Source organism: Streptomyces sp. NPDC004838 (assembly GCF_053600955.1).
The window spans coordinates 1-56829 of sequence record NZ_JBSGAW010000036.1 but is presented as its reverse complement, the minus strand read 5'-3'; the positions used below and the strand labels follow the sequence as shown (position 1 = coordinate 56829).

General features: G+C 70.2%; 51 protein-coding genes and 1 pseudogene. 16 read left to right on the top strand and 36 right to left on the bottom strand.

Annotation, left to right across the window (positions count from 1 at the left end):
* Positions 1-427 precede the first annotated feature (427 nt).
* A complete protein-coding gene (locus ACWEFL_RS31555) occupies positions 428-1303 on the bottom strand; it encodes a hypothetical protein (protein ID WP_451719229.1) in 876 nt (291 codons plus the stop codon).
* Positions 1304-1604: 301 nt separating this feature from the next.
* Here ACWEFL_RS31555 and ACWEFL_RS31550 point away from each other — a divergent pair, with 301 nt between their 5' ends.
* Complete coding sequence (locus ACWEFL_RS31550; protein WP_451719226.1) at positions 1605-2528, top strand: hypothetical protein; 924 nt, start codon at positions 1605-1607, stop codon at positions 2526-2528.
* 230 nt (positions 2529-2758) lie between these two features.
* Here the strand turns inward: ACWEFL_RS31550 and ACWEFL_RS31545 are convergent, their stop codons facing one another.
* The 8 genes from ACWEFL_RS31545 to ACWEFL_RS31510 form a co-directional block, all read right to left on the bottom strand.
* Positions 2759-3745 (bottom strand): LacI family DNA-binding transcriptional regulator, encoded by a 987-nt coding sequence (locus ACWEFL_RS31545; protein ID WP_451719224.1) that lies wholly within the window; start codon positions 3743-3745, stop codon positions 2759-2761.
* A gap of 25 nt (positions 3746-3770) precedes the next feature.
* Entirely contained in the window at positions 3771-5123 is a 1353-nt protein-coding gene (locus ACWEFL_RS31540) for an amidohydrolase family protein (protein ID WP_451719221.1), read from the bottom strand.
* A 9-nt stretch (positions 5124-5132) separates the two neighbouring features.
* Entirely contained in the window at positions 5133-6281 is a 1149-nt protein-coding gene (locus ACWEFL_RS31535) for an NAD(P)/FAD-dependent oxidoreductase (protein ID WP_451719218.1), read from the bottom strand.
* Positions 6278-7405, bottom strand: coding sequence for an ABC transporter ATP-binding protein (locus ACWEFL_RS31530; protein ID WP_451719215.1), 1128 nt, complete (start codon positions 7403-7405; stop codon positions 6278-6280). The genes ACWEFL_RS31535 and ACWEFL_RS31530 overlap by 4 nt, the downstream gene beginning before the upstream one ends.
* Complete coding sequence (locus ACWEFL_RS31525; protein ID WP_451719212.1) at positions 7402-8208, bottom strand: ABC transporter permease; 807 nt, start codon at positions 8206-8208, stop codon at positions 7402-7404. Before ACWEFL_RS31525 ends, ACWEFL_RS31530 begins: the two co-directional genes overlap by 4 nt.
* 2 nt (positions 8209-8210) lie before the next feature.
* Positions 8211-9095, bottom strand: a complete 885-nt coding sequence (locus ACWEFL_RS31520; protein WP_451719209.1) for an ABC transporter permease — start codon at positions 9093-9095, stop codon at positions 8211-8213.
* Positions 9092-10138: an extracellular solute-binding protein gene (locus ACWEFL_RS31515; RefSeq protein WP_451719206.1), complete on the bottom strand. Its 1047-nt coding sequence runs from the start codon at positions 10136-10138 to the stop codon at positions 9092-9094. The genes ACWEFL_RS31520 and ACWEFL_RS31515 overlap by 4 nt, the downstream gene beginning before the upstream one ends.
* Positions 10139-10972: 834 nt before the next feature.
* Entirely contained in the window at positions 10973-12082 is a 1110-nt protein-coding gene (locus ACWEFL_RS31510) for an alpha/beta hydrolase fold domain-containing protein (protein WP_451719203.1), read from the bottom strand.
* 427 nt (positions 12083-12509) lie between these two features.
* Between ACWEFL_RS31510 and ACWEFL_RS31505 the strand changes: the two genes are divergently transcribed.
* From ACWEFL_RS31505 to ACWEFL_RS31495, 3 genes are all read left to right on the top strand, one after another.
* Positions 12510-14030, top strand: coding sequence for an AMP-binding protein (locus ACWEFL_RS31505; RefSeq protein WP_451719200.1), 1521 nt, complete (start codon positions 12510-12512; stop codon positions 14028-14030).
* Positions 14031-14282: 252 nt separating this feature from the next.
* Positions 14283-16085, top strand: coding sequence for an acyl-CoA dehydrogenase (locus ACWEFL_RS31500; protein ID WP_451719194.1), 1803 nt, complete (start codon positions 14283-14285; stop codon positions 16083-16085).
* Between the two features lie 332 nt (positions 16086-16417).
* Positions 16418-17383: a LysR family transcriptional regulator gene (locus tag ACWEFL_RS31495; protein WP_451719307.1), complete on the top strand. Its 966-nt coding sequence runs from the start codon at positions 16418-16420 to the stop codon at positions 17381-17383.
* On the opposite strand, the gene ACWEFL_RS31490 is transcribed toward ACWEFL_RS31495, so the two are convergent.
* Complete coding sequence (locus ACWEFL_RS31490) at positions 17367-18452, bottom strand: YeiH family protein (RefSeq protein WP_451719191.1); 1086 nt, start codon at positions 18450-18452, stop codon at positions 17367-17369. The genes ACWEFL_RS31495 and ACWEFL_RS31490 overlap by 17 nt on opposite strands.
* A gap of 72 nt (positions 18453-18524) precedes the next feature.
* Here ACWEFL_RS31490 and ACWEFL_RS31485 point away from each other — a divergent pair, with 72 nt between their 5' ends.
* From ACWEFL_RS31485 to ACWEFL_RS31475, 3 genes are all read left to right on the top strand, one after another.
* Entirely contained in the window at positions 18525-20087 is a 1563-nt protein-coding gene (locus ACWEFL_RS31485) for a carboxylesterase/lipase family protein (RefSeq protein ID WP_451719188.1), read from the top strand.
* Between the two features lie 10 nt (positions 20088-20097).
* The gene (locus ACWEFL_RS31480; protein WP_451719185.1) at positions 20098-21708 is read left to right on the top strand and encodes a rhodanese-like domain-containing protein; all 1611 of its coding nucleotides are present in this window, start codon (positions 20098-20100) and stop codon (positions 21706-21708) included.
* Positions 21709-21772: 64 nt separating this feature from the next.
* Positions 21773-22825: a LysR family transcriptional regulator gene (locus ACWEFL_RS31475; protein WP_451719182.1), complete on the top strand. Its 1053-nt coding sequence runs from the start codon at positions 21773-21775 to the stop codon at positions 22823-22825.
* Here ACWEFL_RS31475 and ACWEFL_RS31470 read toward each other — a convergent pair.
* The 13 genes from ACWEFL_RS31470 to ACWEFL_RS31410 all read right to left on the bottom strand — a co-directional run bounded on the left by ACWEFL_RS31470 (position 22750) and on the right by ACWEFL_RS31410 (position 37556).
* Positions 22750-23340 (bottom strand): cysteine dioxygenase, encoded by a 591-nt coding sequence (locus ACWEFL_RS31470; RefSeq protein ID WP_451719180.1) that lies wholly within the window; start codon positions 23338-23340, stop codon positions 22750-22752. The genes ACWEFL_RS31475 and ACWEFL_RS31470 overlap by 76 nt on opposite strands.
* Positions 23341-23565: 225 nt before the next feature.
* Positions 23566-24405 carry an enoyl-CoA hydratase/isomerase family protein gene (locus ACWEFL_RS31465; RefSeq protein WP_451719177.1) on the bottom strand — a complete coding sequence of 280 codons (840 nt, stop codon included), beginning with the start codon at positions 24403-24405 and terminating at the stop codon, positions 23566-23568.
* Between the two features lie 41 nt (positions 24406-24446).
* Positions 24447-25307, bottom strand: coding sequence for a TIGR03619 family F420-dependent LLM class oxidoreductase (locus ACWEFL_RS31460; protein WP_451719175.1), 861 nt, complete (start codon positions 25305-25307; stop codon positions 24447-24449).
* The gene (locus ACWEFL_RS31455) at positions 25304-26116 is read right to left on the bottom strand and encodes an ATP-binding cassette domain-containing protein (protein WP_451719173.1); all 813 of its coding nucleotides are present in this window, start codon (positions 26114-26116) and stop codon (positions 25304-25306) included. The genes ACWEFL_RS31460 and ACWEFL_RS31455 overlap by 4 nt, the downstream gene beginning before the upstream one ends.
* Positions 26085-28094: a dipeptide/oligopeptide/nickel ABC transporter permease/ATP-binding protein gene (locus tag ACWEFL_RS31450; RefSeq protein ID WP_451719170.1), complete on the bottom strand. Its 2010-nt coding sequence runs from the start codon at positions 28092-28094 to the stop codon at positions 26085-26087. The genes ACWEFL_RS31455 and ACWEFL_RS31450 overlap by 32 nt, the downstream gene beginning before the upstream one ends.
* Positions 28091-29032: an ABC transporter permease gene (locus ACWEFL_RS31445; RefSeq protein ID WP_451719167.1), complete on the bottom strand. Its 942-nt coding sequence runs from the start codon at positions 29030-29032 to the stop codon at positions 28091-28093. Before ACWEFL_RS31445 ends, ACWEFL_RS31450 begins: the two co-directional genes overlap by 4 nt.
* 75 nt (positions 29033-29107) lie before the next feature.
* Entirely contained in the window at positions 29108-30649 is a 1542-nt protein-coding gene (locus ACWEFL_RS31440) for an ABC transporter substrate-binding protein (protein ID WP_451719164.1), read from the bottom strand.
* A gap of 78 nt (positions 30650-30727) precedes the next feature.
* Positions 30728-31657: an amidohydrolase family protein gene (locus tag ACWEFL_RS31435; protein WP_451719161.1), complete on the bottom strand. Its 930-nt coding sequence runs from the start codon at positions 31655-31657 to the stop codon at positions 30728-30730.
* A gap of 90 nt (positions 31658-31747) precedes the next feature.
* Positions 31748-32851, bottom strand: a complete 1104-nt coding sequence (locus ACWEFL_RS31430; protein WP_451719159.1) for a mandelate racemase/muconate lactonizing enzyme family protein — start codon at positions 32849-32851, stop codon at positions 31748-31750.
* Positions 32852-32854: 3 nt separating this feature from the next.
* Complete coding sequence (locus tag ACWEFL_RS31425; protein WP_451719156.1) at positions 32855-33838, bottom strand: zinc-binding dehydrogenase; 984 nt, start codon at positions 33836-33838, stop codon at positions 32855-32857.
* Between the two features lie 572 nt (positions 33839-34410).
* A complete protein-coding gene (locus tag ACWEFL_RS31420) occupies positions 34411-35013 on the bottom strand; it encodes a QsdR family transcriptional regulator (protein ID WP_451719153.1) in 603 nt (200 codons plus the stop codon).
* A 198-nt stretch (positions 35014-35211) separates the two neighbouring features.
* Positions 35212-36234: a hemolysin family protein gene (locus tag ACWEFL_RS31415; RefSeq protein WP_451719150.1), complete on the bottom strand. Its 1023-nt coding sequence runs from the start codon at positions 36232-36234 to the stop codon at positions 35212-35214.
* Positions 36231-37556: a hemolysin family protein gene (locus ACWEFL_RS31410; protein ID WP_451719148.1), complete on the bottom strand. Its 1326-nt coding sequence runs from the start codon at positions 37554-37556 to the stop codon at positions 36231-36233. Before ACWEFL_RS31410 ends, ACWEFL_RS31415 begins: the two co-directional genes overlap by 4 nt.
* A 726-nt stretch (positions 37557-38282) precedes the next feature.
* Here ACWEFL_RS31410 and ACWEFL_RS31405 point away from each other — a divergent pair.
* The 3 genes from ACWEFL_RS31405 to ACWEFL_RS31395 all read left to right on the top strand — a co-directional run bounded on the left by ACWEFL_RS31405 (position 38283) and on the right by ACWEFL_RS31395 (position 40229).
* Positions 38283-38504 carry a hypothetical protein gene (locus tag ACWEFL_RS31405; protein WP_451719145.1) on the top strand — a complete coding sequence of 74 codons (222 nt, stop codon included), beginning with the start codon at positions 38283-38285 and terminating at the stop codon, positions 38502-38504.
* 137 nt (positions 38505-38641) lie between these two features.
* Entirely contained in the window at positions 38642-39667 is a 1026-nt protein-coding gene (locus ACWEFL_RS31400) for a sporulation protein (RefSeq protein ID WP_451719142.1), read from the top strand.
* A 106-nt stretch (positions 39668-39773) separates the two neighbouring features.
* Positions 39774-40229 carry a tellurite resistance TerB family protein gene (locus ACWEFL_RS31395; RefSeq protein WP_451719139.1) on the top strand — a complete coding sequence of 152 codons (456 nt, stop codon included), beginning with the start codon at positions 39774-39776 and terminating at the stop codon, positions 40227-40229.
* A gap of 199 nt (positions 40230-40428) precedes the next feature.
* Here ACWEFL_RS31395 and ACWEFL_RS31390 read toward each other — a convergent pair whose 3' ends face one another.
* On the bottom strand, positions 40429-41367 hold the full coding sequence (locus ACWEFL_RS31390) for a M56 family metallopeptidase (protein WP_451719136.1): 939 nt from the start codon (positions 41365-41367) through the stop codon (positions 40429-40431).
* A gap of 4 nt (positions 41368-41371) precedes the next feature.
* Positions 41372-41767, bottom strand: a complete 396-nt coding sequence (locus tag ACWEFL_RS31385) for a BlaI/MecI/CopY family transcriptional regulator (RefSeq protein WP_451719134.1) — start codon at positions 41765-41767, stop codon at positions 41372-41374.
* 310 nt (positions 41768-42077) lie between these two features.
* On the opposite strand from ACWEFL_RS31385, the gene ACWEFL_RS31380 reads away from it, so the two are divergent.
* The 4 genes and pseudogenes from ACWEFL_RS31380 to ACWEFL_RS31365 form a co-directional block, all read left to right on the top strand.
* A complete protein-coding gene (locus ACWEFL_RS31380; protein ID WP_451719131.1) occupies positions 42078-42575 on the top strand; it encodes an amidohydrolase family protein in 498 nt (165 codons plus the stop codon).
* A gap of 166 nt (positions 42576-42741) precedes the next feature.
* Positions 42742-43584: a hypothetical protein gene (locus tag ACWEFL_RS31375; protein WP_451719128.1), complete on the top strand. Its 843-nt coding sequence runs from the start codon at positions 42742-42744 to the stop codon at positions 43582-43584.
* Between the two features lie 111 nt (positions 43585-43695).
* Complete coding sequence (locus tag ACWEFL_RS31370) at positions 43696-44226, top strand: carboxymuconolactone decarboxylase family protein (protein ID WP_451719125.1); 531 nt, start codon at positions 43696-43698, stop codon at positions 44224-44226.
* Positions 44227-44307: 81 nt separating this feature from the next.
* Positions 44308-45471, top strand: a pseudogene (locus tag ACWEFL_RS31365) (MFS transporter); the annotation flags it as partial.
* Here ACWEFL_RS31365 and ACWEFL_RS31360 read toward each other — a convergent pair.
* The 10 genes from ACWEFL_RS31360 to ACWEFL_RS31315 form a co-directional block, all read right to left on the bottom strand.
* The gene (locus ACWEFL_RS31360; protein ID WP_451719123.1) at positions 45381-46685 is read right to left on the bottom strand and encodes an acetyl-CoA C-acyltransferase; all 1305 of its coding nucleotides are present in this window, start codon (positions 46683-46685) and stop codon (positions 45381-45383) included. The pseudogene ACWEFL_RS31365 and the gene ACWEFL_RS31360 sit on opposite strands and share 91 nt — an antisense overlap.
* Positions 46678-47769 carry a maleylacetate reductase gene (locus tag ACWEFL_RS31355; protein WP_451719121.1) on the bottom strand — a complete coding sequence of 364 codons (1092 nt, stop codon included), beginning with the start codon at positions 47767-47769 and terminating at the stop codon, positions 46678-46680. The genes ACWEFL_RS31360 and ACWEFL_RS31355 overlap by 8 nt, the downstream gene beginning before the upstream one ends.
* Positions 47769-48641 carry a dioxygenase family protein gene (locus ACWEFL_RS31350; protein WP_451719118.1) on the bottom strand — a complete coding sequence of 291 codons (873 nt, stop codon included), beginning with the start codon at positions 48639-48641 and terminating at the stop codon, positions 47769-47771. The genes ACWEFL_RS31355 and ACWEFL_RS31350 overlap by 1 nt, the downstream gene beginning before the upstream one ends.
* Positions 48642-48651: 10 nt before the next feature.
* Positions 48652-48903, bottom strand: coding sequence for a CoA-transferase (locus ACWEFL_RS31345; protein WP_451719115.1), 252 nt, complete (start codon positions 48901-48903; stop codon positions 48652-48654).
* A 380-nt stretch (positions 48904-49283) separates the two neighbouring features.
* Positions 49284-50111, bottom strand: a complete 828-nt coding sequence (locus ACWEFL_RS31340; RefSeq protein ID WP_451719112.1) for a hypothetical protein — start codon at positions 50109-50111, stop codon at positions 49284-49286.
* A 62-nt stretch (positions 50112-50173) separates the two neighbouring features.
* On the bottom strand, positions 50174-50461 hold the full coding sequence (gene catC / locus ACWEFL_RS31335) for a muconolactone Delta-isomerase (RefSeq protein WP_451719109.1): 288 nt from the start codon (positions 50459-50461) through the stop codon (positions 50174-50176).
* 5 nt (positions 50462-50466) lie between these two features.
* Positions 50467-51588 carry a muconate/chloromuconate family cycloisomerase gene (locus tag ACWEFL_RS31330; protein WP_451719106.1) on the bottom strand — a complete coding sequence of 374 codons (1122 nt, stop codon included), beginning with the start codon at positions 51586-51588 and terminating at the stop codon, positions 50467-50469.
* A gap of 188 nt (positions 51589-51776) precedes the next feature.
* The gene (gene catA / locus ACWEFL_RS31325) at positions 51777-52640 is read right to left on the bottom strand and encodes a catechol 1,2-dioxygenase (protein ID WP_451719103.1); all 864 of its coding nucleotides are present in this window, start codon (positions 52638-52640) and stop codon (positions 51777-51779) included.
* 31 nt (positions 52641-52671) lie between these two features.
* Positions 52672-54249, bottom strand: coding sequence for a 4-hydroxyphenylacetate 3-hydroxylase family protein (locus ACWEFL_RS31320; protein WP_451719100.1), 1578 nt, complete (start codon positions 54247-54249; stop codon positions 52672-52674).
* A 58-nt stretch (positions 54250-54307) separates the two neighbouring features.
* A complete protein-coding gene (locus ACWEFL_RS31315) occupies positions 54308-54874 on the bottom strand; it encodes a flavin reductase family protein (protein WP_451719097.1) in 567 nt (188 codons plus the stop codon).
* Between the two features lie 238 nt (positions 54875-55112).
* Between ACWEFL_RS31315 and ACWEFL_RS31310 the strand changes: the two genes are divergently transcribed.
* On the top strand, positions 55113-55928 hold the full coding sequence (locus ACWEFL_RS31310; protein WP_451719095.1) for an IclR family transcriptional regulator domain-containing protein: 816 nt from the start codon (positions 55113-55115) through the stop codon (positions 55926-55928).
* 97 nt (positions 55929-56025) lie between these two features.
* Here the strand turns inward: ACWEFL_RS31310 and ACWEFL_RS31305 are convergent, their stop codons facing one another.
* Complete coding sequence (locus tag ACWEFL_RS31305) at positions 56026-56157, bottom strand: hypothetical protein (protein WP_451719092.1); 132 nt, start codon at positions 56155-56157, stop codon at positions 56026-56028.
* 157 nt (positions 56158-56314) lie between these two features.
* Between ACWEFL_RS31305 and ACWEFL_RS31300 the strand changes: the two genes are divergently transcribed.
* Positions 56315-56829: ABC transporter permease (locus tag ACWEFL_RS31300; protein WP_451719090.1), on the top strand; the 515-nt coding region annotated here is incomplete at its 3' end.

Genomic DNA, 56829 nt, shown 5'->3' with positions numbered 1-56829 from the left:
GATCTGATTCCGGCTCACTTTCCGTGGATCACCACGCCTTCCGTGGATCACCACGCCGAGTGACCTTCGTCGGGCGGCCCTCCGTTGGTGTGCCCAGTGACGGCAGACGGGTCGTCATCCGTTGACGCGTCGGCCGCCTACGCCGGCCTGGCCCCATGACCAGGAGATCCGGTCAAGGGTCCGGGGTGAGAGTCCGTTCCGCAGAGGCGACAATCGCCTCAGACGGGCCGCTCCCGGCCGCGTGCGCCGGTCCTGGGTGCCGCCGGCCCAGATCTCGCCCCAGGCGTAGCGGGTGCCGAGCGCTTGGAGAAGGCCGGTGTCGCCGCCTCGACCGATCGGCCTCTTCCAGACCGAGGTGATCAAGCGGCAGCGGCCCTGGTCACCATCGCCATCTGAGATCTCCGCCGAACCCGCCCGGAACGGTTCCTCACGCGCGCAGAGAATCACCGAGGGGCGGCAGATCGTCATAGAGGCGCAGTTCGGCGGAGTCGTCCAGATAGGGCAGGAAGTCCGTCTGGGAGAGAACCCACTCCTCCCGGCCGAAGATCGCGGTGCCCTCTTCGCGCAGCGACCGGTCCGCGCCGGCCCGGGTCACCCATGTCCGGGGGTCGGGCCCCAGCAACTCCCGCAGCCGGGAGGAGGCGGAGAGCAGGTCCGCCAGCAGTTCGGCCTGGTCGCCACCGCCGGGCCGGGGGCCTCCGTCCGGGCCCGCCAGTACTCCGTGGGCGCTGAAGTAGATGTACGCGCCTGAGAGCCGCTCCCCCGAGGGCATCGTCATGGGGAACTCGCCGCCCGGCAGGATGGCGCGCCGGTAGTCGGGGAACTCGGTGTCGTCCACTGCCTTGAGCTGGGTCGAATCCAGCCAGGTGACGACGAGTACCGTCTCCGCCTCTCGGTCGACATAGGGGGTGCCCGCGACATAGCCGGCCGGGCTGATGTGTCCCGAGCATCCGACACCGATGCCCCGTACCCGTACGGGCACCATCGGTACGGCCGCCGGGATGCCGAGCCGTGTCAGCTTGTGGCTCACCTGCCCCGGGGAGGCGTTGGAACCCACCGAGATCACCGGGTGCCGGCGGCCGGTCGGCGCCTGGCCCAGCTGGCTGAGGACGTCGTCCAGGCTCTGGCCCGGTGTCTGTTCCATGACGGGCCACTCGCCCAGCCTGCTCCGGCGGACCTGAAGCGGGAGTAGTTCATCCCCGGTGAGCAGCGACGGCTCGGTGGCGGGGCGGCCCGGGTAGGTCAACGGCTCCTTGGCCGGTACTCCGTCCAGACCCAGCACTGCGAGGCTTCGATTCGTCACAGGAGACGCCCTCCACGGTGGTGCTTCACGGTGTGTCGTTCGAGTACGGGCGGAACTCGCATTCAAGCTCTACCCGCGCCGAGCGTACGGGACGCGCCGCCCGGCTCGGATTGGCGGGATGCGGGGCCGGGCATGAAGTCCTCTCAACGAGTCGACACGGTCTGATCGACAGGGGAGTTGGGTCGCTTTGGGGGTGTGGTCGGGGTGGCGGAGGTCTCATCCCAGATATCGGACATCGGTTCGCTGGTGGATCGCCGGGCACTCGGTCCACGCCCTCATGCTGATGGCACTCGGAGGGCTGATGACGCTCGCTGTCGCCATCGCCGCCGTGTGGACCCTCACCGAGAAGTCGTCGAAGGGCGTGAAGGACCGGTTCAGTGACGGTGACGCGCTGCTGAATCTCTCGCTGGAAGCCCTGCGGGCCTGCGTGGGGACGGACAACCTCAATCCCGGCGAGGGCAGCGTGATGCAGCAGTCGCTGGCCACCGTCGCCTCCCTGACCGGCGCGCTGGTGCCCGCCGTACTGCTCGGCATCGTACTGATCAAGCTGTTCGCGCTACGGGCGTTCATCTGGCGGCGGCGCGTGAGCGTGTCGCACGCGTGGGCCGCGGACTTCCCCGGCTACGCACGTCTCCACGCCACCAGCGACCACGCCATCCTCGCCGTCCGGTTCTACAACCGCTTCGATAATCTCTCCGTCGTCGATCTCCGCGCCAGGGCCCATCTGCGCTTTCTGGAGCCGTCCCCGAACGACGGAAGTCTGGTGATCTACAAGAAGTGGCTGAAGGTCCTCGATGAGAAGGGCGAGCCCGCCGACGAGCGCTCGTGGCTCGCGGTGGAGCGCGGTGCGCCCTTCACCGTCTGGATTCCCGTGGAGGCGCCCGTCCCTCGGTTACCCGTCCAGAAGATCCAGGGGAAGGACCTCTCCGCGTCGCGTGGTGCGAAGCTCCTGGTCAGACTTACCGCACGGACCATCGGAATGGGGACCGAGGTCGTCGACGAGCGATGGTTCGACCTGGACGCGGACGATTTCGAGATCGGCCGGTTCATACCGGTGGAGGCGGACCTGATGAAAGACGTCTGGGGCTGGCGGGGCTGGCAGGGCTTCGACGAACTGCTGCCCGACGAGGGCGTACCCCCCGCGCCGGAGCCCTCGGGCCCCATCGTGCCGCCCGCCCGCGGGTCCGGTGTTCCGGGAGAGCCGCCTGTGGGCCCTGCCTCCTAGACTTTCTGATCACGAGCGTCATGGGCCTGGAGCAGGCGGGGTCCTCCGCCGCGCGCCGCCGCGCCGGTGGGGAGTCGGGCCCTCGCCGGTTGGCTGTCCTCGTCCGCCCGATGCGGGCGGATGAGGTCATGACCGCCGCGGGCACGGAATTCACCGGTCGGGGCCGGCCACCCATGCGAGCGGGTGGCCGGCTCGGACGGCTCCGCCGCTGAGCGGATTTCCGCTCCTGCTCACCCCTTCTCGCCACAGGACGTGCGGGCGACGAGCCGCGGCTCGAATCGCTGCTGCACCGGCCGGTCGGGGCTCTCGACGATCAGCTCGGCCGCGCGCTTCCCCATCCGGTACGACGGTTGCGCGACCACGGTGATACCGAGGGCCGGGCCCCAGGAGAAGTCGTCCATCGTCAGGAACCCGATGTCGTCCGGGATCGAGAGCCCGCGGGCGGACAACGCGGTGTGGACGGCGACCGTGCGCAGTCCGGTGAGGCAGACGATCGCGTCCAGCGGAACGCGGCGAGCCAGCAGGGCGTCCACGGCCTCACCGGTGTCCTCGTTGACGGCCACCGTCGCGACGGCGTCCTCGGGCAGCGGCAGACCCGCCTCGGCGAGCCCCTGCCGCAGTCCCTCGGTCCGTCCTAGCTGGGACGGCCGTGTCCCGGAGGTGACCACCCCGATCGACCGCCGCCCGCACGCGACCAGATGCCCGGCCATCATCCGGCCGGCCGCGACGTTGTCCAGGCTGACCGAGTGCAGTCCGGGCGGCGGATCCGGCACCGAGCGCGCGACGACGACACACGGGGTTCCCCCCGTGGCCATCCTGCGCGTCCGGTCGTCGGTGGACTCGCTGGCGGTGACGATCAGGCCGCGTACCCGCTGCTCGTCCATGGCCTGGACCTGTGCGAGTTCGCGGTCGGGACGCAGGAAGGTGTTGGCGAACAGGACGAGGCTGCCGTTGGCGGCGGCGACCTCGTCGATCCCGCGCATCAGGTCGAGATAGAACGGGCTGCTGAGATCACCCATGACCACCCCGACCGTGCTGGAACGCCCGGCGAAGACGCCCTTGGTGAGCGCGTTCGGCGAATAGTCGAGCCGGGTGACCGCGTCCCACACCCTGGTCGCGGTCGCCTCTTTCACCGCGCCACCGTTGAGCACCCGTGAGACGGTCGCCACCGATACCCCTGCCGCGGTCGCGACGTCGCCGATGGTTGTTCGCTTCACCGTCCGTCCCTTCCCTCCGCTGCGGTCAGGCGGTGACACGCCGGCCCTCACGGACAACGATCTCACCGCCGATGATGACAGTGCGCACCCGCGGCAGCTCCGCCGGGTCGGTCAGGACGAGGTCGGCGATCGCGCCCGGAGTGACGCGGCCCCGCCGGGGTGCCACCCCGGGGACGGCGTCCGCGACGTTGGCGGTGGCCATGGCGACCGCCGCCGGAAGACGCACCACGCCGGCCTTGGTGGCGCGGTCGATCGCGAGCAGGATCGGGTCGTGGTGACCGCCCGCGTAGTCCGTCGAGATGGTGTCGACGAGCCCGGCCTCGAACATGGCGTAGAGCAGTTCCGGGCCGGTGGTGAGCCGTCGTGCGCCGAAGGTGTCGAGGGTGGAGACGTCCACGATCGCCCCCAGTTCCTTGAGCCGTTCGGCATGTTCCAGGGCCTCGCGCAGCTCGAAGCTCGAATGGTTGGAGTGCCCGGCGATGAGCCGCACGCCGGTCCTGGCGATCGCGGCGACCTGTGTCATCGACGCCGCCGCGTTGTGCACCAGCACCGGCACACCGGCCCGCTGGGCGTACTCCGCCGCTTCGGAGAGCCCCCGCAGGGCGATGTCGAAGGCGGGCAGGACGATGTCCGAGACGATGTCGCGGATCTCCTCGACCGACAGCTTGCCGGCCAGCCCCGCCGCCACCAGCGCCTCTTCCGCCGTGTCCCGGTCGAACGACGGGGCCGAGATGTGCCGGCCCAGCACGGAGACCTTCAGCGCGTCCGCCTGCCGGGGCGTGATCGTCACCCCGGTGCGCCTGGTCACCTCGGCCGGGATGTACATATAGCTGGCCCCACCGCCGCCCAGGGTGTGCCCGGCGCCGATCTCACCGAGGGCGACGGCGCCCGCGTCGACCGCCCGGCGCGCGGTGAACGCGCGGTTCTCGTCGGTGAGCCCTCCCCCGTCGGCGATGGTCGCCGCCCGCAGGCAGGCCGGGGTGTTGCAGGAGGCCAGTCTGACGGTGACCGGGTGGTCCTCGTCGGTCCTCGCGGCCGCGTCGGCGGTGACGAAGCCGTCGACGCAGAGCACGGTGGTCGTCCCCTCCAGCAGATGCCGGTCGAGGTTGGCCCGCACCTGCTCGGGCGGGAGTCCTTCGTGACCGCTGGGGAAGAGCGGTCCGTACGCGGTGCCGTGGGTGTGGTTGTTGATCAGGCCCGGTAGGGCGAAGCCGCCCGCGGCGTCGACGATCTCGTCCACGGTGCCGTACGTTTCCGTGGGCCTGGTGGGCACGATCTCGCGGATCGCCGCGCCCTCGATCACGATGTCGACCCCGTTCCGGGGGTCGCTGCCGGTGCCGTCGACGAGATCGCAGCCGTGCAGGACAGTCGTACGCACGATGTCTCCTCAGAATCGCTCGAAGCGGAACGCGGCCAGCTCTTCGGCGCGGTCCTCGCCCAGTACCTCGGCCGCGACGAGAGCGCCGGCGTGGAGGCTCAGCGTGGCGCCGCTGTGGGAGACGGCGAAGTGGAAGTTGGGCAGTGCGGGCGCCCGGCCGAGGACCGGCAGGCCGTCACCGGGAATCGGCCGCTCGCCCACCCGTACGCTCTCCACGCTCGCCGCGCGCAGTCCGGGGTAGAGCGTGCGTCCGGCTTCCATCAGCCGATCGACCGCGGCCTGCTCCACGATGGTCTCTCCGGTGTCGGAGACCTGTGCCGCACTGTCGATGTCATGCGTGTGCAGAAGCAGCCGTCCGGCGCCGTCCGGCCGCAGATGGACCCGCGGGGCGTGGACGACGCGGGAGGTGGAGACCGCGACCGGTGAGGTGTAGACGAGGACACCGCGGGTGTTGCGCATGGGCAGGTCCAGCCCGGCGAGGCCGGCGATGTGGTCGGCTCGCGGGCCGGCGCAGTCGACCACCGCGTCGGCGGGCAACTGCCGCCCCGAGGCGAGCCGGACGGAACGCACCAGGCCGCCGGAGACGTCGATGGCCGTGACCGCGTCGTGCCAGATCCGCTCCGCCTCCGCGGTGGACAGCAGATGGGCGATCAGCCGGGTCGGCTCGATCCAGCCTTCGGCCGGGAAGTAGGCGATCTCGTCGGCGGGCAGTTCGGCGGGGTTCATATCGGGCTCCAGGCGCAGCGCCTCGGCGCGCGTGAGCCATCGTGCCTCGTATCCGTACTCCGACACTGTGGCGACCTTGCGGCGCAAGCGCTCACACGCGTCGTCGTCACCGCCCCATTCGAGGTTGCCTCCCTCGTGGTACCAGTCGCTGCCGGGGACGTCGTGGGCGAGTTTTCGGTGCATCTCCATCGAGGCGACGCTGAGGTCGTGGTACGGCCGGGGCTGCTTGCCGCAGGAGTTGGTCCACGAGAAGGTCGCTCCCGATGTGCCGCCCGCCGGGGCGCTCGCGTCGACGACCGTGACGTGGGCGCCGCGCCGTGCCAGTTCGGCGCTCACCGCGGCGCCGTAGACTCCGGCGCCGATGACGACGACTCGCTCAGCCATGTGATTCCTCTCCTCTGGTTCTGTGGTTCTGTGGGTGCGGTTGTTCACTGGTCCGCGGGCAGCGCGTGTGCGGCACCCGGGGGTACGGACACGGCGATCTCGTCGCCGGGTGCGGGGAGACCGGCCGCGCCGGGATCGGGTACGGCGACGCGGAGCCGGACGGAGCCGGTGATCTCCAGGACGACGGTGGCGAGACTGCCCTCGTTGACGATCTCGGCCACCCGGCCGGTGAGCGGCGTCGCGGCGTCGACGGCGCCCAGACGGAGTGCTTCGGGTCTGAGTAGGACCTGGACCGCCTCCCCCTCCGTCACGGTTCCGGCGTGCCGTGCGCGCAGTACGTCCGACGTGGCCAGCCGAACGGTGCACAGGCCGGGTCCGGATTCCGTGCACACACCGGGGACGAGGTTGGACTGACCGATGAATCCGGCCACGAACGCGTTCGCCGGTTCCCGGTAGATGGTGTCGGGCGTGTCGAGCTGTTCGATCCGGCCGTCCCGCATCACCGCGATCCGGTCGCTCATCACCAGCGCTTCGGTCTGATCATGGGTCACGAAGATCGAGGTGGTGCCCAGTTCGCGCTGAAGGTGCTTGATCTCCAGGCGGAGCTGTTCGCGCAGTTTGAGGTCCAGATTGGACAGCGGCTCGTCGAACAGGAGCACCTTCGGCTGCACCACGATGGCCCTGGCCAGGGCGACGCGCTGCTGCTGCCCGCCGGAGAGCCTGCCGGGCATGCGGTCCTCGTATCCGGCGAGGCCGACGCGTTCGAGCGCGCCCGCCACGCGGAGCCGGATCTCGTCCTTCGGGCGTTTGCGCATCCGCAGTCCGTAGCCGACGTTCTGGCCGACGGTCAGATGCGGGAACAGCGCGTACTGCTGGAAGACCATCGCGGTGTCGCGCCGGTCCGGCGGCAACCGGTGGACGTCCTGGCCGTCGAGCAGGATCCGTCCGGCGTCCGGTGTCAGAAAGCCGGCGACCATGTTCAGCGTCGTGGTCTTCCCGCAGCCCGAGGGGCCGAGCAGGGTCAGGAACTCTCCGGGGCGCACGTCGAGATCGAGGTCGTCCACGGCGACAGCGGACCCGAACTGCTTGCGGATCGCGCGGAGGGTCACGGCGTAGCCGCCGGTACCGGGTCGTGTGGCGGGCTCCTCGGTGGCGTCTGCTCGTACGGTCACTTGGTACCTCCGTGGATGAACTCGGTCAGGCGGACGAACCGGGACGCCGCGCCCGCGATGACGCAGATGCCGACGACGCTGGTCACGGCGACACAGGCCAGGGTCGGCGAGTACTGGAACTCCATGTACTGGAGTAGCCGGATGGGCAGGGTGGTCGCGTCCCGCGAGGTGAGGAAGAGCGAGAGTTCGACGTTGTTGAACGACACGATGAAGGCGAAGAGCGCGCCCGCGAACATCCCCGACCGCATCAGCGGCAGCGTGACGGTGGTGAACGTGCGCCAGGGCGAGGCGCCGAGATCACGGGCGGCACGCTCCCACAGCGGGTTGATGCCGACCAGGCTGACGCCCACCGTGCGCAGCACGAAGGGGATGCCGATCAGCGCGTGGGTCAGCACCAGCAGGGTGGGGCCGATGAACCCGCGTGCGCCGAGCATGGAGATCAGCTGGACGACGGAGAGGCTGATCACGATCTCCGGCAGCAGCAAGGGGGTGGCGAGGAAGCCCTCCAGCGCGGCGCGGCCCCGGACCGGGCCACGCGCCAGGGCGTACGCCGCTGCCGTGCCCACCACCAGCGCGCACACCGCGGATCCCAGGGCGATCTCGGCGGACAGGGCCATGGGCAGCAGCCATTCGCGGGTCAGCGCGGATTCCCACCACCGCAGCGAGAGGCCGCTCGGCGGGAAGGCGGGGTAGGTGTCCGGCTGGACGGAGGTCCAGACGACGACGACCATCGGCACGGCCACGAAGGCGATCACCAGTGCGAGGAGTACGGCGCGCAGCAGTATCCAGGGTCGGAAACGCATCGTCACATCTCCTTCCGCGACCGGCGGCCGGCCAGCAGCAGGGCGGAGACCGTGAGCGCGCCCACCACCAGGATGACCACCGAGACCGCGGCCGCCTGCCCCCATTCGAGGCTGACCACCATGCGCTCGCGGACCAGGGTCGCGAGTGTCTGCACCCGGCCGCCGCCGAGCACCGCGGCAGCTGCGTAGGCGCCGAGACTGATGGCGAACGTCAGCATGAAGCCGGCGATGAGGCCGGGGCGGATCAGGGGCAGGGTGATCCGGAGGAAGGTGCTGACGGGTCCGGCGCCGAGGTCGCGGGACGCGCGCTCCAGGACGGGATCGACGCTCTGCACGCTCGACATCGCGGTGAACACCGCGAACGGCAGGAGTACATGGACGAGTCCGGCGATCACCGCGAACGTCGATCCGATGAACGCGACCGGCGAGCCGGTCAGCCCGGTCCAGAGCAGCATCTTGTTCACCAGGCCGTCGTCCTGGAGAAGCACGAGCCAGCCGTAGGTGCGGACCACGACACTCGACACCAGGGGCGACACGACGACGAGCAGGACGAGGGTGCGCCACCGCGATCCGGACCGTACGACGAAGTGCGCGACCAGCAGCCCGGCGGCCGAGCAGACCGCGCCCACCACCACGGACATCCAGACGGTGTCCCACAGCACCGACCGGAAGTAGCCGTCCTCGAAGAGGCTGCCGTAGTTCGCGGTGGTGAGCGGGCCGGTCACCTCGGCACCGTCGTAGGTCAGCACGCTGCTGGCGAGCAGGATCGCGGTGGGGACGGCGAAGACCGCCAGTACCCACACCGTCGCGGGCAGACTGAGCCACGGCAGCCGGGACCGCTTGCGCGCGGGTGTGCCGGCGGGCGCGTTCGCCACAGCCGCCGTCATCGCACGGCCTCCGCCCATCGCTGGGCCCAGGCGGTGCGGTTTTGGGTGACCGTCTCCGGATCGGCGATCTTGATCTTCTCGAGCTTCTCCGCCGTGGTGATGTGCTTGGCGGCGAAGTCGGCGGGGAACCGGAGGCCGGTGACCGCGGGTCCGACGTTGTAGGCGAGCGCCCAGCGTCGCTGCACCTCGTCGGAGAGCCAGTAGTCGATGAACTTGTACGCCGCGTCCTTGTTCGTCGCCTTGGCCGGAACACCGAGCGAACCGAGCGACGCGTAGGTGCCCTCGCTCGGCACCGTGTAGTCGTAGTCGGTGGTCTTGGAGTAGATCGCGGCGCGGCCGTCCAGATAGGGGAAGAGGGTCGCCGTGCCCTTCTCCATGTAGGGCACGGCTCCCGCCGACGCCTGCGGGGTGGCGAGGGCGTGCCCGGCCAGCTCCTTGATCCGGTCGAAGCCGGGGTCGGTGTCGTCGATCCCCCCGCCGTCCAGCTCGGCGGCGCTGAGCATCGCGTACACCCCGAGGATGTTGGCGGGGTTGAAGATGAGCGTGCCGGAGCGGTACTTGGGATCCCACATCGCCCGCCAGCTCGTGGGCGGCTTCGGAAAGCGGGAACGGTGGTACATCAGGACGACTTGCTGGACCTCCTGGATCGCGCCGACGCCGTAGGTCTTCTCCAGCAGTTTCCGCGGCACGTGGGCCAGATTCGGCACCTGTTTCGACGTCACCGGGGCGAGCAGTCCGTCCCGGCTGCCCTGGTACAGCTCAAGGCTGGTCATGACGGCGAGGTCGAACCCGGGGTCGCCGTCGGCGGCCCGGATGGCCGCGTACTGTTCCGACGCCGAACCGGCGGCCGTGTACCTGATCTGTATGCCGGTCTTCTCGGTGAACGGCTTGGCGATCTCCTTCTCGAAGATGTCCTGGTACTCCGCGCCGTATCCCTCGATGATCAGCTCGTTGCCCGCGCTTTCGCCCGTACTCGTCGACGCGCAGGCGGCCAGGGTCGCGGTGAGTCCGAGCGCGAGCGCCAGGCAGGCGAATCTCTTCATGGCAGCGTCACCTCCAGATGAATGTAACTAGTTACATCAGCTGGTGACAAACTCAAGCACGCGACTGCGAGACGCGTCAATGGCTTGTTCTCAACTCTCTGCCGGAGGCGATCCGAAGCGCGGCCGTTGATTGCCCCCGGCAGGTGAGGCCGGTCGCACGGCCCCCTGGGGCGGCTCCGCACCCCGGGGGCCGTGGTCCCGAGTGCCCGACGCAGTGGCCCCGCCGGGATCGGAACAGCTGGTCAGCCATGGCGAACGGGTCGTGGGAACCGCCCGGAGAGTTCGGCCCACGCCGACTCGGACGGGTGCGCCCACACGGTGAGTCGAGCCCGTTCTCCGCTGCTGGCCCCGCTCAAGTCCCACCCCTGAAAGGGGCGTTGAAAGCCGGCATCCGCCAGGAATCAGCCATGCGGTCCCGGCGGTGGGCCGGTGGACCGGTGGGCCGTGCGATGGGTCGGATGGGCATCCTGCTGTATCTGTTCAGCGGGTGCGCCTCCGCCGCGGTCGGCGGGCGGCCGTTCGCACCCGGGAAACGGCAGCCGGCCCCGGCATGAGCGGAGAAGCACGGTCGCGCGGTATCGACGTTCCCGTCTTCGCCGCGGACGCGGGTGCACGGCGATGCCGCCGCCTTCTGGAACTGTTCCGGCGACACGGACACTCCGCCGCCCTTGCGAGCCGAACGGTCACCGGCGGGACCCGTTCACACGCGCGGAAACCGCGGGTCGGCGGGCGCCTCGGCGGGTGCGCTGGTCTGCGGACCGGACCGAGCGGCCGTCGGGCCACGTGGCCGGAGGCCGGGGCCCCCGGAGGCCCCGGCGCGTCGACCGGCGTCGGTCAAGCCAGGCTGTCGGCGAAGCGTTTGACGTCGCTTACGGTCGCGCGGTACACGTCCGCGACGGCCTGACGGAAAATCAGGTCGGCGCCGTGGACGAGACCCAGGTTGACCCGCCCCACCGCCGGAACGCCGGCGCGCAGCAGCTTGCGGTAGTAGGCGATCCCCTCGTCGCGCAGCGGGTCGAGTTCGTTCACCGCGATGACGTGCGGCGGCAGACCCGCGAGGTCGTCCTCGGTCGCGAAGTAGGGCCAGCACAGCGGGTCCTCGGCATGCGCGCCGAGTGGGTCGTAGCTGATCACCAGGAGGTCCAGGATGGCGCAGTTGGTGAAGTAGCCGTCGTTCTCCACCAGGGAGGGAAGTTCGGCGCGCTTGCGCGACTCGGGCCACCCGTAGGCGCCGCTGATGTACGGCACGGTGGCGTATACACCGTCGATGGCGCCGAGCCGTCCGTCGCGCTTGGCCTTCAGCGTGGTGGCCAGGGCGAGATTGGCGCCGCCGGACTCGCCCTGCAGGACGAGACTGCTGATGCCGAGCGCGTCACGGTTGGCGTGGATCCAGTCCAGGGCGCTGGTGCAGTCGTCCAGTCCCGCCGGGAAGGGATGGGGTCCCGAGGGAGTGTACGCACTGCGGAAGTCGACTCCGATCGCGACCATCCCGGCGGCCGCGAGGTCCTGGCACCACCGCCGGTGCACCTTGTTGTCCGCCTCCAGCAGGGTCATGGCACCGCCGTGGAAGTAGACGGCACACGGCAGGGGGCCGTCCGAACCCGCCGGGCGGTAGATACGCAGCGTGATGGTGTTGCCGTCCACGCCCGGGATGGCGCGTGTCTCGCAGTCGACCACGGCGGCGTCGTCGCCGGGTAGTTCATTGGGCAGCGCCTCGTACAGCCCCTCGAAAGCGGTGTGCAGCGCCGCCACGAACTCCGTCCGGCTCTCGGCGGTGGCGTGGCGGTCGACGGGCGGCGGGGCGGCGGCGGCGTCCAGGCCATGTGCGGTCAGCGCGGGGATCAGGCGGGGGTCGGTGCGCGGGTCCGTCCTCGGGGACATCGCGGGTTCCACAGGGCCCGGTGATTCGCCGCGCGGCGGGGCTTCGTTCAGGTGTGCGGTCATGATCGGGTCCTTCCCTGGCGCATCCTTACGTTAAGTAACAGAGCCCGACAGTACTCGTTTTGCAACATCTAGTAAATAGGTTGCACAAACGGGGGGCGCGAGGAGATATTGGAACCGTGGACCACTGACCAGCGACGGGCCCGCGGATTTCCGGACACGACGAATGCATCATTATCAGAGATGTTGCATAGAGCTGTGTCGGCGGCCACCCGCCGGGCCGGTCCTCAGCACCGGGAGACCCGAGCATCCGCGCCGGGCCGCCGGTCGGCGACGGTCAATGGCGAGCCGAGAGTGAACGGAGCGTGCCACCCGTGATCAAGGTTTGCAGTGAATCGGACGGAGCGGTCGTACGCGGTTCCGTACGCGTGTCCCGTGGGCGAGCGGCCGGGTGCCGTCGCGCCGCGGGAGTGCCCGGGGCGGGTCACCGATGACGAACGCGGTGGAACCCGTCTGGCGGCACGCGGAGCGCAGTCCCGCGGCCACGGCCCTGAGGGCGGGCGACTCGGTGTGGTCCTACGCCGAAGTGGCCGGACAGGCCGAGTCGTTCCGCGCCAGGCTGAGCGAGGCCGGAGTGCGGCCGGACAGCCGGGTGCTTCTCGTCGCTCCGACCGGGCCGGAGTTCGTGTTCGCCTACCTCGGCATCCTTGCCCACGGCGCGGTCGCCGTGACCGTCAACCCCCAGTGCACCAGCGCCGAACTCCAGTACTTCCTGCGCGACGCGGGCTGCGAACTCGCGGTCGCGGGGCGCGAGACGCCCGACGCGCTGCGCGAGGCCGCGGCGGCGACCGGTGTCGGGTTCTGGACGCTCGCGGAAGGAGGCGACGGGCCACGGCCCCAGGTCCTCGCCGGTCCCGTCCACCCGGTGCACGAGGCGGACGCCGCGGTCCTGCTGTACACGTCGGGAACCACCGGCCGGCCCAAGGGCGCGGTGCTCACCCACGCGAATCTCAGCGCCGCCGCCGCGATCTACGCCGAAGTCCTGGAGCTGGACGCGGAGGACCGCGTGGGTACGGCGCTGCCGCTCTTCCATGTCTTCGGGCAGGTCGCCGTGCTGCTCATGGCCGTGCAGGCGGGCGCGTCGGTCTCCCTGCTCCACCCTTTCTCGGGTGCCGCGATGCTGCGGATGGCCGCCGAACACCGGCTGACCGTGGTCTCCGGCGTCCCGACCATGTGGAACGAGATGCTGCACGCCGACTCACCGGTACGCCCGGAACAGCTCGCCGGGCTGCGCCTGGCCGCCTCGGGGGGCGCCGCGCTGCCCCTGGAGGTCGGGCGTGCCTTCCAGGAGCGGTTCGGTACGGCCATCCTGGAGGGCTACGCGCTCAGCGAGACCTCGGCCGCCGCCGCGTTCAACCGGCCCGGCCGGCAGGTGCGGGACGGCAGCGTCGGCCAGGCACTACCCGGACTCGAGGTCACGATCCTCGACGACCAGGGGCAGCCGCTCCCCCACGGCGGAGTGGGCGAGATCGCCGTCCGCGGGCCGGTGGTCGCCAGCGGCTACTGGCGCAATCCGGAGGCGACCGCGCAGTCCACCCGGGACGGCTGGTTCCTCACCGGCGACCTGGGCCGGATGGACGAGGAGGGCTACCTCTGGGTGGTCGACCGGAAGAAGGACATGATCATCCGGGGCGGCTACAACGTCTACCCGCGCGAGATCGAGGAAGTGCTCTACGAGCACCCGGCGATCCGGGAGGCGGCCGTCGTCGGCGTACCGGACGAACGGCTCGGGGAGGAGGTCGCGGCCGTGGTCGTCCTGGATCCGCTCCAGGCCGTCGGGGCCGAGGAGTTGCGGGGGTGGCTCGCCCAGCGCCTGGCCTCGTACAAACAGCCGCGGCTCTACCACACGGTGCCGGCGCTGCCGCGGGGATCGACCGGCAAGCTGCTCAAACAGGCCATCGACCGGGCCGAAGTGCGCCGCCGGGCACGGCGGGTGCGCCTCGCACCCTGAGCACCGGCCCCCGGACGGCGATCGGCGCGGCACGCCGGGAGCGCGGGCGCCGAGAGGACCGCGACCGGCATCCATCGGTGCGCTACGAAGGAGGCCGCACAGAGCGTGCCTCGGGCACCAAGCCGCACCCGCAAAGCCGTACGAAGCGTGCCGCGCGAACAAGGCCATACGACAAAGCGCGCGTCCTCGTCCGAGCCACCGGGCACCGTCCGGGGCGCCGCACACAGTCCAGCGAAGAAAGGACCCACTCCCATGGCACGGTCGAAGATCATGTCCCGGCGGGACATCGATTTCTGCCTGTTCGAGTGGCTGAACGTCGACACGCTCGTCAAGCGCGAGCGTTTCCGGGACCACGACCGGAACACGTTCGAGGCCGTACTGCTGCTGAGCGAGCAGGTGGCGGCGGAGAAGTTCGCTCCGGTCAACCGCGTCACGGATCTGAACGAGCCGTTCATGGACGCCGACGGCAAGGTCGTCCTGCCCGACGGCGTGGCGGACGCCGTACGGGCGTACCAGGAGACCGGGCTTTCCGCCGCGGTGTTCGATCACGCGCTCGGCGGAGTACAACTCCCCTTCGTCGTACGCGCCGCGTGTTCCACCTGGTTCCAGGCGGCCTGCCCGAGCGCCTACGCCTATCCGTTCCTGGCGGAGGGGAACGCCGGCCTGATGGTGGCCCACGGGTCCCGGGAGCAGGTGGACACCTATGCCCGGCCGGTCGTCGAAGGCCGCTGGTTCGGGACCATGTGCCTGTCCGAGCCCGAGGCCGGCTCGTCGCTCGGGGACATCACCACCCGCGCGGTCCGGCAGCCGGACGGGACCTACCGGCTCACGGGCACCAAGATGTGGATCTCCGCCGGCGATCACGAACTCGGCGAGAACATCGTGCACCTGGTGCTCGCCCGGACCCCCGGCGCCGCCCCCGGGGCCAAGGGCATCTCCCTGTTCATCGTCCCGCGCTTCCTGGCCGACGAGGCAGGCGGACCGGGTGAGCGCAACGACGTCGCGCTGGCCGGGCTCAACCACAAGATGGGTTTCCGGGGAACGGTCAACACGCTGCTGAACTTCGGTGAGGGCGCCTGGCTGCCGGGGGGCGCACCGGGGGCCGTCGGCTTCCTCGTCGGCGCGGAGGGCGAAGGGCTCGCCCGGATGTTCCATATGATGAACGAGGCGCGGATCAGCGTGGGTTCGGGGGCGATGGCCCTGGGATACACCGGCTATCTGCACTCCCTCGACTACGCCGGGAGCCGCACACAGGGCAGGAGACTGGGCGACAGGGAACCGGGCGGCGCGCCCGTGCCCCTCGTCGAACATCCGGACGTCCGCCGGATGCTCCTCGCGCAGAAGGCGTACGCCGAGGGCGCTCTCGGCCTCGTCCTGTACGCCGCGAGGCTCGTGGACGAGGTGCGCACCGCGGAGACGCGGCAGGCGCGGGCCGACGCGCACGATCTCCTGGAGATCCTCACTCCACTCGTCAAGTCCTGGCCGTCCCAGTGGTGTCTGACGGCCAATGACCTCGCCATCCAGGTCCTCGGGGGAGCGGGATACACCCGCGACCACCCCGTCGAGCAGTTCTACAGGGACAACAGGCTCAACCCGATCCACGAGGGGACGCACGGCATCCAGGCTCTCGACCTGCTCGGCCGCAAGGCCGTACGCGACGACGGCCGGGCCCTCCAGCTGCTGGCCGCCGCGATCCGGGACACGGTCGCGGGCGCTCGCGCCGCCGGAGGCGAGGCCGCCCGTCTCGCCGACGTACTGGACCGGCATCTCACCGAGGCGCTGGAGGTCACCGCCGAGCTGTGGCGCGACGGCGACCCGAGGACCGCACTGGCCAACGCGACACCGTATCTGGAGGCCATGGGCCATCTCGTCATCGCCTGGATCTGGCTGGAACAACTGCTCGCGACCGACGGCAAGGAGGGTCCCTTCTACGAGGGGAAGCGCTTCGCCGCACGCTACTTCTACCGGTACGAACTGCCCATGGCGGCACCTCGGTGGGCGCTGCTGAGGTCGCTCGACCGCACCACGCTCGATCTCGACCCAGCCGTGCTGTGACCGGGCGGGCGCGGGAGGCGCGCACCGCCGCGGATTCCCGCCTCGGGCATCGCGCCGACGACGCGCCCGCACCGACCTCCGCCGGAGCCCCGCAGAGAAGCGAAAGGAGCCGACCGATGACGGTACACACGGCACCGGCCCGGACGAACCACGACGGCCCTGACCATGAAGGCTCGGACCACGATGGCCCGGACCATGAAGGCCCGGACTACGAAGGCTCGGACCACGACGGCGCGGGCCACGGTGGCCGGAACCACCACGGGCCGGGCCGCCACGGGCCTGACCGGACGGACGCGGCCAGGACGCCGCTGCCGGATCCCGAGTCGCTGCGCATGCTCGTCCTGATCGGTGACCTGGGCAGCCTGAGCCGGGCGGCGGCGCGGCTCGGTGTCGCCCAGCCGTCGGTGAGCCAGCGGCTGTCGACACTGGAACGGCGGCTGGGGCTGGTCCTGGTGGAGCGTACGCGGCGCGGATCGCGGCTCACCGACGCGGGCCGCACCGTGGCCGGCTGGGCCCAGCGGATCCTCCGCGAACAGGAGCGGCTGCTGACCGGCGTCGAGTCCCTGCGGGTCGCACGCGACGCCGAGCTGAGGATCGCGGCGAGCATGACGATCGCCGAGTGCCTGGTACCGGGCTGGATCCGCGCTCTGCGCCGCGTACGGCCCGCGCTGTACGTGGGACTCCGGGTCACCAACAGCGAACAGGTCCCGGAACTGGTCCGCACGGGAGCGGTGGACCTGGGGTTCATCGAGTCACCACGGGCCCCGGAGGGACTGTCGGCCCGGGAGGTCGCGTCGGATCGTCTGCTCGTGGTGGTGGCCCCGGCCCATCCCTGGTCCCGTCGCAGCCGTCCGCTCACCGCGGCGGAACTCGCCGCCGCGCCACTGGTGCTGCGCGAACCCGGTTCGGGCACTCGGGAGACCCTGGACCTCGCACTGCGCGGGGCGGGCGCGGGCGCACCCCGCCCACTGCTGGAACTCGGATCCGCGACGGCCGTGCGCAACGCGGTCATCGCCGGAAGCGGACCCGCGGTGATCAGCGAACTCGCCGTACGGACCGATCTCGCCGACCGCCGACTGGTCTCGGTGGAGATCGAGGGCGTGGAACTGCGCCGGGCCCTCCGCGCGATCTGGTCCCCCGGGCACTCCCCCACCGGGCCCGCCGCGGACCTGCTCGCGGCCACGCCGGGGGCCTCGGGCCCACGAGCGCCGTCCCCGCCTGTGCGTCCAGACGGCCGGGAGCAGGCCGTCCGGCGGGTCCGACGGCCGGGGAACCCGGTGGCTACAGGGAGCCGGTGACGTACTGAAGGGCAAGGGTGGACGAGGTGACGGTCGCCCACAGGCAGGCGCCGAGGAGCAGCGGCCGGAAACCGGCTCGGCGCAGGCCCGCGAAGTCGGTCGACAGTCCGATGGCGCACAGGGCGACGGTGATGAGGAACGCCGACAGTTCACCGAGAGCTCGGCCCGCGGCAGCGGGGACGAGGCCCGCGCTATGGACGGCCGCCGCCAGCAGAAATGCCACGAGAAACCAGGGCACCAGTTTCATCGGGCGAATTCTTTTTGAGGATGCGTCCGGCCCGGCGGCAAATCGTCGCCGGGCTACGAGAAACGCAAGTCCAAGACAAATAGGAATGATCATCAGGGTGCGGGTGAGTTTTACCACCACGGCCTGGTCGACCGCTGATGGATCGTATGCGGAGGCGACGGCGACGACCGATGACATATCGTTGACCGCGGTCCCCGCGAACACACCGAACGCCTGCGGATCCATTCCGATCAGATGGCCCAGTGCGGGAAAGACGAAAACGGCAGCGACATTGAAAACGAAGACCGTGGAAATCGCATAGGCGACCTGAGTGCCCGCGGCCCCGATGACCGGGGTGACCGCGGCGATCGCGGAGGCGCCGCAGATCCCGGTGCCCGTCCCGATGAGGGTGCGCAGCTCGCCGCCCAGCCGGAGCCGGCGGCCCACCGCATATGCGGCGAGCAGGCAGGCGGCCAGCGAGCCGACCAAGACCGGCAGCGCCCCGGCGCCGACGTGGAGTATCCGGGTGAGCGAGAGCTGGGCGCCCAGCAGAGCGACGGCGAGTTGCAGAACGGGTTTCGCGGCGGTGCCGATTCCCGGCCGCAGCCGGGGGCCCGGCCGGTGCAGCGCGGCGAGGAGCGCGCCCATCACCAAGCCGGACACGGGCCCGCCGACCACGGGGAACAACCGGCCGATCACCGTGGCCACAAGCGCGATCGCCAGGGTGAGGCCCAGTCCGGGCACGTGGGCCGTGAGGCGGGACAGCCCGCCGGCGGCCCCTCCGGTGTCACGTTCGCCCCTCGCGGGCCGGTGGGACGACTCGTCGCCCGCGTCTTTCTCCATGCTCCCGACTCTGGCCCGTTATTCGCCCCGTTCTGTAGCCCCTGAATGAGCACAACGTCATAGGCATTCCTTATGACTGCCCTGATTCTGTTATTGCCGCGTTCATTGACATCACCGGAGCACTGTGGCGCAATCGTCCTCGTGAGCGAATTTACGCAGGGTCCGCAAGTAGAGGTCGAAGGTGGTCTACTCCAGGGGATCTCCTCCGGCGACGTCTCCGCATTTCTGGGAATCCCGTATGCGGCTGCACCGTTCGGGGAGCGTCGTATGCGACCCCCGCAGCCGGTGGAGCCGTGGTCCGGTGTCCGGTCTGCCACGCAATACGGTGCGACCGCACCCAAGGGAGAATACGCACCGCAGTACCGGCCGCTTTTCCCGGAAGTCACCATCGAAGGCGATGAATGCCTGAACCTGAATGTATGGACGCCGGACCCGTCGGCGACCGGGCTGCCGGTGCTGGTGTGGATACACGGCGGGGCGTTCATGAACGGCTCCGGATCGGTCGGCGAGTACGACGGCACCGCGTTCGCCCGCGATGGCGTCGTGTGCGTCACCGTGAACTACCGGCTGGCCGCCGACGGGTTCCTCTGGTTCGGGGACGGCACCGCGAACCTCGGAATGCTCGACCAGGTGGCCGCGCTGCGCTGGGTACGGGACAACATCGCGGCGTTCGGTGGTGACCCGTCGCGGGTCACCATCGCCGGGGAGTCCGCGGGCTCCATCGCTGTGTGCACCTTGCTGACCATGCCGGCGGCCCGGGGCCTGTTCGCCCAGGCGATCGCCCAGAGCGGCGGCGTCTCCCGCATGCTGACCCCGCAAGAGGCACGGCTGGTCGGCGGCTATCTCGCTGACGACCTCGGTGTGGCACCGAACCGCGAGGCGATCGCCGAGGTCCCGCTCGATGCGCTGGTGCGGGCGGCGTCGAACCTGATCATCGAGGCGCAGACCGGTGCCGCGCCGGAGCGGTGGGGGTCGGGGCTGATGGTGTTCGGGCCGGTCGTCGACGGCGCCGTCATCCCGCGCCCCCCGCTGGAGGCCATCGCGGACGGCCGCGGCGGCGAGATACCCCTGCTGATCGGTACAACCCGTGACGAGGCGCGGCTGTTCTACGTCTCCGACGGCTCGCTGGACACCATCGACGAGGCCACCCTGCCCGTCTACGCGAGCGGCTACGGCCTGGACGACCAGGGGTTGGCGGTCTACCGGGCCAACCGGTCCGGTGCGCGCCCTGGGGACATCCTCGCCGCCCTGGTGACGGACTGGTACTTCCGCATCCCGACCGTCCGGGTCGCCGAGGCCCGCCAGGCCGCCGGCACGGCCGGCACTTGGGTCTACCGGTTCGACCACCCGGGACCGGAGGCCAACGGCGGCCTGGGGGCGTGCCACGGAGCGGAGATGCCCTATGTGTTCGGCACCACCGGCCTGGAGGACGTCCGTCCGCGCATCGGCGACCGGCCGTCCCAGGAGGTCGCCGACTTCGTCCACTCCGTCTGGACCTCGTTCGTCACCCACGGGGAGCCCGGCTGGAGCACCTATACCGCAGACCGCCGGACGACCGGGTTGCTCGACCGGGGAGTCACCGAGGCCGACGACCCGTCGGGCGACGAACGAGCCGTCTGGGACGGCATCTGCTGAAGGGGGAAAGATGCAACCGCCCAGCAAGGTGATCGACAGCGCAGAACTGGCCGCTCTCCTGGCCGCCGGGGCACCGCCCGCGGTCCTCGATGTCCGCGAGCGAGGCGAGTACGTCCGAGGACACATCCCCGGCGCGACCACCCTCGCGCGGGGACTGCTGGAGATCTGCGTCGGTCACGTCCTGCCCGGCCTCGCGACGCCGGTCATCCTGTACTGCGACGACGGTGAACGCAGCCGGATGGCCGCCGAGACGATGGCCCGCCTGGGGTACCGGGATGTGGCCGTGCTCCAGGGCGGCTTCGCCGAGTGGCGGACTGCCGGCGGCGAGAAGGAGTCCGGCGCCAATGTGCTCGGCAAGACCTACGGCGAGCGGCTTTCCGTGGAGCGTGACCTGCCGCAGGTCGATCCGGCGGAGGCCGAGTCGCTGATCAGCGCCGGGGCGGCGCTGGTGGTCGACGTACGCGACGAGGGGGAGTACGCCTCCGGTCACCTCCCGGGCGCGGTCCATGTTCCCGGCGGCGAACTGCCGTTGGCCGTCGCCGGATTGCGGGCCGCCGGGGCGCTGCCGGACACCGTGATCGTGCACTGCGCCGGACGAACCCGCGGTCTACTGGCCGTGGACGCCCTCCAGCGGGTCGGCGTGCACAACGTCTGGGCACTGCGCAATGGAACGATGGCGTGGCTGATGTCCGGCCGTGAGCTGGAAGTCGGCCGGAGCGAGCGTCGCGGGCCGGAACCGACGACGGCGGGGCAGACGTTCATGGCCCAGCACGCCGACGGTCTCGCCCGGGAGGCCGGCATCCACCCGATGTCGCCGGAGGAGCTGGCGCGGGTGCGCGCCGGCGGCGGCTCCGGGTATCTGGTGGATGTCCGGCTGCCCGCGGAGTTCGCCACCGGACACATCGACGGCGCGGTCTCCATCCCCGGCGGTCAACTGGCCAACACCGCCGACGAGTTCATCGGCCACCGTTCGGCCACCGTGGTGTGCTACTCGAATCACCAGGTGAGGGCTCGGATGGCCGCCGAACTCCTGCGGCGGGTCGGCTATCCGCAGGCGACCTGGCTCACGATCGGGTTCGACGAGTACCGGGCCCAGGGCCTCCCCACGGCATCGGGTGTACCGCACCACGCGGGGAAGGACGTCGCCGGACTCGGGGCGGCACGGGCTCTCGTCCCGGAGGCCACCTGGCAGTCCCTCACCGGCCCGGACGCCCCTGTGGTGCTCGATGTGCGCCGCAGCAGCGAGTTCGCCGTCGGGCATCTGCCGGGGTCGGTGTGGGTGCCCAGGGGCGATCTGGAGCGAAGGCTGCCCGGTGTCTGTCCCGACCGGCACAGGCCCCTCGTCGTGGTGTCCAACCGCGACCTCCGCTCCGCGCTGGCCGCGCGGACGGCGCGGGACCTCGGATACACCCGGGTGCGGCGGCTGGCCGGCGGACTGCGCGGCCCGGCGGCCGGACAACGGCTCGTGGAAGGGCTCGACGGGGCTGAGGTGAGCCTGATCGAGGCCAAGGAGGATGTGAACCTCACCGGCGAACGCGGGTCGATCCTGCGACCGGACCACACCGATATGCGGCGCTATCTCGAATGGGAGCTGCGCCTCGGCCAGCACCCCCGGAGGTGAGTGGTTTGTCCGTGGAGCACAGGGGACGTATCAGGATGGCCGGACCGTGGTAGGGGCGGCCGGCATGGACGTCGATCAGCCCTTCGGTGACCTGCTGGACGCGGAACTCCATGTCTGCGTCGGCCGGCACGGCAGCGTACGGCTCGCCGCGACCGCCTGCGGCATCAGCCAGCCGGCGGCATCCCGCCGCCTCCATATGATGGAACGCCGGGCGGGGACCCGGCTGTACGAGTTCAGCACGAAGGGGGCGAAGCTCTCCGCCGCCGGGATGTTCTGGCAGAGCGAGGGGCAGCGGCTGCTCGCGGATCTGCGGGACGCGGCGGTCCGTTTCGACCGGGACTTCCTGACCACCGGCAGCCGGCTGCGGATCATCGCCGGTCAGGTGGTCGCCGAGCATCTGCTGCCCTCCTGGCTGCTGGAGTGGGCCGAGGGCGGCGACCGCCACTGCCACGTAGAGATCGGCAACTACACCTCGGTCCAGGACGCCGTGCTCAAGGGAGAGGCCGAGTTGGGCCTGCTGGAGCTGAGCGGGGAGGTTCCCGAGCAGTTCCGCGCGGTGCCGCTCGTCGGCGACCGGCTGGTGCTCGTGGTCAGCCCGGCGCATCCGCTCGCCGCGCGCAGGAGTCCGCTCACGCTGGACGAGCTGGCCAGAATGCCGTTGATCCAGCGGGAGTCGGAGTCCGGCACCCTGCTGGCGCTGACGCGGATGCTGCGGGCCGGGGGACACCGGCTCGCGCAACCGGCGATCGAGGTGGGCTCCGCGTCCGCCGTGAAGTCGGCGGCCACCCGCGGTCTGGCCCCGGCTGTCGTCCCGCGGATCTCGGTGACCGAGGAGATCGAGTCGGGAAGGCTGTGCGAGATGCCGGTGGCCGGGATGGAACTCCGGCTCACGGTGTACGCGATCCACCGGCGTTCGGTACGGCTCACCTCGGCGGCGGACTCGTTCCTGGCCTCGGCCGTCCGGTCCGCCGCCGCGTCACCGGCCCGTCGTCCCGGCCGCCGCGCCGCGGCGCCCCCTCCCCGTGGCGCGGCGGTTCCGGGTCATCGCGGCAAAGTGCCGCCGGTCTCGGTCCACCGGGACACGAACCAGTCCACGTCGCCGGTCGCCGGGTCGTAGCCGCGGCGCGGCAGTTGCCCGATGTCGGCGCCGTACACATGGATGCCGACGCACGGGGTGTCGCCGCCGCACCGCACCTCGTGGACGTCGTTGTCGGTCGTGCAGCACACCGTCACCTCGCCCACGGTCCACTCATGGGCGCCGGCCCGTACCAGCGGTTCGCCGGGCGCCGTCGGCTTCTCGTATCGGACCTCGGCCTCGACACCGGCGTAGATGCCCACCACGCCCCAGGTCTCATGGCCGTGGACCGGGGTGCGCTGGCCGACGTCCCAGACCGCCGCGGCGATCGAGAAGGAACCGTCGGCGGCGATGTGCAGCGGGTACATCACATAGCGTGTGGGACTGGCCCTGGTCACGGCCTCGGGCAGGGTCGGCCCGGAGGCGAGCAGTGCCCGGAGCCGGTGCGCGACGTGCGCCGTCAGCTCGTGCTCGTCCGTGGTCGTGTCTATCAACTGTTGCACCTCACGGGCCAGTCGTTCGACGGCCGGCACGGTACCGAAGCCGCTGCTGGTCATGCTCCCTCTCCTTCCGCCCGGGTGATCCGGGTCGGTCACTGGTCATCGGCGCCTCGGTCGCGGTACACGCTCGCCGCGTCCGCGTCCGCGCCCAGCCTGGGCGAGGCGGGGACGGGCTCGTACACCGTCGGCCGGGAGCCGCCCCGGAGTGTCCGGGGCGGCCGGTGCCGCGGTGGTGCCGGGTCCCGGCGGAGTCGGTCTCCGCATGGCGGGACTCCCGGGTGGCTACTTCTGGCCGATGTAGGTGCCGCGCAGACCAAGGTCGATGTCGAGGCGTTTCAACGCCTCCTCCACGCCCACCTCCGCGATCGTCTCCCGCAACCGCCGCTGGAAGGGACCCATGTTGGTCTTGTCCTGGATGAATCCGTCGACGCCGTGCTCAAGCTCGGCCTGGATTCCCGCCAGTTCCCACCGCCGGTTCACCGACCGCTTCATCGTCGCGACGACATCGTCGGGCATGGCCGCCAGCCGATCCGCCAGCGCCATGGCCTCATCCATCAGCTTCTCGGCCGGCACACACCTGGTGGCCAAGCCGAGTTCGGCGGCCCGGACACCGTCGATCACATCCCCGGTGAGCAGGAACTCCTTCGCCCCGCGATAGCTCAGCATCCACGGGAACACGTTGAACATCGGCGGGGCGAGGCCCAGCCTGATCTCAGACATGCCGATCTCGGCGTCCGGGGTGATCAGCACATGGTCGAACATGGCGGTGAGATAGACCGCCGCGCCGAGGCATATGCGCTCCACCGCGGCCACGAACGGGAGAGGGCTGCGCCAGATCCGCCAGAAGGTGTCGGTGGCGACGTCCGTGTGCTCGGTCACGCGCTGCCGCAGGAGCTCCGGGTCCTTCAGCACGCTCGCGCGCATCGCCGAGAGATCGGACCCGGTGGAGAACATCCCCCCGCTTCCGGTCAGCACGACGGCCCGTATCGACGAGTCGCCCTCCAGTTCGGTCACCGTGGCGCTGATGTCCCTCAGGAGCGCGTCCGTCAGGGAGTTGCTGTGCTCACGCCGGTTGATGGTCAGAACCGCCACTGGGCCCTTCTTCTCCACCAGGAGCTGCATAAAATTCCTCCGATCAGATTGGTGCGGGTTGGTGCGGGGGGTCATGGGATCAGCCCCAGGTCCTGTGCCACGGAGCGCAGGGCCGCCCGGCGGTCGTCGAGCGTGCCGCGGGGCCAGATCCGGTCGCGGTCGACCTGGACGACGATGTCGTGCAGGCCCTCCGCGGCGTACCGGGCGACGAGCCCGGGGTCGGCCTTCCCGATCCGTAGGTAGAAGGTGAACGGGTCGGTCCGGCCGCGCTGGGCACGCAGCGAGGCGAGGGTGTCGCGCAGCCGCAGTGCCTCGTCCACGGTCGGAAAACCGGAGCTGAACCATCCGTCGCCGATACGCGCCGCCCGCCGTAGCGCGGCCGGAGAGTTGCCGCCGACGATGAGTGGGATGGTGACCGGCCGGGGGTGGACATTGACACGGGGTACCTGGAAGTGCGCGCCCTGGTAGGCGAACCACTCCCCCGTCCACGCCAGGCGCAGGATGTCCAGCGCCTCGTCGACCCGCGCTCCGCGGCGGTCGAACGGCACCTGAAGGGCGGCGAACTCCTCGGCGATCCACCCCGCGCCCGTCCCCAGCATGAAGCGCCCGTCCGAGACATCGTGGAGCGTCACGGAGTGGCGGGCCGTGGTGAGCGGGTGCCGCAGGGCGACCAGGTGAATGCCGGTGGCGACCTTGATCCGCTCGGTGGCGGCGGCCATCGCCCCGAGCGTCACCCAGGGATCGAGCAGCTCGGTCCCGGAGTGCAGGGCGCTCGCCCGAGGGCCGTCCGCCAGGGGGTGCGGGCTGTCGTGCTCGACGGTCACGACGTGTTCGGCGAGCCACAGGGCGTCGAATCCGAAGGCGTCGGCGGCCTCGGCCAGTTCCAGGGCTTCCCGGGCCGGAAGATCGTACAGAGCCAGGCCGACGCTCATGACGCGCTCCGCGACGGCGGCCGTCCCGGGCCGGTCCGGGTGGGGACCGCGCCGAGCAGGGACTTCGTGTAGGGGTGGCTGGGGCGGGAGTAGACGGCGGCGGTGTCGCCGGCCTCCACGATCTCCCCGAGCCGCAGCACGATCATCTTGTGGGCGATGTGCCGGACGACGGCCAGGTCATGGGAGACGAACAGATAGCTCACGTTCAACGAGCTCTGCAGGTCCGCGAGGAGGTTCAGGATCTGCGCCTGGATCGACAGGTCCAGGGCACTGGTCGGCTCGTCGCAGATGACCAGTCGCGGCGACATCATCAGGGCGCGGGCGATGGCGATGCGCTGCCGCTGACCGCCGGAGAACCTGCCCGGATAGCGCTCGGCGGCTTCGGCTCCCAGCCCGACCCGTTCGAGCATGTCGGTCACCCGCCGGTTCAGCGTGGCCCGGTCCGGGCGTTCGTGTACCCGCACCGGCTCGGCCAGCAGGTCGGCGATGGTCTTGGTCGGGTTGAGGGAACCATAGGGGTCCTGGAAGACCACCTGGAGTTCCGCGCTGAGCGCCCGTCGATCGCGGAAGGGGGCACGGGTGATGTCCTTCCCGGCGAACTCGATCGTCCCGGCGCTCACGGGTGCCAGTCCGAGGATGGCCCGGCCGATCGTGGACTTTCCCGATCCGGACTCCCCGACCAGGCCCACGGTCTCCCCGGCGCCGATGGAGAAGCTGACCCCGCGCACGGCGGCGGGCCGGGACGACTTGCCGGCGGTTCGGTAGGTGACCACCAGGTCACGCACGTTCAGCAGGGGTGTCTCGCTCACTTGTGCCTCCTTCCGCGAGGACGTGACTGCGCAGACAGCGGGCATGATGGCGGGGGGCCGGTTCCTCCAGCGGGACGGGGTGCGCGGAGCACTCCGCCACGGCATGGCGGCAGCGGGGCTGGAAGCGGCAGCCGTTGGGCCAGTCGCCGGGGGTGGGGACCGAGCCGGGGATGGTGGCCAGGCGCCGGCCCGGTTCGGACACATGCGGGTCGGCGGCGAGCAGACCCTCGCTGTAGGGGTGCAGCGGTCGATCGAGGAGGTCCGTGACGGTGCCCATCTCGACGATCTCCCCGGCGTACATGACCAGGCACCGGCCGCAGGTACCGGCCACAACCCCCCAGTCATGGCTGATCAGCAGCATCGCCATGCCGGTTTCCTGCTGGATGCCGGTGAGCAACCGCAGGATCTCGGCCTGGACGGTGACATCCAACGCGGTGGTGGGCTCATCGGCGATCAGCACCGACGGTTCCCCGGCCAGCGCGATGGCGATGGACACCCGCTGCGCCATGCCCCCGGAGAGCTGGTGCGGATACAGGCGTGCCACCTTCTCGGGATCGGGGATGCGTACCTGTTCCAGCAGTCGCAGCGTCCGTTCCCGGGCGGCCTGCCGGTCCCGGCCCGAGTGGACGCGTACGGCCTCGCCGATCTGACTGCCCACGGTGTAGTTCGGGTCCAGCGCGGCCATGGGGTCCTGGGAGATGAAGGCGATCGTCGAGCCACGCAGCCGGGCCCGCTCCCGCGCGCTCATCGTCGCGGTGTCCACGCCGTCGATCGTCACCCGCCCGCCGATCACCCGGCCGCCGGTGGGCAGCAGATCGAGCAGGGCGAGGCAGGTGAGGGTCTTTCCGCAGCCGGACTCCCCGACGAGGCCGATGGTCTCGCCCCGCCCCAGGGTGAAGCTCACGTTCTGCACGACCACGTTCCAGCCGCCGCCCTCCTGCCGCGCCGGCAGCGCCACGGTCAGGTTGTCGACGCGGATGATGGGATCGTCCCCGTCGGTTGCCGTCTCGCTCACGGAACGCGCCTGGTCCGGGACGGTGGGGTCCGGTTGCTTGGCGGGAGGCTTGGCGCGGCCGTGGCTCCGCTGCCCCGCCCAGCGCTCCGTGGTCGCGTCGCGTACCGCGTCCCCGAGGAGCACCAGGGCGATGACGGACAGCGCCACGATGCCCCCGGTGGGGACGAGGAGCCAGCGGTTCAGCTCCATCGCCGCCGAGGCGTCGGCGACCATGCCGCCCCAACTGGGATTCGGAGGATTGACGCCGAGGCCGAGGAAGTTCAGACCGGTCTGGGTCAGCAACGCGCTGCCGGCGATCACCGACAGGTTGACCAGGACCGGACCCACGACCCGGGGCAGCACATGGCGGAAGGCGATCTGCACCTGGTTCAGCCCGGACACCCGGGCCGCCGCGATGTAGGGCTCCTGGCTCACCGCGATCGCGGCGGCACGGGCCACCCTCAGCAGTCCGGGAGCGAAGATCATCCCGAGGGCGACCATCGCCGCGGCCATGTTCTGGTCGAACAGCGCCAGCACCATCAGCATGATCACGATGCCGGGCACCGCCAGGAGTACATCGGCGACACGGGTGGTGACCGCGTCCGCCCAGCCGCGCGCCAGCCCCGCGAACACCCCCACCGGAACGGCCAGGACGACCGCGACCGCGACCGCGAGCAGGGCGAGCCCGAGGGCTGATTCGCCCGCGTACAGCAGCCGGGAGAGCACATCCCTTCCGAGGGTGTCGGTGCCCAGCAGGTGGGAGGCCGACGGTCCGGACAGGATCGCCGCGGGGTCCGGCTCCAGCGGATCGTAGGGCGCGATCCAGGAGGCGGCGAGGGACGAGACGGCGACCACACCCAGGAAGACCAGGGAGGCGAGCGCGATCGGCTTGCGCAGGACCCGGCGGGCCAACGAGGGTGCGTTCGACGCCCGGGGCGTCCCTGTCGTCTCGGTGATCTCGGTGATCTCGGCAGGGCTGGTCATGTGACCCTCACCTTCGGGTTGAGCCACGCGTAGACGAGGTCGAGCACCAGGTTCACGCCCATCACCAGGAGCGCGAAGTACACGGCGACCCCCTGGATCATGGGAATGTCGTGGTCCGCCGTCGCCCGGATCGCCAGACTTCCCAGCCCCGGCAGGTCGAAGACGTGCTCGATCACGACCGCGCCGCCCAGGGAGCCGATGAAGAGCACTCCGGAGACGGTGACGACGGGGATGGAGGCGGCGCGCAGCGCGTGCTTGAACAGGATCGACCGCTCGGGGATGCCGTTGGCCCGCAGGTTGCGGATGAACTCCCGGCCGTCGACGTCGAGCAGGGCCTCCCTGGTCTGCTTCGCCACCGCGGTCATGCCGTGCAGGGCGAGCGCGGCCACCGGGAGGACGAGAGACCACAGCCAGCGGCCGGGTGACTCCGCCAGCGGTACGTAGCCACCGGACGGGAACCAGCCCAGGGACACGCTCAGCGTGGCGATCAGCAGCAGCGACACCCAGAAGTTGGGCAGCGCCATGCCCAGTACGGAGACGACGTCGGACAGGCGGCGGGTGGGCCGGCCACCTCGGCTGCTGAGCACGCCCAGGGCCAGCCCGGCCAGGGTCGCCGCCAGGGTCGCGCCCACGACCAGGGACAGCGTGACCGGGAGTCTGGTGTTCAGCGCGGCCACGACGGACTCACCGTTGAGCGGTGACTGCCCGAGCGATCCGCCCAGCACGTCCCCCAGCCAGGCGAAGTACTGGGTGTACAGCGGCTGGTCGAGATGAAGTTGCCGCCGCAGCGCCTCGATCTGCTCCGCGGTCGCCGTCGATCCGGCCATGGTGACCGCGGTGTCTCCGGGGATGAACCACTGGAGGACGAAGACGATGACGGACACCACGAACAGCACCGGCACCGATATCGCGATTCGCCGGAGTATCACGGATAGCATCGCGCGCTCCTTGTCGACTCGGCCTGGGGCCGGCCCCCGGGTGGTGGCCGGTGTGCACCGGCCACCACCCGGTCGTCATGCCGGGCGGAAGAACTGGAGATTCGCATACACGATCCATTTCGAGGGGGCCATCTGCTCCTCGATGCCCTTCAGCCCGGGCCTGGAGTAGTAGACGGTGTCCTCCAACGAGAAGGGCGCGAACCATGCCTGTTCCAGCCAGCGCCGCTGAATCCGCTCCCAGAGTTCCTGCTGCTTCTCCTCCGAGGCCAGGGCTATCTGCCCCAGCAGGTCGTTGACCTGAGCGTCCTGGGTGCGCTGCGGGTTCAGGAAGCCGAGGAGGCCCTCCACGGTGTACCCGTACATGTCGTAGTTCTTGCCGAGCCAGATGGCGGCGGGCACCTTGTCCGCGGCCACGGCGCCGACCCACTCGGTGACCGAGGCCGGTACCTTGACGTCGACCTTCACCCCGATCTTCGCCCACTGGGACGCGATGATCTGTGCGGACTCGGTCCATCCGGGACCGGCCTTGTAGGCGTAGAGCCGCAGGTCGAACCCCTTCGGATAGCCGGCCTCCGCGAGCAGCTTCTTGGCCTTCGCGACATCGTAGGGATAGAAGTCGTCCAGATCGGCGGAGTACCCCATCGCGCCGGGCAGGGCCAGTTGCTGGGTCGGCTTGCCGGATTTCCCGGACAGCAGCGTCGCTACCGCCTTGCGGTCCAGTGCGTGGTTCAGCGCCCGCCGCACCCGGACATCGGCCAGTGCGGGATTCAACGCGCCCTTGCGGTCCATGAAGGTCACCTGGGCCGGAATCGTCACCGCCCGGTGGACGTTCAGTCCGTAACCCTTCGCCGAGTCGGCTGTCTTCAGGGAGCCGATCATCACGTCGACCGAGCCCGAGCGCATCTTGAGCAGGGTGGCGTTCTCGTCCGGCATCACCTCGACCACGAGTTTCTTGAAGTGGATCGCCTTCTTGTCCCAGTAGTGCTCATTGGGCACGTAGGTGTACCGCTGGTTGGTGATCGTCTGCTGGGGATCGAGCTTGTACGGCCCGGTGCCGAAGGTGCGGGTACCGAGCTTCTTCGGGTCCTTGACGGCTTCGGGGCTGGCCACATGGCTCGCGGTCTTCTGGTGGGACAACACCGCGATCAGGCTGGGGTCGGCCTTGTTCAAGGTGATCTTCAGGTCCAGTGGGCCCGTTGCCTCGACCGACTTGAACTTGTAGCTGGCCGCGAACGGCCCGCCCGCACCGGGGATGTACTCCAGCCAGCGCTTCACCGCGTCCGCGTTCATCGGTGTCCCGTCGCTGAACTTCACACCGTCACGCAGTTTCAGCTCGAAGACCTTCTTCGCCGCATCGGTGTAGCCCCAGGAGACGGCCAGTCCGGGCTTGTAACCCTCCGGTCCCAAGAACATCAGCGGTGTGTACGCCGGCTCGATGAACCACAGCAGTGGGTTGTCGCCACCGCTACGCGCGGGGTCGAGGGAGAGAGGAGGGAACGGGGAGGCGATCGTCAGCACATCCTTGCTCTGCTTCTTCGCCTGGGGTTTCGTCCCGTTCGAGCTCTGGCAGGAGATGAGCAGACCCGTGGCGAGAACGGTGGCCAGGGCCACCGTCACCCGGAATCTTCTTCTGAGTGGTTTTGACAAGTACAAGAGAGGCATCGTGCCTCCTTCAGTGGGAAGGAATACGGTTGTCTACCGCGGAGGCACGGTGTTCAGGGCGAGCAGTCTCGCCGCGTTGTCGTACAGGGCCTTCCGCATCGAATCCTCTGTCAACCCGAGGTTCCGGAACTTCTGCACCATCTCGCCGAGTGGGGCGTAGGGGTATGCCGTTCCGAAGAGCAACTGGTCCTGGAGGAAGGTGTTCGCCGCCTGGACGTACTGGTCCGCGCCAGGCACGAACATGTAGACGTCCGGGCAGATGTGAACATTGGGGTGCTTGAGTGCGACGCCGATGATCTGGGTCACCCACGGATAGCATCCGTGCCCGGCGACAAGGGGGAGGTCGGGGAAGTCACGGGCGACATCCTGGATATCGGCCGGGTGGTCGAACCGGATGTTCTTTCCGTAGATCGGCCCGGTCATCAGGACGACGGGAACGCCCAACTCCTGGCACAGCTCGTACAGGGGGTAGATGCGCCGGTCGTTGTAGAGCGCTTCGTACCGGGTCCTGGCCGGCTCGATGTGGATGCCCTTGAATCCGAGGTCCGTGATGCAGCGCCGTGTTTCCGCCAGGGAGTCGTGCAGTTCATTGCTCACATCGATGCCGGCGATGCCCACGAGCCTGCCGGGGTGCGCTGCCACGAGGTCCGCGATGTGGTCGTTCGGCAGTATCCCGTTCTGGCGCTCTTCCGGTGGCGTATCCGGACGGGTCCAGGGGGAGACGGGCGAGTTCCTGCCCAGCGCCACCGTCAGCCCGATGCCCGCCTCGTCCATTTCGTCGAAGAACAGGTCGACGTCCCGCTTCAGGAACGACGGAGCCGGGGCCTTGACGCCGAGCCGGAGGTTGGCGACGATCGTCCGCTGGCGCGTGAAGTAGCTCAGGAATTCCTCCGTCGGCGGTCGCCCGCGGAAATCGATGATGGCGGGCGCCTGGGCCGGCTCCGCTGCTGTGTTCTCACCCATGGTCGTCCGACTCCGTTTCTTTTCTGTGGTTGGTCTTTCTGTGGTTGGTCTTTCTGTGGACTTACGGTTCGCTGCCGGGCCATCGCGTGTTCAGCCGGTGGTCCAGCGGGAGACGGAGAACGCGTCGATCAGATCGAGGTCGACGGCGGGCTGCGGTTCCACCACCGTCAGCCTGCCGCCCGAGACCCGGAACGGTGAGCCGAGGAAAGAACAGCCGAGTTTGAGAAATCCATTGCTCTCGATCGGCAGTGTCACCCCGGAATTGACGCAGGTCACCACTTCCGGAAAGCACCCGATATCCGATGCGACGCCATTGCCGACCACCACGTCGAACCCCAGGCCGCGCGCATGCGCGATGTCCTCGCTGAGGTCCCGACTACTGCCCGACTTCATCAGTTTGAGCTTGATCAGACTGGCGCCGGCCTCCTTGGCGCGCGCCAGGTCCGCCCTCGTCCCGATCGACTCGTCCAACATGACGGGCACCTCGCTGACGCCGCACAACCGCGAGGTCAGATCCCAGGAATCGGGCGGGAAGGGCTGCTCGAAGAGTTCCAGCCGGTCCGGGTCCAGCGCGTCGATCAGGCGCACCGCGGACTCGTAGCCGTACTGCTGGTTCGCGTCCAGGCGCAGGGTCGCCGCCCGGCCCGCGATGTCCGCGATGGCGGTCACCCGCCGGATGTCGTCCTCGACGTCGAGGCCGACTTTGACCTTGAGGGTCGTGTAGCCGTCGGCGAGATGGGTCTGGACCTCGTCGGCCAGCTTCACCGGACTGCGTTCGTTCACCGTCGCCACGAGGGGCAGGGATTCGGCCATAACGGGTGCCGGCGTGGGCCAGAGCTGCTGCTCCAGGGCTGTCGCCAGCGCGGCGCGTGCGAACGGCCTGCCGGAGCACATCCGTTCCAGTACGCGGAGACCGTCGAGGGGTGATCCCCGGCTGATCAGCGGCGCCACCGTACGGACGGTGTCCCAGACCTGGTCGGTGGTCTCGTGGCTGTAGCCCGTGGGCGCGCACGCTTCTCCCGCCGTCCAACGGTCCCCGACCCGCAGCAGGCATACGACGGAGTCGAGATGATGGAGATCTCCCAGCGCCGTTCGGTAGGGATGGGTGAGAGGAATGCCGACGCGATGGACGCGAATCTCCTCGACGTCCGACAGCTTCGTGAAATCGCTTGTCCCGTCGTCGACGATGGCCATGGCTCATCCCGCCTCGAGGACGATCTTTCCGAACACCTTGTCCTCCTCGAGCAGCGAGTACGCGGTCTCCGCCTGCGCCAGCTCCAGAGTGCGATCGACCACCGGATTCAGCAGTCCCTCGTCCAGCAGCGGAAGCACATCGCGGGTGAATCCGGCGGCGAGTTCCGCCTTTTCGTGCGGGGGACGTCCACGGAGCGCCATACCGCGGACCGTGAGCTGACGGGTGATCATCAGGGGGATCGGCACGGTGGCGGCGATGCCCGCGATGGCCCCCAGCAGAACGACCGTCCCGGTGCGCCGGACGGCATGGAGCGCGGTGGTCAGATGGTCGCCGCCGAGGAGATCGATCGCCACGTCGAATTCGCCGCCGGCCTCCGCCTTCAGCCGCCCGGCACGGGACTCGGCGGATTCCCGGCCGGACAGGGTGATTCCCACGTCGAGTCCGAGGGACTTCAGTTTCTCCAGCTTGGCCGCGGACCGGGTCGAACCGGCCACTCGCGCGCCCAGCGCCGTCGCCAACTGCACGACCGCGGTGCCGACTCCGCTGCCGGCCGCATTGACGTACACGCGGTGCCCGGCACGGACCGCGCCCTGGCGCACCAGTGCCTCGAATGCGGTGAAGAAGGCTTCCGGGACCGCCGCGGCCGTCAGCAGGTCCATTCCGTCCGGCACGGGAACGCAGTGGTCTTCGCGGATCAGCACGAATTCCGCCTGCGCGCCCCCACCGGTGATGCCCATGACCTGGTCGCCGGGCCGGACGGCGGTCGCGTCGGGACCCGTCTTCTCCACGATTCCGGAGAACTCGAGTCCGGGGATATCAGCGGGGGCGCCCGGGGGCGCGGGATAAAGACCGTCCCGCTGCAGAATGTCGGCGCGATTGCAGCCGGCTCCCGCGACCCTGACGAGTACCTGGTCCGCGTGCGGCTCCGCTATTTCGCGCTCGCCCAGCGAAACCGCCCCGTTTCCCGGCAGAATGACGGCCCTCATATACTCTCCCTGGTCCTGGAACGGCCTGGTGCCACGACGTTACGCGCGCCGTAGCAACACCACTACGGCCAGTTTCTTCTCAGCTGATAGCCCTCGGTTATCGCGATCGCGATTCCTCGGCGGCTGATCGTCATTCCGCCCCAAGCCGCGCCCAAGGGCGCTCCGACGATGTCGGACGAGAGACCGCTGCCCCGGACCGCCTGGGGCGGCCACACACACGCGCGCCGCGCTGATCGCGGTGGCCCGGGTCGTCTTCGAAGGGGTCGCGGCGGTCGAGGAGCACTTCCGGCAGGTGCGCGGTGAACGCATGGCGATGTTCGTCGACCGCGACGCACGCGGCATCGCCCGGCTCCAGAGCGAGGGCCTGGCGGATCCCGGGCTGGACCCGCTGGTGGTGTCGCGCGCCCTCTCGGGCAGGCTCAGCCGCACCCGCGTTCACCGGCTTCGTCTTCGAAGGGGGCGACGACGGGACCGGCCTGACGGTCTACGACACCGTGCTGTCGACCGCGGACCGGCTGTGGTGCGACGCCCTGGGGCTGCCGGTGTGGGACCGGAACCCGCGGCCCCCGCGGCTACTCCGCGTGCAGCAGCGCCGCGATGGCCGTCCGCACCTTGCCCGCGTCGGGCGACTCACCGATGATCATGTCGGAGTAGATGAACGACTCGATGATGCGCACGACCAGATAGGCCAGGTCGTGCACGCTCATGACATGGGTCAGGCTCCCCCGGTCACGCTCCTCGGCCAGCAACCGCTCGAAACAGTCAACGACATGGCGTTGGACCGGGCTCGCCTTCGAGGTGAGCAACCACAGGGCCCGCTCCGCCTCGCGCTGGAGGAAATCCTGGAAGAACGGTGTGTCGATCAGGGTCTGGGAGTAGTTCTCGGCGATCGAGGCGATCCGCGCACCACCGTGGCCCTCGGCGGCCGCCACGGCCGCCTCGACCGTCGGATCCGTCAGCGAGATCAGGATGTTCGCGACGAGCCGGTCCCGGTTGCCCACCCACCGGAACAGCGTGGTCCGGTCGATGCCCAGCTCCGCCGACAACTGCCGCATGTCCAGCCGTTTGCCGGCCACGAACTCTCTGCGCGCCAGCCTGAACGCCTCGTCCGCGTTCGGGCGCCGGGCCCGCTTGGCCCGGCCCGGCGGGTACGAAGGAGCGGGCGCGTCAGTCACGGCTCCTATCCTAGTGCGGCGACGACGGCGGCCGCGCAGGTGGGAAGACCGGCCACGGCCCGGCCCGCCACGGCCGCCGCCGTACGAAGAACTCCGCCCCCGCGCCCGCGGGTGGCCGTGCCCCTGCCTGCGCGCGGCCGGCGCCGGGGCCGATGCCGGCCGCCGCCGTATCCGGGCCGTCGGCGAGGGGGCGGCCCCTCAGCGCACGGCTCCCGGGTGGAGCAGCCGGGCGAGGAGGTCGTCCAGGCTGATCAGTCCGGTGAGCCGGCCGTCGGCGTCCCGGATCAGGGCCAGCGACGCGCGATTCCTGCGCAGGTGCTCGACCGCCTGGGACACGCTGTCGCCGCCGTTCAGCTCGGGTACCGGGCGGGCCAGTTGGCGGGCGGTGACGGTGCGTCCTCGGGTGCGGGCGACCAGGGCGTCGCGGGCGTGCACGGAGCCGAGGACCAGATCGCCGTCGCGGACGAGGAGGCGGGTGCGGTCGGCCGATGCCGCGGTGGCGAGGATCGCGTCCAGGTCCGCCTCGGCGGGGACGGTGACGATGTCGTCGGCCGCCGTCTGGAGCCGGGTGACCGGGGTCTGCGGTTCGGTCAGGGAGCGGGTGATCAGTTCGGAGTCGGTCTTGTTGATCAGCCCGAGGCGTTCGGACTCCGTGACCAGGTGGGTGAGCTGTTCGCGGTTGTGCACGGCCGTGATCTCGTCGCGCGGCTGCACGCGGCACATCCGCACGAGCGCGTTGCTGATGTTGTTGAGCACCCGGATCAGCGGCCGGACTGCCTTGACCAGGGCGCGGAACGGCGGTGTGAGCAGCATGGCCGAGCGCTCGGGATGGGCGATCGCCCAGGACTTGGGCGCCATCTCGCCGACCACCATGTGGAGGAAGACGACGATGATCATGGCGAAGGCGAAGGCGATGCCGTAGCTCAGTCCGGCGGGCAGGCCCAGGTCCACCAGCAGCGGATCGACCTGGTGGGAGATGGCGGGCTTGGACAGGGAGCCCAGGCCCAGGGTGCAGATGGTGATGCCGAGTTGGGCGCCGGCGAGCATCAGGGACAGCTCGCGCATCCCGGCGAGAGCGGCCTTGGCGCCACGCTGCCCCTCGGCGGCGGCCTTCTCCATGCGGTGGCGCTTCGCGGCGACCAGGGCGAACTCCGCGGCGACGAAGAAGCCGCTGCCGATGAGCAGCAGGACGGTGACGAAGAGGGCCATGGGAAAACTCATGCCTGTGCCTCCTCGGCCGCCGGCGCCGCGGGCTCGGCCTGTTCGATGCGTACGCGTTCGGGCACATGCCGGTCCAGGCTGAGCACCTCGATCCGCACTCCGTCCACGGTGAGGCGGTCCCCGATCGCCGGGAAGCGGCCCAGCCGGTCGATGATCAGTCCGGCCACGGTGTCGTAGTCCTCCTCCTCGGGCAGCGCGACGCCGGTGGCCTGTTCGACCTCGTCCAGCCGGCGGCCCGCGTCCACCAGCCATCCGTGTGTGTCGGCGACGGCGAGTTCGACGACGGTGTCGGTCTCGTCGGCGATGTCGCCGACGAGTTCCTCGGCGATGTCCTCGTAGGTGACGAGACCGGCGACGCCGCCGTGTTCGTCGAGGACGACGGCGAACTCGTCGTCGCGCTCACGCATCTGCCCGACCGCCTCGGGCAGCGGGAGGGTCACGGGGAGCAGCAGCGGGCGGCGGGCGGCCTGTCGCGCGGTGGTGGTCGCGAAGCGGTCGGCGGGCAGTCGCATCAGGTCCCGTACGCCGAGGACGCCCGCGACGTCGTCGGGGTGGTCGCCGAGGACGGGGTAGTTGGAGTGGCCGTGCTCGGCGATCAGCGCGACGGCCTCCGGGGCGGTGGCGTCCGCGCGGACGAAGACCGCGTCCGCGCGCGGCACCATGACTTCGTGCAGGGTGCGCTCGGAGAACTCCATGGCGTGGTCGAGCAGTTCGGCGGTGTCGGCGGGCAGATGGCCCTGCTCGTGGGACTCGCCGATCAGATGGCTCAGTTCTTCGAGGGTGGCGCCGTGGTGGAGTTCCTCGACCGGCTCGATGCCGACCTTGCGCAGCAGTTTGTTGGCGGCGCTGTCGAAGATGTGCACCACCGGGCCCACGATCTTCAGATAGGCGAGGGTCGAGGCGGCGAGGGACTTGGCCAGCCGCTCGGGGACGGCCAGGGCCAGGTTCTTCGGTGCCAGCTCGCCCAGCACCATCTGTACGGTGGTGGCGAGGACGAACGCCAGGACGACCGAGATCGCGGAGACCGCGCCGCCGGGTAGGCCGATGCCCTCCAGGGCGGGCCTCAGCAGCGCGGAGACGGACGGCTCGGCGAGGAATCCGACGACCAGGCCGGTGACGGTGATGCCGAGCTGGGCGCCCGAGAGCATGAACGAGAGGCGTTCGAGCACGCTCAGGGCGCGGGCGGCCCGTTTGTCGCCCGCCTCGGCCTCACGGGCGAGGGCGAGGCGGTCGGCGGCGACATAGGCGAACTCCTGGGCGACGAAGTAGCCGGTGCCCGCGGTCAGGACGAAGACGGCCAGCAGGCCGAGCACCGCGTTCATCGGTCAGGATCCGTCGGTCGGGGTGGCACGTGCGACTCCTTGTGGCGGGTCGATCGGGACGGCTTGCCGGGTCGGCGGTCGCCGCGGGCCGGGCGGCCCGGCCGCCGCCGGGCCGACGGGAATGTTGAGGGGCACGTCTTCAACGGGTCCATGGGCAGGTACCCGATCACGATGCCGCTCGCGCGCGGTGACGGCATCCGGACGGCCGCTGGCGGCATCGGGGGCGCAGTGCGGATGCCGTGCCACGGTGTCCCCGGGGCGGACGACGGTGCACGGACCTGTGGCGGAGCCGAGGACGGCGGGAGCGGGTCCACGGCCGGCCGCCGTATCGCTCCAGGCCCCGGGGGCGCGCAGGCTGACGGGCGGGGAACGGCGCGGCTGGTATGGGGAGGTTCACCCATGCGGGTCCCGGGACTCCTTGTCGCGTGGCTGGATCTCATCGGCCGGGCTATGGACCGGGAGCATCGTTTTTCTACACCCACTGTAAAGGCCGGGCACGCTCTGACGGGCAGGCGGACTGTTGTCCGTGTCACATCGCGCGGCCGTCGGGGGACTTTCCGTGTGGATTCGCGGAACGGCCGAGGTCCATTTCCGGACGGACTGATGAATCCGTCGCGGTTCTGTGCTCCCACCCGGTTGATCGGGCCTATTCTTCTACACGCATGTAGATGATGCGGTGGGTGCGCGGACGCGTGCTCGCCGCCGACCGTACATCGGAGGGCTGACATGACGTCGATCGACCTCGGCAACGTGCTGGACAAGGCATGGGCGGACAAGCCCCTGCCGGAGATACTCGCCGCGCCCGTGTCGGCCCTCAAGGGGGTCTCCGACCGTGACGGCGAACTGCTCCAGGAGGCATTCGGGGTCAGGACCGTGGCCGATCTCGCCGATCTGAAGTACGTCCGCCGGGCGCAGGCGCTGGCCGCTCTGGCGCCCTCGGCGAAGTAGCCCGCGGGGCCGCCGACCGGCTCGGCGGCCCTCTCCGTGTCACGCGCGCGCCACGCATCGCGCCGTACGACCGCGTGCGACCCGGTGCGCCGCGTACGGCATGCACCTGTGTACCTACGGAAGGAGTGAACACCACGATGGTGTTCAAACGACTGCTCGGCTCACTCGGCATCGGCGGCCCCACCGTCGACACGGTCCTCGCCCCCGGCGCCGTTCTGCCCGGCGGGAGCCTCGCCGGAGAGGTCCGCCTCCGGGGCGGCACCACGGATGTCGGCATCGAGCACATCACGCTCGAACTCGTGGCGCGCGTCGAGGCGGAGACCGGTGACGGCGAGCTCGAAGGCGCTGTCACCTTCGAGCGGTTCACCGTCGCCGGCGGCTTCCGCCTCGCCGAGGGCGAGCAGCGCGGCATCCCGTTCTCGGTCGCGCTCCCCTGGGAGACCCCCGTCACCGAGTTGTACGGGCAGCAGCTCGGCATCGTTCTGGGGGTGCGTACGGAACTGGGCGTGGCCGGGGCCAAGGACAAGGGCGACCTCGACCCGCTCTCGGTGCGGCCCCTGCCCGTGCAAGAGGCCGTCCTGGAGGCGTTCGGGCGGACCGGCTTCGGCTTCAAGTCGGCGGACCTGGAGTACGGCCGCATCGGCGGCACCGGGCAATTGCTGCCCTTCTACCAGGAGATCGAGCTGACGCCCGCGCCCCAGTACGCGCACGCGGTCGGCGAGATCGAGGTCACCTTCCTCGCCGGGCCCGGCGGCATGGACGTGGTTCTGGAGGCCGACAAGCGCGGCGGAGCCTTCTCCGGCGGCCATGACGCGCTCACGCGGATCACGCTGAGCCATGACGACGCGTACAGCCGGGACTGGAACGCCGAGGTGGACGGCTGGGTGCGCCGGCTCGTCGAGCACCGGTCCCCCTCCTTCCACACGCCCCACGGGTACGACGGCACACACGCCGCCTTCGGATCCGGCGGTGTCCACGCGCACGGCGAGCACGGTGGCGCCCATCACGGCGACGGCCACGGCCGCTCGGGTCCCGGCATGGGCACGATGGTGGCGGCCGGGGCGGCGGGACTCGCCGTCGGCGTCGTCGGCGGAATGGTCGCAGCCGAAGCCGTGGACGAGATCGGCGACTTCTTCGAAGGCGACGAGGACGACGAGGGCTGAACCGCCCCCGGACCGATAACTTCTACAATAATGTAGAGAGTCGGGGCGTCCGGGCCGTGCCCCCCGCGGCCCGGACACCCCTCACCTAACGAGCAACGGAGATCGTATGGCCCTGTGGGACCGCCTGAAGGAATCCGCGTCCACGATGCAGACCCAGCTCATGGCGAAGAAGAACGACCTCAAGAGCGGTGCCTTCCGCGACGCGAGCATGGCGATGTGCGCCCTGGTCTCCGCGGCCGACGGCACCGTCGACCCGTCCGAACGGCAGCGTGTCGCCCAGCTCATCGCCACCAACGAGGTGCTGCGGAACTTCCCCGCCGACGAACTCCAGCGCCGCTTCGAGGAGAACCTCGACAAGCTCACCGCCGACTTCGCCTTCGGCAGGATCAGCGTGATGCAGGAGATCGCCAAGGCGAAGAAGAAGCCCGCCGAGGCGCGCGCCGTCATCCAGATCGGCATCGTCATCGGCGGCGCCGACGGTGACTTCGACAAGGACGAGCAGGCCGTCGTACGGGAGGCGTGCCTCATGCTCGACCTGCAGCCCCACGAGTTCGATCTCTGACGGATCTCTGACGGCCGCGGTCGAAGGCCGACGGCCGGAAAGCGCCGGGTGCGAGAGGCCGTTCCCGTCCGTACAGGGCGGGAACGGCCTCTGTGCTTCGCCGGCCCGAAGCGGGAGCGGTGGCGGTCGCCGGTGCGGGGCCGACGGCACGGAGCAGTGGTGGCCGCGGCGGAGCCGGCCGTGCGGAACAGCCTGCCGGTCAGAGTGGAGTGGCCGCTTTCAGAATGAGGAAGAGGCTCACCGCCGAGTTCGCCGACGACAGCGCCGAGGCCGTCGCGCCCGCCGCGGCGCCCCAGGCGGCCAGCCCCACGGTGGTGGAGACGGGCGGCCACACACGTGCGGAGGGCGCGGGCCCCAGCAGTGCCACCACCCGCCGCGGCACCGGCCCCTCGGCGGCCAGGCCCGCCAGCGTCGCGATGGGCGTCCTGTGTGAGACCAGCGCCGCCTTGCCGATCGCCCTGGCCACCACACGCCGGCTCCCGACCGTCGTGGCGGCCCCCTCGTCGGCCCAGCGCTCCGCCGTGTAGGTCACCGCCGTGCGCAGAGGCCGCAGGAACGGATTGGCGCGCGCGGCCAGTTGCACCGCCAGCAGGAAACGGTGGTGGCCGCCCGCCAGGTGGACGCGCTCGTGCGCGAAGAGGGCCCGGCGCTCGGCGGAGTCCAGAGCGCCCAGCATTCCGGTGGTGACCACGATCCGTCCGCCGCTCCGGCCGGTGCCGGGCAGAGCGTACGCGTACGGCTCACGGTCGGGCAGCACCGCCACGGAACGGCCGGGCAGCGCCGTCAGAGCCTGCCCGGCCCGGCGGCGTACCCGGTGGTGGCGCCAGGCCGTCCGGCCGCACGCGACGAGCACCGCGATCAGCGCGGGAATGGCGACGCGGCCCGCGACCTCGTCGTAGGGCACCGCCGCACGCACCTGCGGGTCGGACCAGCTGTCCGGCAGGGGGTTTCCGGGCACCTGGGCGGTACCGACGACCATGAGCAGCGCGAGGCTCAGCGTGCTGCACACGGCCAGTACGCCCGCCACCGCGGTCAACAGCCAGGTGGCCGCGCGCGGATGCAGATGCTGCTCGGCGAGGCGGGCGATCGGCCACGCGCTCAGGGGCAGCACGAGCGGAAGGAAGACGAAGACCCCCATGCGGTCAGTCGTCGCCTTCCTCGGCCGCCTGGGCCAGCAGATCTCTCAGCAACCGCTCGTCACCCGGAGGCAGCGCGGTCACGAAGCTCGCCAGGACGGCCTCCCGGTCGGCCTCGGCGTCCAGCACCTTACGCATCCGCAGGGCGGCCAGCCCTGCCTCGTCCGCGGTCGGCGTCCACACGAAGGACCGGCCCGCCCGTTCCCGGGCGACGGCGCCCTTGGCGTGCAGACGGGTCAGGATGGTGATCACCGTGGTGTAGGCGAGCCCGCCGCCGAGCCGCTCCTGCACCCAGGCGGTGTTCACCGGCGCGGGCGCCTGCCGCAGCACGGCGAGCACCTGACTCTCCAGTTCGCCCTGGCCGCGGCGACGGGGGGCACCTCCCCGGTTCCGGTCCGTCATACCCGTCTCCTCCCGCCTCACCGAGGCGACCGTGTCGTGTCCGCCGCCGGAGCGGTTCATCGTACTGAGTGCGGGCGCCGTCGTCAGGCCCGGTCCGTTTCCGGACCGGCCCGCCGGGCGCATACCGCGAGCCGGCGGCGGCTGACACGGTACCGATCCGCGTCGTCGGGCCCGCTCGCCTCGGTGTCGCGGACCACCCGACCGACTCGGGCCGGGGGCGGCGGCACGGGCCAGGTCGCAGGCCGACGGCGCGCACCCGGAGGGCGGACCGGGGCCCGGCGTCCCGGCCGCGGATCTCGGTGCCCGTGCGGTGACTCATCTGTTCAACGCGATGCCCGGGCTGCACCATCGGGAGCCGGGCCCGGTCGCCGCCGCTCTGCTGGACGCGCGTCTGGTCTGCGAACTGATCCTGGACGGGCACCATCTGGCCGACGACACCGTACGGCTGGCCCACCGGGTCGCGGGCCCCGACCGGCTGATGCTGGTCAGCGACGCTATGCCCGCGGCGGACGGGGACTACGTCTTCGCGGACCGCGAGGTGACCGTCGCGGGCCAGGTGGCCAGGCTGCGCGGCACCGATACGCTCGCCGGTTCCACCCTGTTCGTGGCGGAGGCGTTCCGCAGGGCCGTGTCCACGGTGGGGATCCCGTTGCCGGACGCCGTACGGATGACGTCCGGTACGGCCGCCCGGCTGCTCGGACTGCGCGACCGGGGTGCGCTGCGGCCGGGACTCCGCGCCGACCTGGTCGAGCTGGAGCAGGACCTGCGACCCGCCCGCGTGTGGCTCGGCGGCGTGGCGGTGGGGTGACCGGACCCGGCCCCTGGCGGGAAGCGAGGGGTCGGGGGCTACGTGACGCTGGTGTGCGGGCTTGGGTGACACGGGTGGCGGGAATACCCCCCCGGGGTATATGGTTCTGACAGATGTCCCGCACACGGACATTGCCAGAAGAACGCGTCACACAGGTGGAGACACGATGAAGAGCAATTCCGGCCACGCCATGACCGACCACAGCGGCCACGGCGGAGCCCGCCCCGGTGGGCTGTCGGTCTCCGAGAGCGGGTACACCCTCGAATTCGACTCGACGATCCTCCCCACCGGGGCGCAGACGGTCACCTTCCAGGTGACCGGTCCCGACGGACAGCCGGTGACCGAGTTCACGCCCGAGCACGAGAAGGAACTGCACCTCATCGCCGTCCGGCGCGACACGACCGGGTTCCAGCATGTGCACCCGGTGAGGGACGAGACGGGCACCTGGAGCACCGAGGTGACCCTGAAACCGGGAGACTGGAGGTTCTTCGCCGACATCCACCCGGCCGGCCACGACGGGACCATGACGCTGGGGATCGACGCCTCGGTCGCCGGGCCGTACGACCCGCGGCCGCTTCCCGAGGACACCCGCACCGCTCACGTCGGCGAGTACACCGTCACCCTCGACGGCGACCTCGTGCCCGGCGAGGCGAGCGACCTGACGCTCACCGTCAGCCGGAACGGGCGGCCCGTCACCGACCTGCAGCCCTACCTGGGCGCGTACGGGCACCTGGTGGCGCTGCGTGTCGGCGACCTGGGCTACCTCCACGTCCACCCGGAGGGCGCGCCGGGTGACGGCACCACCGAGCCGGGACCCGAGATCACCTTCATGGCCGCCGCGCCGTCGGGCGGCGTGTACCGCCTCTTCCTGGACTTCCGGCACAACGACACCGTCCGGACGGCGGAGTTCACGGTGCGGACCACCGCGACCGCCCCCCGCTCGGTCGCGGCGTCCGCGACCGCACACGGGCACATGAACCACCACCACGGCGGCCACGCACACCACTGACCGCATGAACGTCACCGACCGACCGCCTCGGCCTACGGCGCGGTCAGGGGGCGCTCGGCTTCTCGAGCGCCCCGTCGCCCCCGGTACATCCTCCACGTCGGAAGGACCGTCATGCCCCGCCTGACCCGACTCACGCCCGATACCGCGGTCGGCGCCTCGCGCGACCTCCTCGCCGACCTCGTCTCCCGCCACGGCCAAATCGGTGACATGGTCTCCACGATGGCGCACTCCCCCGCCGTTCTGGGCGGCTACCTCCAGCTCAGCCGGGCCATGGGACGAGCCAAACTCGACCGGAGGATCAGCGAACGGATCTCGATCGCCGTCCAGGTCCTGCAGGGCTGCGGGCTCTGTCTCGACGCGCACGTCAGTGCCGCACGCGCGATGGGAGTGGACGAGGAAGAGATCGGGCGTGCCCGCGCGGGCACCTCGGCCGATCCCGCGATCGCGGCGATCATCGCCCTCGCCCTCCAGGTCTACCGCGAGCCGACGTCGATCACCGACGAGCAGGTCATCGCGTTGCGTGCGCACGGCTACAGCGACCGCGCGATCGCCGACGTCGTCGGCGTCGTCGCACTCAACATCCTGACCGGCGCCTTCAACCTGCTGGCCGGCCTCACTCCGGGGAGCGGCGCCGATGCGTAGAGACGACTCAGCCTCCCTCTGTGGGGCACGGCCTCCGCCCCGGGGCCGTGCCCCGCCGCATGGACATGGAAGGAACACGCCATGCGTTTGTTCGCGATCCGCGACTACCGCCTGCTGTTCAGTGCCCAGATCATCGCCCTGTTCGGTACCGGGCTGACCACCGTGGCCCTCGGACTGCTCGCCTACGACCTCGCCGGCCCACGCGCCGGCACGGTCCTCGGCACCGCCCTGACCGTCAAGATGGTCATGTACGTGGTCATAGCTCCCCTCGCCGCCGCGTACGTCGACCGCTTCCCCAGAAGAACCCTCCTGGTCCTCCTCGACGTGGTCCGCGGTGCCGTGGTCCTGGCACTGCCGCTCGTCACCGAGGTCTGGCACATCTACATCCTGATCGGCCTGCTCCAAGCCGCGTCCGCGGCCTTCACCCCGACGTTCCAGGCCGTCATCCCCGACATCGTCACCGACGCGTCCGACTACACGCGCGCCCTGTCCGCCTCCCAGGTCGCCTCCACCATGGAGAGCCTGCTCAGCCCCGTCCTGGCGGCCGTCGCCCTGGCGTTCATGAGCTTCGACCTGCTGTTCCTGGGCACCTCCGCCGGATTCCTCCTCTCCGCCCTGCTCGTTCTGGCGACGCGCATCCCCGACGCCCGCCCCAGTGCCCACACCAAGGCATGGGACAAGGCTGCGGCGGGGATCAGGACATTCCTCAGAACACCGCGGCTGCGCGGCGTCATGGCGCTCAACCTCGTGGTCGCGGCGGCGGGATCGATCGTCGTCGTCAACACCGTCAACTACGTCCGTGACGAACTCGGCGGCTCGCAATCGGACGTCGCCTGGATGCTCGCCGCGTCCGGCACCGGAACCCTCCTGGCCGCCCTCGTACTGCCCCGCGTACTCGACCGGATCACCGCCCGCACCGTGATGATGACCGGCGCCGGAGTCCTCGTCGGCGGCACGACCGCCGCGGTGACGCTCTTCGCGGCCGACCTGACCACCTGGACCGGTACGGCGATCGTCTGGGCCGTGATCGGCATCGGCATGGCGCTGATCATCACACCGACCGGCAACGTCCTGCGCGCCTCCGTCGCACCGAACGCGGTACCCGAGACCTTCGCGGCCCAGTTCTCCCTGTCGCACCTGGCCTGGCTGGTCACCTATCCGATCGCGGGATGGCTCGGCACGAACGCCGGCTTCTCCCTCGCCTGGTCCGTCCTCGCGGTCCTCGCCGGGGCGGGAGCGATCGGCGCCCTCCTCCTCTGGCCACGCCGCGACGGACGACGAGTCGTGACCAGGCCCGCGGCACCGGCCCGGCACGCGCCCCGGACGGACCGGTCCACCCTGTCCCAGGCCGCGTAGAACACTCTGAACGTCCCCGTCGCGCACACGCTCCGGTCGGGGAAGCCGTGTCCGGCGAACCGGTCCCAGAAGGCCGGCCGGCACGCACCGTCGCGAGCCGGGCCGGGAGCGGTCCGCCCCCGGCCCGTGCGGAGGCCCGGTCGGTGACGGGAATCGCGCTCCGGTCCGTCAACCGTTCCGCGGACGGGGGTGCTGAGGGGTCCGACCGCCGGGCGATGCATGCGCGGCTCGGTCCCGGACAGTCCCCAGGAGACGAGCCGGACCAGCGGGCGCAGACCGAGTTCGGCGGCGCGGGCGGGATGCGTGACGACGCAGACGGCGGTGCCGTCGTTCTGCCCGGAGGCGTTTCCCGCGGTCACGGTGGCGTCGGGGTCTTCGCCGAGCATGACGGGCCGCAGCCGGGCCAGCTGTTCCACCGAGGTGCCGGGGCGGATGTGCTCGTCGTGTTCGACCAGGGTCTCGGACTTCCGGCCGGGCACGGTGACGGGCACGATCTCGTCGTCGAACCTGCCCTCGGCGGCTGCCACGGCGGCGCGGTGGTGGGAGCGGACCGCGTACTCGTCCTGCTCCTCGCGGGAGATGCGGTACTTCTCCCGCATCGCCTCGGCGGTCTCGATCATCCCGCCGGGCAGCGGGTACCGGCGGCCACCGGCGGTCAGCCGGCCGCGGGTGATCGAGTCGTGCAGCATCACGCCGGGACCGCTGCGGGCGCCCCACCGCATGGCCGTGGAGAAGAACGGCGCGTTGCTCATCGACTCGGCGCCACCGGCCAGTACGACATCGCTCACCCCGGTCTGCACCTGCATGGCCGCGACGAGTACGGCCTGCAGACCCGACCCGCAGCGCCGGTCGAGCTGCATGCCGCCGACCGACAGCGGCAGGCCCGCGTCGAGTGCGGCCACCCGGCCGATCGCGGGAGCGTCCATCGACGGGTAGCCGTGCCCGAGCACGACGTCGTCGACCGCTTCGGGCGGCAGCCCGGTCCGCTCCATCACCTCCCGGACCACCACAGCGCCCAGCTCCTGCGCGGCGACATCGCGCAGCGCGCCTCCGAAGGCGCCGACCGGGGTCCTGACCGGTTCGCAGACAACGGCCTCACGCATGGGTTTCCTCCGAATCGGTCGGATCGGTGACGGGCGTGCGGCCCTCGTACGCGGCGTCGAGCAGTGCGGCGAGATCTTCGCGGCGAGGCGTCCGGGGGTTCGCGTAGGGCGCGTCGGCGGCCTGCTCGACCACGTGCGGGAGATCCGTCCGGCGGGCGCCGAGTTCGCGTAGCGACGCCGGGGCGCCGAGTTCACGCAGCAAGGTCCACAGCGCGGTCCACGGTGCTTCCTCCGTCCCGAGTGCTCGGCCCACGGCGGCGGCCGCCGCGGGCGCCGCCGTGGCGTTGAACGCCAGTACGTGCGGCAGGACGACGGTGTGGGTCTCCGCGTGCGGCAGGTTCAGGCTTCCGCCGAGCACGTGGCACAGCTTGTGATGCAGGCCCGCGGTCGTGGCACCGAGGCATACGCCGGCCAGCCACGCGCCCTGCAGTGCGTCGGCCCGGGCTTCGATGTCGCCCGGCTCCTCGACGATCGTCGGCAGTGCGCGGGCGAACAGCCTGATGCTCTCCTCGGCCAGCAGCGAAACGACCGGCGAGGCGTCGGGGGCGTAGAGCGCCTCGACGGCGTGCGCGATCGCGTTGACCGCGCTCGTCACGCTCATCCCGATCGGCAGCCCCAGCGTCAGCTCAGGGTCGTACACGACGCTGCGCGGCAGCACGACCGGGTCGCGGCCGGTCCGCTTCGCCCCGCCTTCGGTGAGTCCCCAGAGTGTGGTCACCTCCGAGCCCGCGTAGGTCGTCGGAACGGCCACCAGCGGGAGGCCCGACCGCAGCGCGAGGATCTTCCCCAGCCCGACCGACGAGCCGCCGCCGACCGCGACACAGCCGTCGGCACCCCGGTCACGGGCGACCGCGACCGCGTCGTCGGCGACCGCGGCCGGCACATGCATCCGGGCCTCGGCGTACACGCCGGCACTGCGCTCGCCCAGGTTCTCGGCCACCTGGCGCGCCAAGGGCTCCTGCTCGGGTGTGGACACGACGAGGACGCGGTGCAGGCCGAGCCCGTCCACTTCCCCGGCGAGATCCCGCAGCCGACCGGCGCCGAAGACGACGCGCATCGGCAGGGCGGTGTAGGTGAACTCCATCAGACGCCTGCCTCGGATGCGAGGGCGATGTCGAACCGAGCGCGGTGGAAGGGTGTGCTCACGCCGAACCGGGCGGCCTCCTCCTCGTCGTCCACGAGGACGAAGTCGGTCAGGAGGTTGCTCTTGACCGCGAACACGGCGTCGGAGTCGACCCATTCGCTGTCCGACACGAAGGCGTGTGTGGTCACCGGCTGATGGTCCTTCGCCTCGGCGATGAAGTGGATGTGGGCCGGCCGGTTCGGGTGCCGGGAGGTCGCCGCGAGCAGTTCTCCCACGGGTCCGTCGGTGGGGATCGGGTACGGCGCCGGTTTCACGGTCCGGAACCAGAAGCGCCCGTCGGCGTCCGCCGTGAACAGTCCCCGGCCGTTGAGGTCCGGGAGTTCGCCGGGCTTCTGGACGTCGTAGAACCCCTTGTCGTCGGACTGCCACACGTCCACGGTCGCGCCGGGCAGCCCGGCCCCGTCCAGATCGGTGACCCGCCCTTCGACCACGCACGGTACGCCGTCGCCGACCCTGTCGATGGTGTCCCCCAGTTCCCGGGCCGGGCTCTGCACCATGTGGAACGGGCCCAGCACCGTGGTCGACGTGGCCCCGGCCGCCCGGCGCTCGCCCTCCACCGTCTCGACCAGCATGGACAGCCCGAACACGTCCGAGAGCAGGATGAACTCCTGTCTCACGTCGTCGCAGGTCTTGCCGGTCCGGGTGAGGAAGTCGATGGCCGTCTCCCACTCGGCGGTGCTCAGTTCGACCTCGCGGGCGAAGGCGTGCAGATGCCGGGTGAGCGCGGTCAGGATCTCGCGCAGGCGCGGATTCCCGGTGCCGGCGAACGACTCCACGACGACCTCGGCGGACTGTTCAGCGGTGAAATCCATGGGTTACTCCTCACACGGTGGTGGTGATCAGGTCGATGGAGAGCGGGGCGCCGGTCCGGTCGCGCACCTCGTCCACGGACACGCCGGGCGCCGGCTCACGCAATACGAAACCGGCCGGGGTGATGTCGAGGACTCCGAGATCCGTGATCACCCGGTCGACGACCTTCTGCCCGGTCAGCGGCAGGCTGCACCGCTCGACCTGCTTGGGCGAGCCGTCCTTGCGGCTGTGGCCTGGCGGGCAGTCGGAGCGGGCACCGAGCACCCCAACCCCGTGAAGGGTTGGGTACCTGCCGGCGGACACAAGGAGAACCCATGCGTATACGCATGGCGTTGATGATTGCGGGCGGCGCGGTCAGTCTTACCGCTGCCACCATGCTGATGGCCCCACCGGCCGGCGCATCCAGCGCGAACGACTGCACCTCGACCAGTTCGGGCGGCGGGTGGGGATGCGGCTCCTGGACCAATTACGACTCACTCAGCAGGTATCTCGATGCGTGTGACAACGGCTCCTCCGACGGCCTCAGGACCGTGGCCATGATATCGATCAACAACGTCACGACCGAGAATCAGCCGGCGATGCCGGGACCTGCGCGCCAACGGTGTGGGTCAGCGCCGAGGGCGAGGCCGGATGTGTCATGCGGGTCACCCGGCACCTTGGACGAGATGGGGCGGCGACGCGTCGGCGGGCTGCCGTTGAGATGCGAGTGCAGACGGATGATGCCCGGGTTCGGGCGAGTCGACGGGGCTCAGGAAACTCGCTGTGACCAGAACACCGCTGCTCCTGGCTCGTGCCGGGGCGCAGGATGCCTTCAGCTTCCCGCAGGAGGTGACCTCCAGTTCGGCCGTGAAGTCGTCGAGTCGCCCGTGGTATCGCCCGGGGGCCGGCAGAGCGGTGCCCGCGGCGGTGAGCACCTCCGTGCCGTGGGTGAGGACTCCGTCGACACGGTGTGGTCTGCCGAGCGCCTGTGCGGCCGCCTCTACGTCGCCGCGGTTGAGACAGCCGCGGATGTAGGTGGAGGAGAAGGGCGCCTGCGTGTTGCGCACGAGTTCGACGCCTTCGGCATGGAATCCGTGTCTCCCCCCGAGGCGGCGCAGCGTGGAGAGGTCTCCCCTACCGCCCCGCCCGAAGGTGAAGTCGGCCCCGACGACGACCGCGCCGGCGTGGAGGGTCCGCACGAGTACGTGTTCGGTGAAGTCCTCAGCGCTCACGCGGGCCAACCGGGGTGTGAAGGGCAGTGCGCAGACCGCGTCCACACCCAGTTGGTGGGCCAGCTCGGCCCGTCTGTCCAGAGTGCTCAGGGCGGCCGTGTCCCGGGGCAGTCCCAGGACGCGGGCGGGGTGGGGATCGAAGGTGACCAGCACGGTGGGCATGCCGTGGAGCCGCGCGAGCTGGTGTGTTCGGTGGATCAGCCGGGCGTGCCCTCGGTGGACGCCGTCGAAGACTCCGATGGTGAGGGCACAGCGCGGCAAGTGGGCCGGTACCTCTTCGAGCCCGCGCCACAGCGTTGGCGCGCGTTCGCGTGACGGGCTCGTCATGGCTGGGCCGCCAGGTCGGAAGGGTGCTGCGCCAGCGGGGTGACGCGGATGGTCATGAACGGGTAGAGGGGGAGGGAGGAGAGCAGCGCGTGCAGTTCGTCGTTCGAGCCGACGTCGAAGATGCTGATGTTGCTGTACTCGCCGACCACGCGCCACAGGTGCGGCCATGCTCCTGAGCGTTGGAGTTCCAGGGCCCGCGCTTTCTCCGTTGCCACCAGCCTGTCGCGTTCGTCGGGATCGAGGTCGTGCGGGATGGCGACGTCCATGCGTACGTGGAAGAGCATGAGGCTCAGCTCCTTGTGAAGGCCCGGACGGCTTCGGGGTCGAGTTCGATGCCGAGCCCGGGGCCGTCGGGCAGGTGCAGTTCGCCGTCCGCGTAGCGCAGGGGCTCGGTGAGCAGTTCCTCGCTCATCAGGAGAGGGCCGAACAGTTCGCTCCCCCAGGTCACGGCCGGTGTGGCGCAGGCGAGGTGGAGGGAGGCGGCGGTGCCCACCGGGCTTTCGATGGAGGTTCCGCCGTGGCAGGGGATTCCGGCGGCGGCGGCGATCTCGGCGATGGCCTTGGTGGCCCGCAGACCACCGGACTTGGTGGTCTTGAGGGAGAAGATGTCCGCTGCCCGGTGCTTCGCCAGGCGCAGGGCGTCGGTGGGTGTGCGGAGGCTTTCGTCGGCCATCACGGGGATGGGGAGGGCGTGGTTGATCTCGGCCAGCGCTTCGAACTCGGCTCCGGGAACCGGTTGTTCGATCATCTCGACTCCGGCTTCCGCGAGCCGCGGCAGGTAGGTCAACGCGGTGGAGAGGTCCCATCGTGCGTTCAGGTCCACTCGGACACTGGCCGCGCCGGCGAGCTTCTCCGCGACCTTGCAGATTCTGGTCACGTCGTCTGCCGGGTCCTGGGCGCCCATCTTGAGTTTGAAGCTGCGGTGCATGCCGGAATCCAGCTTCCCCAGGGCCTCCTCCACCACCACTTCGGCGGATTCGGTACCCAACGCCCAGGTCACCGGGACCGAGCGTCGGGCGAGGCCGCCCAGGAGGGTGTGCACGGGCACGTTCAGGTGGCGGGCCCATGCGTCGTGCAACGCGATTTCGACGGCGGCCTTGGCGAAGAGGTTGCCGGCGACCACGTCACCGATGTCGCGCTGGATGCCTGCTATGTCGTCGACAGCGCGGCCGAGGAGCAGGGGTGTGATGTAGCGGTCGATGATGACCTGCATGGTCTCGACCGATTCGCCGCCCCACCAGGGGCCGGCCGGGACGACTCCTTCGCCGGTACCGGTGACACCGCCCGCGGTGCGGATCCGGACGAGAAGCACGGGTTGTGCCCGCATCTGCGTACGAGCGAAGCGGTGCGCTCGTCGCAGTGGCACATCGAGCAGGACGGTGTCCACGCGGTCGATATGCAGGTCGTTCATGAGATCTCTTCCTTGCTGGGCCTAGGTCGGACGGCGGTGAACCGGCCAGGTCGGCGCAGGGCACCGTGATCACCGGCCTGACCGGTTGCCTGAGTGCCCTCACCGGGCTGGGTGGCTCGGATGACGGGGGAATCGGCCAGGTCGGCGCGGGGACGCCGGGTTCGCCGACCTGGCCGGTCGCATGGGGGTCAGACGGCTTCGAGGACGAAGTCGTACTCCGCGCGCAGGCGCCCGTCCTCCTGGGGCTTCGGGTCCATCACCAGTTCGGGTTTGGTGGCTTCGGCGACGTCGTCGTCGACCCACTGGCAGCCCTGGAAGTACAGCTGTGTGGTGATGGGCCGGAAGCCCGGCGCCCGCACGATGAGGTGGAGGTGTGCGGGACGCCAGGGGTGCCAGCCGGCGGCCTCGATGAGGGCACCGGTAGGACCGTCCGTGGGAATCTGGTACGGTGCCGGCCGTACGGTCCCGATCTCGAAGCGGCCCTGCTCATCGGTCACGATGACGCCGCGGAGGTTGCCGTCGGGGATGCCCGGGGCGAAGCCGGAGTAGTAGCCTTCGTCGTCGGCCTGCCAGATGTCCAGCTCGGCGCCGGCGAGCGGCCGGCCGTCGGTGTCACGGACCTGGCCCGCGAACACCATGGGCGCTCCCGCCTCGTCGGGGCGCTTCGGCAGCTCCGTCACAGCGGGCAGCTTCTTCTGGTCGGGGAGGTGGTAGGGCCCCAGGATGCTCCCCTTGGTTCCGTTCTGGCTGCGGGCGGCGACCTCCTCGACGACGTGTTCGACGAAGACGTCGAGGAAGAGGGGCCACTCGCCGCCCTCACCGACGTCCATGAGCCACTGCTTGGCGGCCTGGAACTCCGGATAGGTGACCTCGTGTGTGCGGATGGCGTCGTGGACGCCGGTCAGCACGGCGCGTACGACGGCGTCGACACGCTCGGGCGGAACGCTCTGCGTCGAACCCTGCTGCTTCCGTGCGGTACGGAATGCCTCGGAGGCGTTCGCGCCGGAGCCGGCGGCGGTGGGTGAGGTGGGTGTGGTGGGTGCGGTGGTCATACTCGTCTCCTATGAGAGGGAGAGGTCTCGGTCAGCGGGCCCGCAGGGTGCTGTCGCCGGGGTTGTAGAGGTCGGGTGCCGTCCAGCCGTCGAGGTCGTACTCGGCCATGCACTGCTCGGCGAAGCCCTTCATGGCGTCGGCGGCACCGGACTGCTGGGCGGAGAAGAGCAGTTCCGCGCGCACGTTCTCGTGGTTGCCGGAGTAGTTGCGCTCGTAGAGTTCGTGCCGGCCACCGAACTCGCTGCCGATGGAGTCCCAGATGAGTTTCATCAGCTTCACGCGCTCGACGGAGTCGTAGCCGTTGGAGCCGCGGACGTACTTGTCCAGATAGGGGCGCACCTCGGGCGACTTGAAGTCGGCCGCGGAGGAGGGCAGGTAGATCAGACCGCTGCCCAGGTCCTGCATGATGATCTCGCGGACGCGGGGGTAGCCGATGGTCATGAACCAGCGGTAGGCCAGCCCGTAGTCGAGGTTCGGCAGGACGGCGCCGTTCTTCCACTCGTTGTGGTTGGTGGCCATCGCGTCGGTGAGCGCCCAGAACAGGTTGCGCCAGCCGATGACCTCGCCGACGCGGGTCTGGATGCCGCGGAAGTCCTTGGTGCCGGTGACCTCCACACCCTTCATGAGGAGCCCGGCGATGAAGTCGAGCTTGACGGCGAGGCGTGTCACGCCGTGGAAGGTGAAGCGGTGCAGGAAGCCGGAGCCGGGGAAGAAGGTGGATGCCTTCTCCGCGTCGCCGTAGATGAAGACGTTCTCCCAGGGGATCTTCACCTTGTCGAGGATGAAGATCGTGTCGTTCTCGTCGAAGCGGCTGGAGAGGGGGTAGTCGAAGGGGCCGGTGGTGGCGTCCGCGACGTTGGCGTAGGAGTTGCGGCAGATCAGCTTCATGCCCGGGGCGCCCATCGGCACGGTGCACACCAGGGCGAACTCCCGCTTCTTGATGGGCAGTCCGTAGTGGGCGATGAAGTTGTAGTTCGTGATCGCCGATCCCGTCGCCACGACCTTCGCGCCGGAGACGATGAGGCCGTCGTCGCGCTCCTCCTCGACGTGGATGAACAGGTCCTTGACGTCGTCGGGGTTCTTGTCCCGGTCGACCGGCGGGTTGATGATCGCGTGGTTCCAGTAGAGGACCTTCTCCTGCGATTCGGTGTACCAGCGCCGCGCGTTGTCCGCGAAGGGCTCGTAGAACTCCGAGTTGGCGCCCAGGGTGCCGAGGAAGGCCGCCTTGTAGTCGGGGCTGCGGCCCATCCAGCCGTAAGTCATCCTCGCCCACTGGGCGATGGCGTCCCTGTCGGCGAAGAGGTCCTCCCTGCTGCGCGGGGTGCGGAAGAACGGGTGGGTGAAGCCGTCGCTGCCGGTGTCGGTGGGCGTGGTCAGCACGCTGTTCTGCTCCGGGTCGTGCAGTGCGTCGTACAGGCGTGCGGTGCTCTGTACGGCGTTGCGGAACGCCGGGTGGGTGGTGACGTCCTTGATCCGCTCGCCGTGGAGGAAGATCTCACGCCCGTCGCGGATGGAGTCGACGTACTCCTCACCGGTCATCGGCCGGGTCGAGCGCGTCGGGGCCTCGGCACCGCTGTCGGCGCTCGATTCGTTGTGCTGGGTGGTCATGAAGGGAGCCTCTTCTCCTGGAAGGGTGTTCACGGGGGCTGTCGCTCGGAGGTGGGGGTCAGGAAGCTCGCTGTGAGCGCAGTGGAGAGAACTGTGTGGTGGCGGCGAACCAGCCGGTGTCGGGGCAGTCGACTGAAGCCGCCCAGTGCGCGTGGGTGTTGCGGGGGCCCAGTTCCCGGAAGCCTCCGGCGAAGAACACCAACGGGTCGACGTCGCTGATCTGCAGGTCCACCACCTCGCCGATGACGATGAGGTGGTCGCCGCCGTCGTAGGTACGCCACGGACGACAGGAGATGGTGGCGGCGTTGCCGACCAGGACCGGCGCGATCGCGCCGTCGGTCCATCGCGGGGCCGGCTCCTGCGGCCTGCCGGCGAAGTGCAGGGCGGTCTCGAACTGATCCTCGGCCAACACGTTCACCGCGAAGTGAGCGCCGTCGAGGTACTGGCATGCCTTTGACTTGCGGGTCAGCGTCACCTGACACAGGGCGGGCTCGAGGGAAACCGCGGTGAAGGCGTTCACGGTCGCACCGTGCGGTTCGCCCCGGTCGTTCATGCAGGTGACGACCGTGACTCCGGTGGCAAAGCGTCCGAACCCGTTACGGATGTCTCGCTGGTCGAGCATCATCGCCCGCTACCTTCCTGTACGCCATGCGTACACTTTGCCCGCTTTGCGGTTCCGAAGACAGTGCCCAGAGCCGAAGGGGATGTCAAGAGGTGTGCGCCAAACGAATCTCGCACCCTTCGGGTAGGGCGGCGCGACCATTGCTTGTACGCTATGCGTGCAACATGCACGCTGTGCGGTCCTGAAGACAGTGCCCAGGGCCGAGCGGGATGTCAAGAGGTGCGTACGAAAGGATGAATGGATGACGACCGAGCCGACCGTGCCGACCGACCGCGACCACATTCAGAGCATCGAGCGAGGCTTCGCCGTACTCCAGGCATTCGACGAGGAGCGCCCCAACCCCTCACTCGCGGAGATCGCCGCAGCCACCGGCTACTCCAGGCCCGCCGTGCGGAGGATCCTGCTGACTCTGCAGAACCTCGGATACGTCCGGGGCAATGGGGGGCGCTGGTCACTGACACCACGGGTGCTGAGCATCGGTCAGCACTACTCCGCGTCGCACAGCATGATCGAGGCGGCACAGCCTCACCTGCTCCGGCTCGCGGAAGAGACCCACGAGTCGGCCTCCCTCGCCGCCCTCGACGGCGCGGAAGTCGTCTACATCGGCCGCGTCCCGGTGCGCCGCATCATGAGCATCAACGTCTCCATCGGCAGCCGCGTACCGGCCCACGCCACCTCCATGGGCCGGGTGCTCCTGGCCTGGGCGCCGCCGGAACAAGTGGACCAGGTCATCGGCCAGGACGGACTGCGTGCGTATACTCACCGCACCGTCACCGACATCACCGACCTCCGCCGTGCTCTGCGCACGGTGCAGGACCAGGGTTGGTCCCTGGTGGAGGAGGAGTTGGAGGACGGTCTGCTCTCCGTCTCCGCCCCCGTCCGCGACCGATCCGGCACCGTCGTGGCGGCACTCGCCTCCTCGACGTCCAGCGGACGATCGAACGCGACCCGCCTGCGAGAGGACGTCGTCCCCCTGCTTCTGCGCACCGCGGCACAGATCAGCACCGACCTCGGTTACCGTTCCTCCCCGAGGGACGGACGCGAGGGCTTCTTCTGAACCGCGATGCTCGCCGGCCACCGGGGCTCGCGCTCACGGTCCCGCCGGCGGCTTCGCCCGCCCTGTCCTGACCAGCCGCGTTCACACTCGCCGGGTGCTACGCGGTCGCGGGCGGAGTGGAGCCGTTCCCCGGCTTGCCGTGCGCGGTCGCGGTCGCGGTAAGGCGGGCGATGGCCTCCGGCAGGAAGTTCCGGCGGTCTCGGCCGTCATCGTCGGGAGGAGGAATCACCCAGGGGATCATCTCCGAGTATGACCACGCGCCCCGTGGCCCCTGTCGAAAGGCACCCCTGGAACCGTTACTGCGACTGACTTGAGGCGTCGATTCGGCGATCACGATGGAGAGATCCACTCGCCGACCCCCGGCTCTCACCACAGGACTCACTGACATGTTCCGTACCGCCCTGCGCAACGTGCTCGCGCACAAGGCCCGGCTCCTGATGACCGTACTCGCCGTGATGCTCGGCGTCGCCTTCGTCTCCGGCACCCTCATCTTCACCGACACCCTCGGCAACGCCTTCCGCAACCAGTCGGCCAAGAGCTACGACGACATCGCCGTCGCCGTCGAAGGCCCCGGCAACGAGGAAGAAGGAGAGCCGGAGGGAGCCGGCATCCCCGCCGCCACCCTGGACAGGATCAAAGGACTCGACGGAGTCGCCGAAGCCACCGGCCGGGTCGGCGGCTTCGCCGGCGTCGCCGACCAGAAAGGCAAACTGATCGGCTCCGGCTGGGCCAACGCCGGCGGCAACTACTCCCCCGGCAAGAACGGCAAGGACGCCGCCTACACCTTCACCCAGGGCACCGGACCCGCCAACGACAGCCAGATCGCCCTCGACAAGGCCACCGCCACCAAGGGCGAGTACCAGGTCGGCGACACCGTCCGCGTCGCCACCAACGGCCCCGT

Excerpts from the sequence above, each read along its gene's own strand:
- ACWEFL_RS31360 (WP_451719123.1), bottom strand. The coding sequence starts at position 46,685 with ATGCGTGAGGCCGTTGTCTGCGAACCGGTCAGGACCCCGGTCGGCGCC.
- ACWEFL_RS31375 (WP_451719128.1), top strand. The coding sequence starts at position 42,742 with ATGAAGAGCAATTCCGGCCACGCCATGACCGACCACAGCGGCCACGGC.
- ACWEFL_RS31450 (WP_451719170.1), bottom strand. The coding sequence starts at position 28,094 with ATGACCAGCCCTGCCGAGATCACCGAGATCACCGAGACGACAGGGACG.
- ACWEFL_RS31355 (WP_451719121.1), bottom strand. The coding sequence starts at position 47,769 with ATGGAGTTCACCTACACCGCCCTGCCGATGCGCGTCGTCTTCGGCGCC.
- ACWEFL_RS31415 (WP_451719150.1), bottom strand. The coding sequence starts at position 36,234 with ATGAGTTTTCCCATGGCCCTCTTCGTCACCGTCCTGCTGCTCATCGGC.
- ACWEFL_RS31435 (WP_451719161.1), bottom strand. The coding sequence starts at position 31,657 with ATGGGTGAGAACACAGCAGCGGAGCCGGCCCAGGCGCCCGCCATCATC.
- ACWEFL_RS31520 (WP_451719209.1), bottom strand. The coding sequence starts at position 9,095 with ATGACGGCGGCTGTGGCGAACGCGCCCGCCGGCACACCCGCGCGCAAG.
- ACWEFL_RS31485 (WP_451719188.1), top strand. The coding sequence starts at position 18,525 with ATGACTGCCCTGATTCTGTTATTGCCGCGTTCATTGACATCACCGGAG.
- ACWEFL_RS31390 (WP_451719136.1), bottom strand. The coding sequence starts at position 41,367 with ATGGGGGTCTTCGTCTTCCTTCCGCTCGTGCTGCCCCTGAGCGCGTGG.
- ACWEFL_RS31500 (WP_451719194.1), top strand. The coding sequence starts at position 14,283 with ATGGCACGGTCGAAGATCATGTCCCGGCGGGACATCGATTTCTGCCTG.
- ACWEFL_RS31460 (WP_451719175.1), bottom strand. The coding sequence starts at position 25,307 with ATGAGCGTCGGCCTGGCTCTGTACGATCTTCCGGCCCGGGAAGCCCTG.
- ACWEFL_RS31525 (WP_451719212.1), bottom strand. The coding sequence starts at position 8,208 with ATGCGTTTCCGACCCTGGATACTGCTGCGCGCCGTACTCCTCGCACTG.
- ACWEFL_RS31515 (WP_451719206.1), bottom strand. The coding sequence starts at position 10,138 with ATGAAGAGATTCGCCTGCCTGGCGCTCGCGCTCGGACTCACCGCGACC.
- ACWEFL_RS31350 (WP_451719118.1), bottom strand. The coding sequence starts at position 48,641 with ATGGATTTCACCGCTGAACAGTCCGCCGAGGTCGTCGTGGAGTCGTTC.
- ACWEFL_RS31490 (WP_451719191.1), bottom strand. The coding sequence starts at position 18,452 with ATGGAGAAAGACGCGGGCGACGAGTCGTCCCACCGGCCCGCGAGGGGC.
- ACWEFL_RS31315 (WP_451719097.1), bottom strand. The coding sequence starts at position 54,874 with ATGATGCTCGACCAGCGAGACATCCGTAACGGGTTCGGACGCTTTGCC.
- ACWEFL_RS31495 (WP_451719307.1), top strand. The coding sequence starts at position 16,418 with ATGCTCGTCCTGATCGGTGACCTGGGCAGCCTGAGCCGGGCGGCGGCG.
- ACWEFL_RS31370 (WP_451719125.1), top strand. The coding sequence starts at position 43,696 with ATGCCCCGCCTGACCCGACTCACGCCCGATACCGCGGTCGGCGCCTCG.
- ACWEFL_RS31480 (WP_451719185.1), top strand. The coding sequence starts at position 20,098 with ATGCAACCGCCCAGCAAGGTGATCGACAGCGCAGAACTGGCCGCTCTC.
- catA (WP_451719103.1), bottom strand. The coding sequence starts at position 52,640 with ATGACCACCGCACCCACCACACCCACCTCACCCACCGCCGCCGGCTCC.
- ACWEFL_RS31405 (WP_451719145.1), top strand. The coding sequence starts at position 38,283 with ATGACGTCGATCGACCTCGGCAACGTGCTGGACAAGGCATGGGCGGAC.
- ACWEFL_RS31470 (WP_451719180.1), bottom strand. The coding sequence starts at position 23,340 with ATGACCAGCAGCGGCTTCGGTACCGTGCCGGCCGTCGAACGACTGGCC.
- ACWEFL_RS31410 (WP_451719148.1), bottom strand. The coding sequence starts at position 37,556 with ATGAACGCGGTGCTCGGCCTGCTGGCCGTCTTCGTCCTGACCGCGGGC.
- ACWEFL_RS31425 (WP_451719156.1), bottom strand. The coding sequence starts at position 33,838 with ATGAGGGCCGTCATTCTGCCGGGAAACGGGGCGGTTTCGCTGGGCGAG.
- ACWEFL_RS31330 (WP_451719106.1), bottom strand. The coding sequence starts at position 51,588 with ATGAACGACCTGCATATCGACCGCGTGGACACCGTCCTGCTCGATGTG.
- ACWEFL_RS31510 (WP_451719203.1), bottom strand. The coding sequence starts at position 12,082 with ATGACCGCACACCTGAACGAAGCCCCGCCGCGCGGCGAATCACCGGGC.
- ACWEFL_RS31395 (WP_451719139.1), top strand. The coding sequence starts at position 39,774 with ATGGCCCTGTGGGACCGCCTGAAGGAATCCGCGTCCACGATGCAGACC.
- ACWEFL_RS31400 (WP_451719142.1), top strand. The coding sequence starts at position 38,642 with ATGGTGTTCAAACGACTGCTCGGCTCACTCGGCATCGGCGGCCCCACC.
- ACWEFL_RS31385 (WP_451719134.1), bottom strand. The coding sequence starts at position 41,767 with ATGACGGACCGGAACCGGGGAGGTGCCCCCCGTCGCCGCGGCCAGGGC.
- ACWEFL_RS31475 (WP_451719182.1), top strand. The coding sequence starts at position 21,773 with ATGGACGTCGATCAGCCCTTCGGTGACCTGCTGGACGCGGAACTCCAT.
- ACWEFL_RS31465 (WP_451719177.1), bottom strand. The coding sequence starts at position 24,405 with ATGCAGCTCCTGGTGGAGAAGAAGGGCCCAGTGGCGGTTCTGACCATC.
- ACWEFL_RS31310 (WP_451719095.1), top strand. The coding sequence starts at position 55,113 with ATGACGACCGAGCCGACCGTGCCGACCGACCGCGACCACATTCAGAGC.
- ACWEFL_RS31505 (WP_451719200.1), top strand. The coding sequence starts at position 12,510 with ATGACGAACGCGGTGGAACCCGTCTGGCGGCACGCGGAGCGCAGTCCC.
- ACWEFL_RS31430 (WP_451719159.1), bottom strand. The coding sequence starts at position 32,851 with ATGGCCATCGTCGACGACGGGACAAGCGATTTCACGAAGCTGTCGGAC.
- ACWEFL_RS31320 (WP_451719100.1), bottom strand. The coding sequence starts at position 54,249 with ATGACCACCCAGCACAACGAATCGAGCGCCGACAGCGGTGCCGAGGCC.
- ACWEFL_RS31445 (WP_451719167.1), bottom strand. The coding sequence starts at position 29,032 with ATGCTATCCGTGATACTCCGGCGAATCGCGATATCGGTGCCGGTGCTG.
- ACWEFL_RS31550 (WP_451719226.1), top strand. The coding sequence starts at position 1,605 with ATGACGCTCGCTGTCGCCATCGCCGCCGTGTGGACCCTCACCGAGAAG.
- catC (WP_451719109.1), bottom strand. The coding sequence starts at position 50,461 with ATGCTCTTCCACGTACGCATGGACGTCGCCATCCCGCACGACCTCGAT.